Origin of the sequence: Pseudomonas sp. BIC9C (genome assembly GCF_034541995.1) — a bacterium.
GTDB lineage: Bacteria > Pseudomonadota > Gammaproteobacteria > Pseudomonadales > Pseudomonadaceae > Aquipseudomonas > Aquipseudomonas fluorescens_CC.
On record NZ_JAWDGM010000001.1, the window covers coordinates 1268775 to 1326160 of the forward strand.

A 57386-nucleotide genomic window follows, 5' to 3' on the forward strand; every position below is an offset into this window, starting at 1 on the left:
TTCACGGCCGCTATGTTTGCCTCGCCCGCAAGCCCCGGTGCGGAAGCTGCCGGATCGAGGACTTGTGCGAATACAAGCACAAAACCTCCGACGATTGAGGCGCTATTGGGATTATCTAATTACCGATTGAAAAAATCTTTTTTACCCGCCGGGAGATTGTCGATATAAGGAGCCCCAAAGGCCTTCTTAGCCTGGAGTAATTAAATGAGTACTGGCAAAGAGCAATTGGACGTAGAAGACGACTTCACCACCGCCGAAACCGATGACGCCGAGCCGGTGGTTGAAGTAGCGAAAACTAATCTGAGCAAGCGCCGCACCATCGACAATCTGCTGGAGGAGCGCCGACTGCAAAAGCAATTGGCCGATTACGATTTTGACTTATGACACCTGAAAGCCTCCCGAAACGGAGGCTTTTTTTCTAAGTGCCCTACTCCGGTAGCCCCCCCTGATCGCACAGCTACGTCATTACACCAGACCATTGCGTTGTGCCAGCTCGATCAAATCGACCAGAGACCTCGCATTCAGTTTCAGCAACAGACGGGTCTTGTAAGTACTGACCGTTTTATTACTTAGAAACATTCCATCGGCAATCTCTTTATTGGTCTTTCCTCTGGCCAACTGTTGCAGGACCATCATTTCCCGCCCCGACAATCGATCAACCATATCGGCCTCACTGGCGTTCCCCAAACTGCAACGCACGGTATGCAACGCTTGATTTGGAAAGTAACTGTAACCTGACAACACAGCCTTTATTGCACTGAGCAACTCCGTCAGGTCTTGTTGCTTGCAGACATAACCGGCCGCACCGGATTGCATGCAACGCATGGAAAAATGCCCCGGCGCCTGGGAAGTCAAAATCAGAACTTTCATCGGCATAGAGGTCGAAGACAAACGCGCGATGACTTCCAACCCGTCCAGCTTCGGAATCCCGATATCCAGAATGACAATATCCGGCATAAGTTCACGGGCCAGTTGCAGTGCATCCACACCATTATCGGTTTCTGCAATAACTTCGTAGCCATGACGCTCCATTAGCATACGTACCGCAAGACGAATGACAGGGTGATCATCCACGATCAGCACTTTATTCATGGGCAGTCCAATTTTCGCTGTTCGAATTTTCAGAGCCCGCACAATAGCCTAGTCGTTTCACCCATGGCATGTCGCTCCTTCCAGCCACCCACACCAAGAGACCCCCCCTACAAACAACACGGATTCGTCCTACAAAAAACCCTCGAGCGGAATGAACTGAAAACTGTATCGACGTCAGTGTGTCGCACTTTCCAGCAGTCGCCTCTATCGATTTACGACAAAAATTTTCCGAGAACCAGCCTGAACGGCCACGCGCTGACAAACATAATCTGCTCCCCCCGTTAAAACGTAACTGATATTTACGCACTCACCATTCACACCAGAAATATCACACACCAGACATCCAATCACGCTTACAGCAGATAAATTTTATTGAGCTTTCATTAATACACTACCAACATTCAAAAAAATCCGAAGAACAACACAACAGAAAACAAACACACTTATCAAATCAAAAAAAACAATGAAAAATACTGAAGCAATCACTACATTAAAACAAACTCACAAACCACTCAAAAAAAGACAAAAGAGCATGAATTCAGAACATAATAAAAAACGAATTACCAACCCAATGACAATTATTGCGATATTTGCAGCGCTCTCTGAAACTTCTGCCGCCGTCTCCCTACCCTTTCTTGACCAAGAAGAACGAGAACTCTATGTCTGGTTTCTGATCAGCTTTCCGTTTTATTTACTTCTGCTTTTTTTCGCGACACTCAACTTCAACTACCGATCACTGTATGCGCCTTCCGACTTTGAAAAGGGAAAACATTTCATGAAGGTCATGGATGATGCTGGGCGCTCGGAAAAAAAAGCGTCCGGGAAGTCGCTTGAGAATCACGCTCTGGAAACGTCAACGAATGACCAACAATCAACTCGGACGCCCTGCGGTGCACAGGACCCGCCAACGGAGATTGCCCTGCAATCCACCGTCTTGGTTCAGCATCGGATTCAGTTACCGGAGCCTATAAAGGACCTGTACATCGTTGATGCACGCTGGATGAGCAAGGAGATCGAATTTGCAGCGCTGCTGGAAACCATCCAGAGGCCACGGGAAAAGACGGCGTACGTGATTCTGTTTGTCACTTGTGCCGTTTCGGAGACTTTGCTGAAGGCCAGTGCGCTTAAACATTCAAGGCAGACCAGGAAAGACTGTGCCGCCTTTTATGTTGCCTACAATCTGGACTCGCACAGGTTGACGGTCATTGATCAAGCCGGACAACCGGCAAACAACAACGCGTAGAACAAGACAGACCATTGGAAGGAGAAAAACAGGAAATCGTCAGCGACAACAAAAATACCTGACAATGTAGTAACTGGCGTCACCCCCATTTTCAGGTGCCTGACCTCGTCCTGGACGAGGTCAGGCGCTCATCACGATGTCAAAGGTCTCAGAACAGCTTCCGGCCTTTGTTCGCCGCAATGCGCATGCGCAGGGCATTGAGCTTGATGAAGCCCGCTGCATCCGCCTGGTTGTACGCGCCACCATCTTCTTCGAAGGTAGCGATGTTGGCGTCGAACAGCGAGTCGTCGGACTTGCGGCCAGTGACGATCACATTGCCCTTGTACAGTTTCAGGCGCACAACGCCGTTCACGTTGACCTGGGACGCATCGATCATCTGCTGCAGCATCAGACGCTCAGGGCTCCACCAGTAGCCGGTGTAGATCAGACTGGCGTACTTGGGCATGAGCTCGTCCTTGAGGTGAGCCACTTCGCGGTCCAGGGTGATCGATTCGATCGCACGGTGGGCACGCAGCATGATGGTGCCGCCCGGAGTTTCGTAGCAACCACGGGATTTCATGCCCACGTAGCGGTTCTCAACGATGTCGAGACGACCGATACCGTGTTCGCCACCGATGCGGTTCAGGGTCGCCAGCACGGTAGCCGGAGTCATTTCGACGCCGTCCAGTGCGACGATGTCGCCGTTGCGGTAGGTCAGTTCCAGGTACTGCGGCTTGTCTGGAGCGTTTTCCGGGGAAACGGTCCAGCGCCACATGTCTTCTTCGTGCTCGGTCCAGGTGTCTTCCAGCACGCCACCTTCATAGGAGATGTGCAGCAGGTTGGCATCCATCGAGTACGGGGATTTCTTCTTGCCGTGGCGCTCGATCGGGATCGCGTGCTTATCGGCGTAATCCATCAGCTTTTCACGGGACAGCAGATCCCATTCGCGCCAGGGAGCAATCACTTTCACACCTGGCTTCAAGGCGTAGGCACCGAGTTCGAAACGAACCTGGTCGTTGCCTTTGCCGGTGGCACCATGGGAAATGGCGTCAGCACCGGTTTCGTTGGCGATTTCGATCAGGCGCTTGGCGATCAGCGGACGAGCGATGGAAGTACCCAGCAGGTACTCGCCTTCGTAAACGGTGTTGGCGCGGAACATCGGGAAAACGAAATCGCGCACGAACTCTTCGCGCAAGTCGTCGATGTAGATCTCTTTGACGCCCATGGCCTGAGCCTTGGCGCGTGCAGGTTCGACCTCTTCGCCCTGACCCAGGTCAGCGGTGAAGGTCACCACTTCACAGTTATAAGTATCCTGCAGCCACTTGAGGATCACCGAAGTGTCCAGGCCGCCGGAATACGCCAGAACGACCTTGTTTACGTCCGCCATGCCATCACTCCACGGGGTTCTACGGAAAGCCGGGAAGTCTACCGCTCATGCAGAATAATTTACAGTGGCGCGACAGCTTATGACGACGAAGCGACAGATTATGTCGAGAGGGCGACGATGACCGCTGCGTCAGGAAGTTGTCGAAGTGGCCGCTTTCGTCGCTTGCGGGGCGACTTGTTCCGCAGGCGCTCCACGCTCCAGGCGTACCGCTACCCGTCGGTTCTTCGCCCGGTTGGCGTTGTTGGTATTGGGTGCCAGCGGATAACGTTCGCCATGGAAACGCAGGGTGATTTGCGACTCCTGGATGCCGTTGGCCTTGAAGAACTCCATGACTGCCAGGGCCCGGCGCCGTGAAAGGTCGCGGTTGGTCAGGCGGTTGCCGCTGTTGTCGGAGTGCCCGTCGAGCTCGATGTGATTGACCGTCGGATCGGCCTTCATGTACTCCAGCATGACCTGTAGCCTGGCCTTCGCGGCGCTGTCGAGCTCGATTCCGCCGCCGGGGAAGCCGACTTCGGATTGCCTCACCTGCTCGAAGTTCTGCGGCAACAGTTTGGCCACGCAGCTTTGGTAATCGGCAAACGCCTTGGTGAACCTGACCGGCAGCAAACGCACTTCCGACACCCGGCCATCGCCCGAAGAATGGCGAACCACCGGGCTGCGACCGTCCATCAGTCCGCTGATCAGACGCCCGGCCTGAACCTGTGAGCTGTTGAACAACACGTTGCCGCTGCCGATACTCACCGTGCCCAGATTGATATCGTCACGCCCCGGTTGCCACGGCGCCGCAGCGGCCAGCAAGGTCGCCGAACCGCCGCCGATCATCGGGTTGTAGGTTTTCAGACGAAAAGTCGCCTGCTCGCCGGCACGACGCACGAACTCGCCCGAACCGAAGTCGGTAATCGGCTGAACCAGGCGGCATTCGAACTTGTCACCCTCGACCGTCCACTCAATGCTCTCCAGACGGGTCTGGAAAGTGAGCGCCATCGCGGGAAGGCTGGCAAACACACTGAGCAAGGCTAAATAACGCTGGCGCACGGGAGGCTCCACTGGCTTCTACAACAAAAAGACCGACACACGCATGATTACGGCATACCTGTTGGATATCGGAAGCTTCCCGTAAAACTTGATAGCGAGTGCCTGCAAGAGTCTTTTCCGGTAGCATTCCCCTGAGTTTGACCCGCCTGGAATCCCCTCATGTCCGACCGCCTGACCCTGCTGCGTCCCGACGACTGGCACATTCATCTTCGCGATGGTGCCGTGTTGACCAATACTGTTGCGGATGTCGCGCGCACCTTTGGCCGCGCCATCATCATGCCCAACCTGGTTCCACCGGTGCGTAACACGGCCGAAGCCGACGGCTATCGCCAGCGGATTCTCGCTGCCCGCCCGGCCGGCAGCCCGTTCGAGCCGCTGATGGTCCTGTACCTGACCGACCGCACCCAGCCTGAAGAAATCCGCGAAGCCAAGGCCAGCGGATTCGTGTACGCCGCCAAGCTGTACCCGGCCGGCGCGACCACCAACTCGGACTCTGGTGTGACCAGCATCGACAAGATTTTCCCTGCACTCGAGGCCATGGCCGAAGTCGGGATGCCGTTGCTGATTCACGGTGAAGTCACCCGTGGCGATGTCGACGTATTCGACCGCGAAAAATTCTTCATCGATGAGCACATGCGCCGTGTGGTCGAGCGTTTCCCGACCCTCAAAGTGGTCTTCGAACACATCACCACCACCGACGCCGTGCAGTTCGTCAACTCGGCTTCGGCCAACGTGGGCGCGACCATCACCGCTCACCACCTGCTGTACAACCGCAACCACATGCTGGTGGGCGGGATTCGGCCGCACTTCTATTGCCTGCCGATCCTCAAGCGCAATATCCACCAGGAAGCCCTGCTCGACGCCGCCACCAGTGGCAGCGAGAAGTTCTTCCTCGGCACAGACTCGGCGCCCCACGCCCAGCACGCCAAGGAAGCGGCCTGCGGCTGTGCCGGTTGCTACACCGCCTTTGCTGCCATCGAGATGTACGCCGAAGCCTTCGAACAGCGTAATGCGCTGGACAAGCTCGAGGCCTTCGCCAGCCTCAACGGCCCTCGGTTCTATGGTCTGCCGGCCAACACCGATCGCATCACCCTGGTCCGCGAAGAATGGACCGCCCCTGCCAGCCTGCCGTTTGGCGAGCTGACCGTTATCCCGCTGCGCGCCGGTGAAAAACTGCGCTGGCGCCTGCTGGAGGAACACGCGTGAGTGAAGACCATTTCGATGACGAACTGGAAGGCAATGGTGGCGGAGGCGGTTCCCGTCATCCTATGGCCGCGCGGTTTCGCGGTTACCTGCCGGTTGTCGTCGACGTAGAAACCGGTGGCTTCAACTCGGCCACCGACGCCCTGCTGGAAATCGCCGCGACCACCATCGCCATGGATGAAAAGGGGTTTGTTTACCCGGATCACACCTACTTCTTCCGAGTCGAGCCGTTCGAAGGCGCGAACATCGAAGCCGCGGCCCTGGAGTTCACCGGGATCAAGCTCGATCACCCGCTGCGCATGGCCGTGAGTGAAGAGTCAGCCCTGAACGATATCTTCCGTGGCGTGCGCAAGGCCCTCAAGGCCAATGGCTGCAAACGGGCGATCCTGGTCGGGCACAACAGCAGCTTCGACCTGGGCTTCCTGAATGCTGCGGTTGCGCGCCTGGACATGAAGCGCAACCCGTTCCATCCGTTCTCCAGCTTCGATACCGCAACGCTCGCAGGCCTCGCGTATGGCCAGACCGTGCTGGCCAAGGCCTGCCAGGCAGCTGACATCGACTTCGACGGTCGTGAGGCTCACTCGGCGCGCTATGACACCGAGAAGACGGCAGAGCTGTTCTGCGGCATCGTCAATCGCTGGAAACAAATGGGTGGTAGGGAAGACTTCGACGATTGATTGCGGTCTCTGATACACCTGTAGGAGCGAGCTTGCTCGCGATGGTGGTCAACGATAACGCGGGCTGCCTGGTTCCCCGTCGCGTTCTTGAGTCCATCGCGAGCGAGCTCGCTCCTACAGGAGTTCCAGGTTTATCCCGCGCATAAAAAAACCGGCCTCGATGGCTAATGCCGATCAGTTAAGCCTCGTCGCTTGACCTTTGGCCGCAAGAAATCAAAATCCGATGCCTGAATAGGCATCGGATTTTTTTATGCGTCTGGCTCGGGCACTGGAACTAACCCACAACTTCGTCTCGACTCCCAATTCCATTGAGGGATTGGACTCGTTGCTTGATCCCTCTCTGGTCGAGCAAGCGTTGGAACAGGCCGGCGTAGCCACCCTTCGCAAGCGGCGTCTGCCCTTGGAAATGATGCTCTGGTGCGTCATCTCCATGGCGTTTTTCCGGCGCATGTCGGCGTGGGATGTGGTCAGTCGCATGAACATCATGCTGCCCGGGCAACGCCCACTGGTCGCACCCAGCGCCGTAGTCCAGGCCCGTCAACGATTGGGTAGCGAGGCCGTACGACAAGTCTTCGATCTGACGCAGAAAAGCTGGCATGAAGCGGCCGGCCATCCGACCTGGGCCGGATTGCGTTTACTGGGGGTCGACGGTGTCGTCTGGCGAACGCCCGATACACCCGAAAACCGTGCGCGTTACGACTCCGCCAGCAACCAGCATGGCGATACCGGTTTTCCTCAGGTGCGCATGGTTTGCCAAATGGAGTTGACCAGCCATTTGCTGATCGGCAGTGCTTTTGATGGCTATCGCAGTAACGAAATGAAACTGGCAGAGCAACTGATCGACACCACGCCAGATCACTCGCTGACGCTGTTTGATCGCGGTTTCTACTCCTTGGGGTTGCTGCACCAATGGCAGCAGGCCGGCACTGAGCGGCATTGGCTGATGCCGCTGCGTAAAGGTGCGCAGTACGAAGTGATTCAGCGCTTGGGGCGTCAGGATGCGGTGGTCTCGCTCAGCACTTCGCCGCAGGCCCGCAAGCAGTGGCCAGGCTTGCCAGAGCGCCTAACCGCAAGGCTCCTAAGCAAGACCGTAAAGGGCAAGGTCTGTCAGATTTTGACGTCGATGGTCGATCCGCTGCGTTTCCCATCCGATGAAATCGTCGACCTATACAGCCATCGCTGGGAAATCGAATTAGGATTCAGGGAAATGAAACAGACACTGCTCAACAGCAGCTACACGTTGCGTAGCAAGACGCCCGAGATGATCGAGCAAGAGTTGTGGGGCGTGTTGCTGGGCTACAACCTGTTGCGTTATCAGATGGTGGAAATGAGCCGCCATTGTCCGGGCATCCATCCGTGCGAGCTAAGCTTCACCGCGTGTACTTGGGCGATCCTGGGTTTTATCAATGGCGTTTCTGCGGATCGCTCAGGGAACATCCCCAAATACCTCGCCGAATTGCATGCCTCGGCCCCGCACTATGTACTGCCGCATCGCCGGGAAGAGCGGGTTTATCCGCGAGCTATCAGGCTGAAATCCCCGAAGTATCCGATCAAAAATAAAAATGCCAGTCAGCTTAACTGACTGGCATTAGCCTCGATGGCCGGTTTTTTTGTACCTGCTTTTTATAGCTGGAGCGTGTGCCTTACAGAGCGGCAGCGTGCTCGGTCAGGTAAGCCGCAACGCCTTCTGGCGAAGCGTTCATGCCTTTGTCGCCTTTTTTCCAGTTGGCAGGGCAGACTTCGCCGTGCTCTTCGTGGAATTGCAGGGCGTCGACCAGACGCAGCAGCTCTTCCATGTTACGGCCCAGCGGCAGGTCGTTGATGATCTGCGAACGGACAACGCCTTTGTCGTCGATCAGGAACGCGCCACGGAAAGCCACACCGTCAGCGGACTGAACGTCATAGGCCTTCATGATTTCCTGCTTGATGTCGGCAGCCATGGTGTAGCGAACTTCGCCGATACCACCATTGTTGACCGGGGTGTTGCGCCAGGCGTTGTGGGTGAAGTGCGAGTCGATCGACACGGCGACCACTTCAACGTTGCGTGCCTTGAACTCGGACATGCGGTTGTCCAGAGCGATCAGCTCGGACGGGCAAACGAAGGTGAAGTCCAGCGGGTAGAAGAACACCAGGCCGTATTTGCCTTTGATCGCCGAAGACAGGGTGAAGCTGTCAACGATCTCGCCATTGCCGAGTACGGCCGGTACGGTGAAGTCAGGGGCTTGTTTGCCTACGAGTACGCTCATTGGATATCTCCTGGTGTAATAGCGTGAGAAACAGGGTTCGCATCAGCCTGCCACCCTGAGGCGACAGCCCTGTGACACGATCCCCGGTCGCAAAAGACCGGCCATCATACACCGCGTGTTTGAGCTGGCTTAGCTGTTTTTTCCCTGTACGATGAAATCCCCGACGGTTTTGTATCCCCCGACTTGCCAGGCTGACCGTTCGTCAGCCATACCCGTTTATGACGAAAAGCGCTCTGAAACCACTTTGACAATCATTCTCGTTAACATTAAGATCCATCGCAATTGAGTCACAATCAGCGACGGTCCTTCCCTATGTATGTTTGCCTCTGCACTGGCGTCACCGACGGTCAAATCCGCGATGCGATCTATGAAGGATGCTGCAGCTACAAGGAAGTCCGCGTGGCCACAGGCGTTGCCAGCCAATGCGGCAAATGTGCCTGCCTGGCCAAGGAAGTGGTCCGCGAGACCCTGACAAAACTGCAAACGGCCCAGGCTGCAATTCCATATCCAGCAGAATTTACAGCCGCTTGAATATCGAATTTCAAAGAACCGGACATATGTCCGGTTTTTATGTCTCAAAATCAACTAGTTATGCTCTAGACGCGGAACACAAACATTCTTATTCCGATTAATTTTCATTTAAGTTTCAATAACTTAGGTTTGACACTATTAAATACGCGGCTCAAACTCTGCTCTATTGACAGCTAATAAAGGGCAGGACCCCATCATGAAAGGCGACGTTACAGTCATCCAGCATCTCAACAAGATCCTTGCCAATGAGCTGGTCGCGATCAATCAATACTTCCTGCATGCGCGCATGTATGAAGATTGGGGCCTGAACAAGCTCGGCAAGCACGAGTACCACGAGTCCATCGATGAGATGAAGCACGCGGACAAGCTGATCAAGCGGATCCTGTTCCTTGAAGGCCTGCCGAACGTCCAGGACCTGGGCAAGCTGCACATCGGCGAACACACCAAGGAAATGCTTGAGTGCGACCTGCGTATCGAACGCACCGGTCACGCGGATCTCAAGGTGGCTATCGCTCATTGCGAAACAGTTGGCGACTTCGGCAGCCGTGAGCTGCTTGAAGATATCCTCGAGTCCGAAGAAGAACATATCGACTGGCTGGAAACCCAGTTGGGCCTGATCGAGAAGATCGGTATCGAGAACTACCTGCAATCGCAAATGGGCGAAGACGAGTAACTTCTACGCCATTAACCTCGATGCAATAAAAAGCCCCGCCCTCTTTCGAGTGGCGGGGCTTTTTATTGCCTGTTGTCTCTGTGTAGGAGCGAGCTTGCTCGCGATGGTGGTCAACGATAATGCGGAGAGTCTGATTCCCCGCGGTGCTCTTGAGTCCATCGCGAGCTCGCTCCTACAGAGAAACGTGGTCAGGCTTCGGTCTTTGGAGCTGCGGCCTTGGCGGCGGCGTCCTTGATCAGCGCTTGCAACGAACCGTCGGCGGCCATTTCAGTCATGATGTCGCTACCGCCGACCAACTCACCGGCAACCCACAGCTGCGGGAAGGTTGGCCAGTTGGCATATTTTGGCAGGTTGGCGCGGATTTCCGGGTTCTGCAGGATGTCCACGTACGCAAACTTTTCACCACACGCCATCACAGCCTGTGCAGCTTTCGCGGAGAAGCCGCACTGCGGGGCATTCGGCGAGCCTTTCATGTAAAGCAGAATGGTGTTGTTGGCAATCTGCTCTTTAATCGTTTCGATGATATCCATGGAGCACCTCGGCTGAACTTTCCGACTCATGGGTCGGCACGGTGGCGCATTGTAACGGAAAGCCGAGCGCCCTGCTCGGTCTCTCCGTCAGTATGATTCATGCGGCGGCCACGGTCACTGGCACGCCATTGAGCGCCGCATTTCCCGACAGTTCGTCAATCCGGCATTCGTCGGTCAGGTCGTTGGCGCTGGAGCCCGGCTGACTGCTGGCAATCGACATTTGCACGCCCGGCCGCGCATGACCCCAGCCGTGAGGCAGGCTGACCACGCCTTTCATCATGTCCAGACAGCCAAGCACTTCGACTTCAATCACGCCCACTCGCGAACTGACCCGCACACGTTGCCCGTCATTGAGCCCGCGACTGGCCAGGTCGTCCGGATGCATCAGCAACTGGTGACGAGGCTTGCCCTTCACCAACCGATGATAGTTATGCATCCATGAGTTGTTGCTGCGTACATGCCGGCGACCAATCAACAACAACTCGTCGGCGGCCGGCGCCTGCAAGGCTGCGAAGCGCGCCAGGTCGGCGAAAATCACGGCAGGCGCAGCCTGGATGCGTTGATTGGCCGTCTTCAGGCGTGGCGCCAGGTTAGGCTTGAGCGCACCCAGATCAACACCATGGGGATGATCGAACAAAGTCGCCAGCGACAGCTTGTGCTCCGAAGTGTCGCCATACAGCCCCATGCGCAGGCCGCGATCGATCATTTGCGCCGGAGCGATGGTGGGCTTCAACTCCTTGCCGGTCCTGGCGGCAAATGCCTTGGCCAGCCCGACGAAGATCTCCCAGTCGTGCAACGCACCTTCGGGTTTGGCCAGGATGGCGCGGTTGAAACGACTGACGTTGCGCACCGCGAACAGGTTGAATGTGGTGTCGTAATGGTCGTTTTCCAGCGCCGATGTGGACGGCAGGATCAGGTCGGCGTAACGCGTGGTTTCATTGATGTACAGGTCGATACTGACCATGAACTCCAGCCCGTCCAGCGCCTGCTCGAGCTTTCGGCCATTGGGCGTGGACAGCACCGGATTGCCTGCCACCGTGATCAACGCCCGGACTTGCCCTTCCCCTTCGGTGAGCATCTCTTCGGCCAGCGCCGACACCGGCAACTCTCCAGCGTACTCCGGGCGCCCGGAAACCCGGCTCTGCCACAGATTGAAATGCCCGCCCGACGTCGTCGCCACCAGGTCCACCGCCGGCTCGGTGCACAAGGCACCACCCACGCGATCGAGGTTGCCGGTGACCAGGTTGATCAACTGCACCACCCAGTGGCACAGCGTACCGAAGGCCTGGGTCGAGACGCCCATGCGGCCATAGCAGACTGCACTCGGTGCCGCAGCGAAGTCCCGCGCCAATTGGCGGATCTGTTCGGCCGGCACGGCACACAACGGACTCATGGCCTCGGCGGTGAACGGCGCAACAACCTCCCGCACCGCCTCCAGACCGTCTACCGGCAGATGGCTGTCACGGGTCAGACCTTCAGCGAACAAGGTGTTGAGCAGCCCGAACAACAGCGCGGCATCACCTCCCGGGCGCACGAACAGATGCTGATCGGCAATTGCCGCCGTCTCACTACGGCGCGGGTCGACCACCACCACTTTGCCACCCCGGGCCTGTATCGCCTTCAACCGTTTTTCCACATCCGGTACGGTCATGATGCTGCCGTTCGAAGCCAGCGGGTTGCCGCCCAGGATCAGCATGAAATCGGTGTGATCGATGTCGGGGATTGGCAGCAACAAACCATGGCCGTACATCAAATGACTGGTCAGGTGATGGGGTAATTGATCGACCGACGTCGCGGAAAACCGGTTGCGGGTTTTCAGCAGGCCAAGGAAGTAATTGCTGTGGGTCATCAGCCCGTAATTGTGCACGCTGGGGTTGCCTTGATAGACCGCCACGGCGTTTTGTCCGTGACGCGCCTGAATGGCGGCGAGGCGCTCGGCGACCAGATTGAATGCCGCGTCCCATTCGATGGGCTGCCACTCATTGCCCACCCGTTGCATGGGCTGGTGCAGACGATCCGGGTCATTCTGGATGTCTTGCAATGCCACGGCCTTGGGGCAGATGTGCCCGCGGCTGAATGTGTCCTGGGGGTCTCCCTTGATCGACGTGATCTGGACGTTACCGCGTTCGACCTCAGTGGTTTCGATGGTCAGGCCACAGATGGCTTCGCACAAGTGGCACGCACGGTGATGGAGAGTCTTGGTCATGGCCAGTCTCTGTCTTGTCATGGGCGGGCAACAATGGCCGCGGAAACAAAACTATGGCGCCAGACCTGCCACCACGCCAGCGACGTTCGTCTTGTGAATCGAGGGTTATCAGGCCAGCCGATAACCGCCAGGCATCAGTTCGAAGGCAGTCTGGGCGGCGCCTGCAACTGGATTTCCTGACGGGTTTCAATCGGCCCGTGAGGGCCATGCACGCCGGTCAGCTCGCCAATCAGGCGCCAGTGCTCATTGAGCCCGGCGCTGATGGTGGCCATGCGGTCGATCATGTGACGGCCGGCAGACCGGGTGACCTCGTCTTCGCTGCGCAACAACTCGAAGGACATCGTCGTCATCGAAGCGGTGAGGTGGGTCAGCGAGCGCGCCGTGAGGCCCAGTAGTTCCATTAACAGCTGTTCTTTCGATTCCATCTGGAAGCTTCCTGCGCCGCTCGAGATTTATTTATAACCCAGCACTTTGCATTAGCAAATATTTCAGGCTGGCGACACGCTACCCAAGACCAGGAATGACAGGTCAGAAACCGACTGCCAACACACCATTGCCGCCCAGCCTGATTGCCAAGCCCCGAGAGGCCGGTGTACAAATGAGCCGCTGCTATCAGGAAACAGGCTTCAAAAGCGCTACTTCGGTGAACCCGTAGCACCTCTGAAACTCCCTAAAAACTGTAGCCCTATTGGTAAGACGCGACATTTAATTATAAGATCGCGCCTTCCCCTATTTCGTCGCCCCGTGCGGCTTACGCCGCAGGTCTCGCCCGTTGTTCCGTCAAACAAGGCTTTGAGCATCTGCGGTTTGTAGCAAAAAGGTAGTCAATGATGAGCGCAAGGCACTTTCTCTCCCTGATGGATTGCACGCCCGAAGAGCTGGTCAGCGTGATCCGTCGAGGCGTTGAGCTCAAGGACCTGCGTAACCGCGGCGTACTGTTCGAGCCTCTGAAAAACCGCGTCCTGGGGATGATTTTCGAGAAATCCTCGACCCGTACCCGGATCTCCTTCGAGGCCGGCATGATCCAGCTCGGCGGCCAGGCGATCTTCCTGTCGCCACGTGACACCCAACTGGGCCGTGGCGAGCCGATCGGCGACTGCGCCATCGTCATGTCGAGCATGCTCGACGCGGTGATGATCCGTACCTTTGCCCACAGCAACCTGACCGAATTCGCCGCCAACTCCCGCGTACCGGTGATCAACGGCCTGTCCGATGACCTGCATCCGTGCCAGTTGCTGGCAGACATGCAGACTTACCTCGAACACCGCGGCTCCATCCAGGGCAAGACCGTGGCCTGGATCGGCGACGGCAACAACATGTGCAACAGCTATATAGAAGCGGCGATCCAGTTCGACTTCCAGTTGCGCGTTGCCTGTCCGGAAGGCTATGAGCCCAATCCTGAATTCGTGGCCAAGGCCGGCGACCGGGTCACCATCGTTCGCGACCCGAAAGATGCCGTGCGTGGTGCACACCTGGTGAGCACCGACGTCTGGACCTCCATGGGCCAGGAAGAGGAAACCGCCAAGCGTCTGCAGTTGTTCGCACCGTACCAGGTCAACCGCGCCCTGCTCGATCTGGCCGCTGACGACGTACTGTTCATGCATTGCCTGCCGGCGCACCGTGGCGAGGAAATCAGCGTCGACCTGCTCGACGACCCGCGCTCGGTGGCCTGGGATCAAGCCGAAAACCGTCTGCACGCGCAAAAAGCCTTGCTCGAATTCCTCGTTCCGCCTTCGTACCACCACGCATGAGCCAGCCATTACTGCTTAACCTGCGCAACCTCGCCTGCGGTTACCAGGACCAGCGAGTGGTGCAGAACCTGAACCTGCATTTGAACGCCGGCGACATCGGTTGCCTACTGGGCTCTTCCGGCTGTGGCAAAACCACCACGCTGCGGGCGATTGCCGGTTTCGAACCGGTACACGAAGGCGAAATCCAGCTGGCGGGCGAGACCATCTCCAGCGCCGGTTTCACCCTCGCCCCGGAGAAACGTCGCATCGGCATGGTGTTCCAGGACTACGCGCTGTTCCCGCATTTGAGCGTGGCCGACAACATCGCCTTCGGCATTCGCAAGCACCCGCAAAAGGATCGCGTTACCGAAGAGCTGCTGGAACTGGTCAACCTGAAGAACCTCGGCAAGCGCTTCCCACACGAGCTTTCCGGCGGGCAGCAGCAGCGTGTCGCCCTGGCCCGCGCACTGGCGCCGGAACCGCAACTGCTGTTGCTCGACGAGCCGTTCTCCAACCTCGATGGCGAATTGCGCCGCAAGCTCAGCCATGAAGTACGCGACATCCTCAAGGCTCGTGGCACCAGCGCGATTCTGGTGACACACGATCAGGAAGAAGCCTTCGCGGTCAGCGACCACGTTGGCGTGTTCAAGGAAGGTCGACTGGAACAGTGGGATACACCCTACAACCTCTACCACGAACCACTGACGCCCTTTGTGGCCAGCTTCATCGGCCAGGGCTATTTCATTCGTGGTCAGTTGAGCAGCCCCGAATCGGTGCAGACCGAGCTGGGTGAGTTGTGCGGCAACCGGGCCTACACCTGGCCGGTAGGCGGTGCTGTGGACGTGCTGCTGCGCCCGGACGATATCGTCCATGCACCGGACAGCCCGCTGAAGGCGCGAATCGCCGGCAAGACCTTCCTCGGTGCCTCGACCCTTTATCGCTTGCAGCTGCCGACAGGCGCACAACTGGAATCGATCTTCCCGAGCCATGTCGATTGTCAGGTTGGGGCGGATGTGGGTATTCGTGTCGCGGCTGAACACCTGGTGCTGTTCCAGGCGTCAGGCAGCACGGCGGCTCAGATTCCAGCTGTTGAATCAGGTGTCCGGCGCTACAGCACCGCTAACTAAACAACACAATCCCTGTGGGAGCGAGCTTGCTCGCGATGGCGTTGGGACAGTCAACAACCTCGTTGAATGTAATACCGCTATCGCGAGCAAGCTCGCTCCCACATTGGATTTACGTTAGCCCAGCATCAGCGTTCCGCTCGCCACGAGCGTTGCATTCCCGCCGATCTTCACCCGATCACCTTCCAGCCGGCAGAACAACTCCCCACCTCGCGTCGAACGCTGACAGGCCGTCAGGCTCGACTTGCCCAAACGCTTGGACCAGTACGGAATCAGGCTGCAATGGGTCGATCCGGTTACCGGATCTTCGTTGATGCCGATCGCCGGTGCGAAATAGCGGGACACGAAATCGTGGTGGTTGCCACGTGCCGTCACGATAGCGCCCAACCACGGCAGTTTCGCCAGGGCCACCATGTCCGGCTTGCAGTCGAGCACCGCTTGCTCGGACTCCAGCACCACAAACAACTCATTCGAACCCAGTACATCGACAGCCTCAACGCCGAGCGCACGCTCGACATCCAGGGTCACGCCGATTTCCGTGGGGATGATCGACGGGAAATCCAGCCACAGGCGCCCACCTTCACGCGTTACGCTCAACGGGCCGGATTTGCAGACAAAGTCCAGTCGTTCGACGGGTTCCTTGTAGATCTCAAACAACACATGGGCGCTAGCCAGCGTCGCATGACCGCACAATGGCACCTCGGTGGTCGGTGTGAACCAGCGGATGTGCCACCCTTGCCCTTCGCGCACGACAAACGCCGTTTCGGCGAGGTTGTGTTCGGCAGCAATTTTTTGCATCAATTCATCGGCAAGCCAGGTATCGAGCCGATAGACCATCGCCGGGTTGCCGCTGAATGGCTGATGGCTGAACGCGTCGACCTGATGGAACTCTAGCTGCATAACCTTCTCCCTTTGTCAGACCGCCGAGCATGCAGCGCCGGCCGACCCGGCACCAGTGACAGAGCTGGCCGATTTTCACCATACAGCGCTGCGCGCACTCCAACGCTCACGCACGGCCGATATCGGCAAACTTCGCCTGGGTGTGTTCGGCCAGCACGGCCGGTGCCAGTTCGACTTCCAGTCCACGCCGGCCCGCACTGACAAAAATGCTGGCGAAGGGCTGAGCTGAATTATCAATGAATGTACGCAAACGCTTTTTCTGCCCCAGCGGACTGATCCCGCCCAACAGATAGCCAGTGGAGCGCTGCGCTGCCGCCGGGTCGGCCATCTCTACCTTTTTCACCCCTGCGGCGTGGGCCAGCCCTTTCAAGTCCAGGCTGCCGACAACCGGCACCACGGCCACCAGCAACTCGCCTTTTTCACTGGCCGCCAGCAAGGTCTTGAACACCTGCGCCGGATCGAGCCCGAGTTTTTCTGCTGCTTCCAGCCCGTAGGAGGCAGCCTTCGGATCATGTTCGTAACTGTGTACGCGATGTTCGGCCCGAACCTTTTTCAACAAATCCAATGCGGGGGTCATGGCAGCTCCAGACAGGGCGGCAGAAGAAAAATACTGCGCCGGATTCTAGGACATTGATCGTTAAAAGGCTCTACGGCGGTGCATCCATAACGCCATCGTCTGGCCATCCCATTGCCCAACGACTTGTTCATTCATGCGACGAATAGTTTATTTATGACCGATGGTTCACTTTCGACCTTTGACAGTAGTGTTTCTTGTCTATATTTTTTCGTTTCTGAAACTGCACAAAATGTCCTACCGCAGCAACCAGCAGTAAACCGCGACCAGGATGGGGATCCTGCCTCGGCGAAAACCGCGCTCTGACCATGATGGAAAAAAGCGCCAGACAACAAAAAAAATTGAGGTTTCAATGACAACTGCTTTACAACAACCGTCGCTCTCGAGCCAATGCATGGCCGAGTTTCTGGGTACAGCGCTGCTGATCTTTTTTGGTACAGGTTGTGTTGCCGCGCTCAAAGTCGCGGGTGCCAGTTTTGGCTTGTGGGAAATCAGCATTATCTGGGGCGTCGGCGTCAGCATGGCGATCTACCTCACCGCCGGGGTTTCCGGAGCTCACCTGAACCCTGCCGTCAGCATTGCCCTGAGCATTTTTGCGGACTTCGAAAAGCGTAAACTGCCTTTCTACGTACTCGCCCAAGTGGCGGGGGCCTTCTGTGGAGCACTGTTGGTTTACACGCTCTACAGCAATCTATTCTTCGAATTCGAACAAACGCAGCACATGGTTCGCGGCACTCAAGCCAGCCTTGAACTGGCCTCCGTGTTCTCCACCTTCCCGAACCCTGTGCTGACCACCGCCCAGGCATTTCTGGTCGAGGTGATCATTACAGCCATCCTGATGGGCGTGATCATGTCCCTGACCGACGACAACAATGGCCTGCCCAAAGGCCCGCTGGCACCGCTGCTGATCGGCCTGCTGATTGCGGTGATCGGCAGTTCGATGGGACCGCTGACCGGTTTTGCCATGAACCCTGCACGAGACTTCGGCCCTAAACTGATGACTTTCTTCGCCGGCTGGGGTGAAATTTCCTTCACTGGCGGACGCGACATTCCGTACTTCCTGATTCCGGTTTTCGCGCCGATTGTCGGTGCCTGCCTCGGCGCTGCGGCCTATCGCGGGTTGATTGCCCGCCATCTGCCAAACGCCACACCTGCTACAAAGGAAGCAGTACCTGCCATCGACGGCAAACCGAGAACTTCTTGATACCGTTGACGCGTGCCCCTGCCCTTTGATCACGCGCCAGACCTCACTCCCTTTTTTCGTCCAAGGCAATCGACATGACCGACACACAGAATAAGAACTACATCATTGCCCTCGATCAGGGTACGACCAGCTCCCGCGCGATCATTTTCGACCGCGACGCGAACGTGGTGTGCACCGCCCAACGGGAGTTCGCACAGCATTACCCGCAAGCCGGTTGGGTCGAGCATGATCCGATGGAGATCTTCGCCACACAAAGCGCCGTGATGGTCGAGGCCCTGGCACAAGCCGGCCTGCACCACGATCAGGTCGCAGCCATCGGCATCACCAACCAGCGCGAAACCACCGTGGTGTGGGACAAGAACACCGGCCGCCCGATCTACAACGCCATCGTCTGGCAGTGCCGCCGCAGCACCGAGATCTGCCAGCAACTCAAGCGCGACGGTCACGAGCAATACATCAGTGAAACCACCGGCCTGGTCACGGACCCGTATTTCTCCGGCACCAAGCTCAAGTGGATTCTCGACAACGTCGAAGGCAGCCGCGAACGCGCGCGCAACGGCGAGCTGCTGTTCGGCACCGTCGACAGCTGGCTGATCTGGAAATTTACCGGCGGCAAGGTCCACGTCACCGATTACACCAACGCCTCGCGCACCATGCTCTTCAACATCCACACCCTGGAGTGGGATGCGAAGATGCTGGAGGTACTGGATATTCCGCGCGAGATGCTGCCGGAAGTGAAATCCTCGTCGGAAATTTATGGTCACACCAAAAGCGGCATTGCCATCGGTGGTATTGCCGGCGACCAGCAAGCCGCCCTGTTCGGCCAGATGTGCGTCGAGCCAGGCCAGGCGAAAAACACCTACGGCACCGGTTGCTTCCTGCTGATGAACACCGGCGACAAAGCGGTGAAATCCCGACACGGCATGCTGACCACCATCGCTTGCGGCCCGCGTGGCGAAGTGGCCTATGCGCTGGAAGGCGCGGTATTCAACGGCGGATCCACCGTGCAATGGCTGCGTGACGAGCTGAAGATCATCAACGACGCCCACGACACCGAATACTTTGCCAACAAGGTCAAGGACAGCAACGGCGTGTATCTGGTGCCGGCTTTCACCGGACTTGGCGCACCGTATTGGGACCCGTACGCCCGTGGCGCATTGTTCGGCCTGACCCGCGGCGTACGCGTGGACCACATCATTCGCGCAGCCCTGGAATCGATTGCCTACCAGACCCGCGACGTGCTGGACGCCATGCAGCAGGACTCCGGGGAGCGTCTGAAGGCCCTGCGCGTGGACGGTGGCGCAGTAGCAAACAATTTCCTCATGCAGTTCCAGGCCGACATCCTCGGCACTCAGGTCGAGTGCCCGCAAATGCGCGAAACCACGGCACTCGGCGCGGCTTACCTGGCAGGCCTGGCCTGTGGCTTCTGGGGCAGCCTGGAAGAGTTGCGTGGCAAGGCCGTGATCGAGCGCCAGTTCGAGCCGACGCTGGATGAAACGGCGAAGGAAAAACTCTACGCCGGTTGGAAAAAAGCCGTCAGCCGTACCCGCAATTGGGCGGCTGAAGACGAGGCTGAATAAACCGGGATACGAGCTCGTATCTGCATGTAACTGGTCGGGAGCAGATTCCTGCGGCATCATGGGCAAATTTTGCACGGCAGCCCAAAGGACGCCCCATGAATCTGCCTCCCCGTCAGCAGCAAATCCTCGAACTGGTTCGCGAACGCGGCTATGTCAGTATCGAGGAAATGGCCACGTTGTTCGTTGTTACACCGCAGACCATCCGCCGCGACATCAATCAGCTCGCGGAAGCCAATTTGTTGCGTCGCTACCACGGTGGCGCCGCTTATGATTCCAGTGTCGAAAACACCGCCTACGCCATGCGCGCCGATCAGATGCGCGATGAAAAACAGCGTATCGGCGAAGCCATTGCCGCGCAGATTCCCGACCATGCCTCATTGTTCATCAACATCGGCACGACCACTGAGTCCATCGCCCGGGCACTGCTCAACCACAGTCACCTGAAGATCATCACCAACAACCTGCATGTGGCGTCGATGCTCAGCGCCAAGGACGATTTCGATGTCCTGCTGACTGGTGGCAACGTTCGGCGTGACGGTGGTGTGGTGGGTCAGGCCAGTGTCGACTTCATCAACCAGTTCAAGGTCGATTTCGCCCTGGTGGGCATCAGCGGCATCGATGAGGATGGCAGCCTGCTGGATTTCGACTACCAGGAAGTGCGGGTATCCCAGGCGATCATCGCCAATGCCCGGCAAGTGATCCTTGCGGCCGACTCCAGCAAGTTCGGGCGCAACGCCATGATTCGCCTGGGGCCGATCAGCCTGGTCGATTGCCTGGTCACTGATCAGCAGCCTTCCCCGGCGCTGGCGCAATTGTTGAACCAGCACAAGGTTCGGCTGGAGGTTGTTTAAGCCTTTCGAATGCAATGCTCCCCTGTGGCGAGGGAGCTTGCTCCCGCTCGGCGGCGAAGCCGTCGCGAACCCGACTGGCTCGATACACCTGACTGAACCTGGTTAACGGTTTTCAGGACTGCTTCGCAGCCCAGCGGGAGCAAGCTCCCTCGCCACAAAAGCCCTCCTGACACGCATCAAAATGTTCGTAAATTTTCCTTTAACGGCCCTTCGATGAGTATTTTCAATCGAAGCTGACTGGCTGTGGGCGTCTTTATGGGCTAGTATTTTCGCAAATGAACATTAATGTTCGAATTCAAATACAGAACATCAAAGAATTCCGAGGCCGAGCCGATGCCCACTTCCACCTTGCCTACGCCCCCTCTCGCCGAGGTCTACGATATCGCCGTCATCGGTGGCGGGATCAATGGCGTGGGGATTGCTGCGGATGCCGCTGGCCGTGGCCTGTCAGTGTTCCTTTGTGAAAAGGATGACCTGGCCAGCCATACCTCGTCGGCCAGCAGCAAGCTGATCCACGGCGGCCTGCGCTACCTCGAGCATTACGAATTTCGCCTGGTGCGTGAAGCCCTGGCCGAACGTGAAGTGCTGTTGGCCAAGGCCCCGCACATCGTCAAGCAAATGCGTTTCGTGTTGCCGCACCGCCCGCACCTGCGCCCGGCGTGGATGATCCGTGCCGGCCTGTTCCTCTATGACAACCTGGGCAAGCGCGAGCAACTCGAAGGTTCGAAAAGCCTGAAGTTCGGCCCCGACAGCGCGCTGAAAAGCGAGATCACCAAAGGCTTCGAATATTCCGATTGCTGGGTCGACGACGCGCGCCTGGTGGTGTTGAACGCCATGGCCGCCCGGGAAAAAGGCGCCCACGTTCACACCCAGACCCGCTGCGTCAGCGCGCGCCGTACCAAGGGCCTGTGGCACCTGCACCTGGAACGCGCCGATGGCAGTCTGTTTTCGATCCGCGCCAAGGCATTGGTCAATGCGGCCGGGCCATGGGTCGCCAAGTTCATTCGGGATGACCTGAAGATGGAATCGCCTTACGGCATCCGCCTGATCCAGGGCAGCCACCTGATCGTGCCGAAACTGTACGAAGGTGAACACGCACACATCCTGCAAAACGAAGATCAGCGCATCGTGTTCACCATTCCGTACCTGAATCAGTTCACCCTGATCGGCACCACCGACCGCGAGTACACTGGCGATCCGGCAGCCGTTGCGATCACCGACGGCGAAACCGATTACCTGTTGAACGTGGTCAATGCCCACTTCAAAAAGCAGATCAGCCGCGGCGACATCCTGCACAGCTATTCCGGCGTGCGCCCATTGTGCAACGACGAATCCGACAACCCGTCGGCCGTGACCCGCGACTACACCCTGGCGCTGTCTGGCACCGGCGAAGAAGCGCCGTTGCTGTCGGTGTTCGGCGGCAAGCTCACAACCTATCGCAAACTGGCCGAGTCGGCGCTGGCGCAACTGGCACCGTACTTCAAGCACATCCAGCCAAGCTGGACCGCCAGCGCCACGCTGCCGGGCGGTGAAGACATGACTACCCCGCAAGCCTTGAGCTCGCGTATCCGCGATCAATTCGACTGGGTACCGACCGAGATCGCTCGCCGCTGGGCCACCACCTACGGCAGCCGTACCTGGCGCATGCTTGAAGGTGTACAGGACCTCAGCGATTTGGGCGAGCACATCGGCGGTGGTCTCTACACCCGTGAAGTCGACTATCTGTGCAGCGAAGAATGGGCCACCAGCGCCCATGACATCCTCTGGCGTCGCAGCAAGCTCGGTTTGTTCACGACGGTGGCCGAACAGGAAAAGCTCAAGGACTACCTGAACCAGGTCGAACAGAACCGCAGCAAGATCGAAGCGGCCTGATCGGTCGCTGGTATAAACAAAAGCCCCTGGGTCTCACGATCCAGGGGCTTTTTCGTATCGATGGATGTCAGTCGCGCAAATCCGATTCATGAATCGGCTGCTCACGGTGAGTCGCCCGCTGATACTGCGCCGGCCACACGGCCTTGTGCCCGCCCAGATCGTCATCTGCATGCAGCGCCCAGTACGGATCGCGCAACAACTCCCGGGCCAGGAAGATGATGTCCGCCTGACAGGTGCGCAGGATGTGCTCGGCCTGCGCCGGCTCGGTGATCATGCCAACGGTGCCGGTGGCCATACCTGACTCCTTGCGCACACGCTCGGCAAAGCGGGTCTGGTAACCCGGCCCTGTGGGAATCTCGGCATTCACCGCCGTCCCGCCCGACGAGACGTCGATCAGGTCAACCCCCAGCGCTTTGAGGCGACGCGCGAGCTCCACGGTTTCATCGGGGTTCCAGCCGTCCTCCACCCAGTCGGTGGCGGAGACCCGGACAAACACCGGCAATTCTTCAGGCCACACTGCACGCACCGCTTCGGTGACCTGCAGCACCAGGCGAATGCGATTTTCGAACGAACCGCCATATTGATCGCGACGCTGATTGCTCAACGGCGACAGGAACTGATGCAGCAGGTAACCATGGGCGGCGTGCACTTCGACCACCTTGAAACCGGCCGTCAGTGAGCGCTTTGCCGCCTCGACAAAGGCCTGGATCACCTTGGCGATCTCGCCGTCATCGAGTTGTCTGGGTTGGGTGTGCTGCGGGTCGAATGCAATCGGTGAAGGGCCGACCGGCACCCAGCCGCCCTCGTCGGGTTTGACGCTGCCATGCTTGCCGAGCCACGGCCGGTGGGTGCTGGCCTTGCGCCCGGCATGGGCCAGTTGAATGCCGGCAACGGCGCCCTGGGCATTGATGAAGCGGGTGATGCGTTGCAGGGGTTCGATCTGCTCGTCATTCCACAGACCGAGGTCCTGAGCCGTGATACGTCCATCGGCGGTGACCGCCGTGGCTTCGGTAAATACCAGTCCGGCCCCGCCGATAGCGCGGCTGCCAAGGTGGACCAGATGCCAGTCATTGGCCAGGCCATCGGCGCTGGAGTACTGGCACATAGGCGACACCGCGATGCGGTTGGGCAGGGTCAATTGACGAAGGGTAAAGGGTTCAAGCAGCAGACTCATGGGGCACCTCTCGAATCAGTGGGCAGGCTCCAGGTTCTGTTTGAATAGTCGACGAGTGACAGGAAAAAGGTACGGCACCCGCCCCCGCGGGCAAAAAATTCGACAAGACGTCACAAGGCCAAAATCAAGCAGTGCTTAGAGCCTAGTCGACATCGGGGATGTCGCCCCCTTGTAGGAGCGAGCTCGCTCGCGATGGACGCGAACGATGGCGCTGGGGACCTGATACCCCGCGGTGTCCTGTCGTCCATCGCGAGCGAGCTCGCTCCTACAGGTGTCGGGTCAACGCGGTTCGATGTGGGCAATCATCAGTTGAACCGTCTCGTTGCCACGAAACTCGTTGAGGTCGAGCTTGTAGGCCAATTCCACCCACTTGATGGTGGGATTCGGCCAGATGTCGCGGTCGATCCCGAAGGCAATGCCGTCGAGTTTCACCGAACCACATTCACTTTTCAGCACCACTTTGAGGTGCCGTTCGCCCACCACCCGCTGTTCGACCAACTGGAACACCCCATGAAACAACGGCTCCGGGAAGTGTTGCCCCCAAGGGCCGGCATGCCGCAGGGCGCGGGCCAGTTCCAGGTGAAATTCTTCCACCGCCAGGGTGCCGTCCGACAGCAGGCGGCCAGTCAGGTCTTCTTCGCGCAGTTGCCGGCGCACTTCAGCGTCAAAGGCTTCGGCGAACAAGGGGAAATTCGCCTCCGGCAGCGTCAGGCCGGCCGCCATCGCGTGGCCACCGTACTTGGTGATCAGATTCGGATGCTGCGCCGCCACCACGCTCAGGGCATCGCGGATGTGAAAGCCCTGGACCGAACGCCCCGAGCCTTTGAGCAGGCCGTCTCCGGCATCGGCAAAGGCGATGGTCGGGCGGAAATAACGCTCTTTCATCCGTGACGCGAGGATACCGATGACGCCCTGGTGCCACTCGGGATCGAACAGGCACAAGCCGAACGGCATCGACTCCACCGGCAGATCCTTGAGTTGCGCCAGCGCTTCGCGTTGCATGCCCTGCTCGATGGATTTGCGATCCTGGTTCATGCCGTCCAATTGAGCAGCCATCTCACGGGCCAGACCTGTGTCTTCGGTCAGCAGGCATTCGATGCCCAGGCTCATGTCATCCAGGCGCCCTGCGGCGTTCAGGCGCGGGCCGACAATGAAACCCAGATCGGTGGAGGTGATGCGCGCATGATCGCGCTTGGCCACTTCGAGGATCGCCTTGATCCCCGGTCGGGCACGTCCGGCGCGAATCCGCTCCAGCCCCTGATGCACCAGAATCCGGTTGTTGGCATCCAGCGGCACCACGTCGGCCACGCTGCCCAAGGCCACCAGATCGAGCAATTCGCCGATATTCGGCTGCGGCTTGCTGGTGTACCAGCCCAGCTCGCGCAACCGCGCACGCAAGGCCATCAGCACATAGAAAATCACCCCGACACCGGCCAGTGCCTTGCTCGGGAACTCGCAACCGGGCTGGTTCGGATTGACGATGGCGTCGGCCAACGGCAGCTCGTCACCGGGCAGGTGGTGGTCGGTGACGAGCACCTTGAGCCCGGCCTTTTGCGCCGCGGCCACGCCTTCGACGCTCGAGATGCCGTTGTCGACGGTGATCAGCAAATGAGGCCGACGCTCAAGCGCGACCGCGACAATCTCCGGTGTCAGGCCGTAGCCGTAGTCGAAACGGTTCGGCACCAGATAATCGACATGCGCCGCACCCAGCAAACGCAGGCCCAGCGTGCCCACGGTGCTGGCCGTCGCGCCGTCGGCATCGAAGTCGCCGACGATCAGAATGCGCTGGCGTTGTTCCAGCGCCGTCACCAATAGATCCACGGCGGCATCAATGCCCTTGAGCTGCTGGAACGGAATCAACCGCGCCAGGCTTTTGTCCAGCTCCACCTCGGATTGCACGCCGCGCGCCGCGTACAGGCGGGTCAGCAGTGGCGGAATATCACCGAGGAATGGCAGGGTGTCGGGCAGCAGGCGAGGTTCGATGCGCATGGGGTGAAAGATGCTTCTCTTCAATACGTAGGATAAAACCGGGTGACGCGCTAAAGCGGCGAAAAATCAGCCGCGCTCACCGGCCAGCCACTGCAACTGGACTTCGTGCTGACCACGGTCGTCGGTGACGAAGATCGTCCCTTCGCTGATCATCACGTCCCACTTGATGACGCGCGGCATGTCTTTGGCCAGGGTTTCCAGGACTTCCTGAGGCACGGCAGCGATGTTGACGTTTTTCAGGTTTTTCACCGCCGGCACCACTTTGCCTTCCCACACGCGCAGGCTGCCATAGGCCAACAGGCTGGTACGCTCGGTGCGGCGCGAGCACCAGGTCAGGCGCTCGGCATCCGGCTGGCCGACTTCGATCCAGTGCAGGACGCGGTCATCCAGGCTTTTTTCCCACAAGGCAGGTTCATCCACTTCCGACAGACCACGGCCGAACGACAGCTGCTCGTTGTACCAGAGGGCGTAGGCCAGCAGGCGAACGGTCATGCGCTCTTCGGTTTCCGAAGGGTGACGGGCGATGGTCTGCTTCACGTTCTCATAGACGCTGCGGTCGAGGTCGGTGAGGTTCAGTTCAAACTTGTAGGTCGTGGACGGCTGGGCCATGAACGGGCTTCTTGATACGAGGAAAGGCGGCAAGTCTAACCGATGCGCAAGGCATTCCACGAATTGAAGGTGATCAACCTGAAGCGTCTGACAGTCGGCTATGTTAAAAACGCTGTATTCGCTCATCCCTTGCCCTACAGGATCCCGCATGCCGCTCACCGCCAAACCGCTATCCGGTCTGAAAGTCATCGAATTGGGCACCTTGATTGCCGGCCCGTTTGCTTCGCGCATTTGCGCTGAATTCGGTGCCGATGTGATCAAGATCGAATCCCCGGACGGCGGTGATCCATTGCGCAAATGGCGCAAGTTGTATGAAGGCACTTCGTTGTGGTGGTTTGTCCAGGCCCGCAACAAAAAGTCCCTGACCCTCAATCTCAAGCATCCCGACGGCCAGGCGATCCTGAAGCAGCTGCTGGGTGAAGCAGACATTCTGATCGAGAACTTTCGCCCCGGCGTCCTGGAAAAACTCGGCCTGGGCTGGGATGTCCTGCACGCCTTGAACCCGAAACTGGTCATGGTGCGGCTGTCGGGATTCGGCCAGACCGGCCCGATGAAAGATCAGCCCGGCTTCGGTGCGGTTGGTGAATCCATGGGGGGCCTGCGCTATATCACCGGCTTCGAAGACCGGCCACCCGTGCGCACCGGCATTTCCATCGGCGACTCGATTGCCGCCCTCTGGGGCGTGATCGGCGCGTTGATGGCCCTGCGTCATCGCGAGGTCAACGGCGGCCAGGGCCAAGTGGTGGACGTGGCGCTGTATGAAGCCATCTTCGCGATGATGGAAAGCATGGTCCCGGAGTTCGATGTGTTCGGCTTCATTCGCGAACGCACGGGCAATATCATGCCGGGCATCACCCCGTCCTCGATTCACACCAGTGCCGATGGCAAGCACGTGCAGATCGGTGCCAATGGCGACGCGATTTTCAAACGCTTCATGCTGATCATTGGTCGGGAAGACCTGGCCAACGACCCCCTGCTTGCCAGCAACGATGGCCGCGATGCCCGACGCGACGAGATTTATGGCGTCATCGATCGCTGGGTCAACTCGTTGCCGCTGGACACCGTGCTGGCACTGCTCAATCAGGCCGACGTGCCAGCCAGCCGGATCTTCAGCGCCGAAGACATGTTCAACGATCCTCAGTACCTGGCGCGGGAAATGTTCCTGCAAGCCAAGTTGCCGGACGGCAAAGACTTCAAGATGCCGGGCATTGTGCCGAAACTCTCAGAGACACCCGGTGAATGTGAATGGGTCGGGCCACAACTGGGTGAGCACAACGCACAGGTACTCCAGGAACTTGGCTATGACGCGTCGCAGATCGCACAGTTGCGCAAAGACGGAGCCATTTGAGCTGCGGCGCCCGCCTCGACGCTACCCGTCGTGCGGCGGGTGGCTGCTGTGCATGCTGGCGATTTTACTTTTGCTCCTTGATCCGATCCCGTCAGCCCTGGCGCAACCCAAGGAAAGCCTGATCTGGCTCAAGCGCGACCTGCCGCCGCTGACGATTTTCGACGGGCCGAAAAAAGGCCAGGGCGTTATCGATCAATTGCTTCCCTTGTTGATTGCCGGCATGCCGCAATACCAGCACAGTGTGATGAGGGTCAATCGTGCGCGTGGACTGCAAATGCTTCACGAACCGATCCTCGTCTGCGACGCGGCACTGAACTGGAGTAAGGAACGGGAAAAGTGGATCGCCTTTTCCATTCCAGTCTTCCGGGCCATGAGCAATGGACTGGCCGTGCGCCGCGTTGACCAGAACGTGCTGGCACCCTTTATTAAGGATGGCGAAGTGGACCTGGCCGCGCTGCTCGCCAGCGGCAGCGAAAAACTGGGGATTATTGCCGAACGCAATTACGGCGAATACCTCGACGGGCTGCTCAAGCAAGCGCCAGCCGACGCGCTGGCCCCTCATTACGGCAACGACGCCTTGGGCAGCCTGCTGCAAATGCAGCGCCTGGGACGCTTGCGCCTGCTGTTGGGCTATCGTCCGGAAATTCGCTACCAGGCCTCACTGCAAGGCATCACCGAGGATGAATTGCAGTTCTATCCGATCCGGGGCACAGGCAAATACCTGTCCGGTTACATCGGTTGCACCGACACGCCCAAGGGCCGGCAGGCCATTGTCGAGATCAATCAGGTACTGCGCACCCTGCCCCGCGAACGCCTTGATGAGGCCTACGCCGCCTGGCTGGATCCGCAAAGCCGCAGCGATTACCTGAAAGACACCAAGACGTTTTTTGACAATCTGGTGCAGCCATGACAAATCCCGGACAAAAAGAAACCCCGGGAAGTGGGGAGACGACCCGGGGTTAAACGTGGCCTGTTTGTAGACCAGTCGCAGCAAGCTACAAGCACCGGAGCACAATGCCTGATCCTGCTGTTACTGGGTCTGACTGACCTGGACGCGGGAAGGTTCCCACAAAATCCCATTCAATTGCGGCTGGCCAGCAGCTTGTCCTGCGCCGCATTTCGCAATGCCGCGATGACACAAGGCTCTAGGCGTCCTTCAGCGATCAGCACGTCGCGATGCAAACCGTCGACCACATCCGTCAGCAAGCGTTTGTCATTCAACTGGGCCTGACTGAACTCGCGCTCGACCACGGTCGCGCCGATAGCATTCGTCAGGGTCACCCGGCATTCGCCACGAATGCCTGACGGGGTCAATGTGACCTGATACGGGCTCAGCGCCTCTCCGAGCAACAGACTGATACTTTCCATCCCGATCACCACTCAATAGTCCGAAAACAATGTGCCTGGGGCATGCCTGCAACAGATGACCACTGGCCCGAGAAGAAAGTTCTGGATACCGACCGCAAGCGAACCTGCTGCTCAGTCAAGAGAGCATGCACGGCAAACATGACAGAGAAAAAACGCCAGCATCACGTCTGTCGGGTGCGCCGGCCGATGTCGGCCCAGCCCCCCAACAATCCTCGCAGCTCGCCATCGGCCGTGTAAAACGGCACTGTCCACTGGTAGATATCCCTGACACCGTCCTTGAACACCAATTGACGCTCGAAGAAGCGCGTTCTTCGCGTACTCAACTGCGCCAGAAACTCGGCATGCAGCAGTTCCGCGGTTTGTCTGGGCATGACATCGACCTCGATCAACTGCCGCCCCTGCATCCGGTCAAAACGCGTCGACAAGGCGTCCTCATAGCTTTTGTTGCACATGATCAAACGCCCTTGCAGATCACGGACAAACATCGGATCAGGCATGGCATCCATCAGCGCATGCTGGAATGCGAGCTGATCACTCAGACGCCTTTGGGCCTCGACCCGTTGCCTGACCACCACCGCCAACCGCCGATTCCAGAGCAGGGACAACAGGCCGAACAGGCCGACCACAAACATGCCCCAGAAGACCCACTGGTCAAGCTGCTGCCTGACGCCAGGCGCCTGTGGCGTGGTAACACCACGGAACCACTTGCGGCGAAGATCGCGCAGCTCCTGCGCAGGAAATGTCTCGAGCGCCTTGTTGAGGATGCTCAGCAACTGCGGCTGACCTTTGCGCACCGCCAGATAATCCGCGTCCCATATGTCCGGCACCGCAGCTCCGACCTGCAGCCGGCCCGATGGAAAAAGCCGGGCGCTGATTTCGCTTTCGATGGTGGCATAGGCTTCGCCGCTCTCAACCCAGGCACGGGCTTCGGCGGAGGTTTTAACCGAACGCAACTCGATGGACGGATAATCGCGACGGATCATCGCTTCCAGTGCATGCCGGGTCGGCAGCACCAGTACCCGCTTCGCCAGATCCTCCAGCGACTGCACCGGCGGTGCTCCGGCCACCCCGACAAAGACCCATCCTGCACCACCGAACGCATGGCTGAAATCGAGAAACGTCCTGCGTTCGTCATTCATTGACAGTAGGGTGCTCAAATCCGCCGCGCCGCTTTCCAGGCGTGCCAGCATCTGATCGACAGAAAAAGACTCTTCGTAAACGAACTGCAACCCCGTCATGTCACTGATGCGTTTGAGCAGGTCACTGTTCAGGCCCGTCCATTGACCCGTTTCATCCTTGAACTGGTACAACGGGTATTCCAGTGCCGTGACTACGACCCGTGGATGGCTGGCTATCCACTGCAACTCCTGTTCATCCAGAACGACCATTGAGCGTGTAACAGACTTTCCACGCTCTTGAATCAATGCAGGGCTCGCCCCTCCCCATTGGGCAACACCCAGGATGACGAGCAAAAACAGCCAGCGCACAACCGGCTTGAACACACTTGTAAACAGCATTCCCACATCCTTGGTGATCCACTCGCCTGTCCTTTCGCGGCGATAACACGACAAGTGTGCATGCAGAAATGAAAAAGCCCGTCAGGAGACGGGCTTCAAAATGTAACAGCTTTGACCGGTTACAGCGGTTTGCCGCGGTTGCCATGCTGGCTGACAAAGGCCTGCACGGCCTTCAGGTCATTTGGCAATACGGTGCAACGTTCGTCTCGTTCAAACAAATCAGAAAGATGTACAGGCAGTTCGAGAGCTTTTCCTACACCGGCCTTTTCCACGGCATCCGGGAATTTGACCGGGTGGGCGGTGCCCAGGATCACCATTGGAATGTCCAGGCTTCGGCGGCATTCCCGCGCGGCTTTCACGCCGATGGCCGTGTGCGGATCTAGCACTTCGCCGGTCTGCTCATAGACTTCGGCGATGGTTTCGCAGGTTTGCGCGTCATCCACGGCCAGCGAGTCGAACAACTTGCGGGCTTCGGTCCAGCGCTCTTGCTCGACACTGAAACCGCCGCCCTGCTTGAACGAGTCCATCAGCCCGGCGAGTGCCGCGCCATTGCGACCATGCAGGTCGAACAGCAGGCGTTCGAAGTTCGACGACACCATGATGTCCATGGACGGCGACAGCGTGGCGTGCAGGGTTTCCTTGACGTACTGGTTGCCGCTCATGAAGCGGTGCAGGATGTCGTTGCGGTTGGTGGCGACGATCAACTGGTTGATCGGCAGGCCCATGTTGCGCGCCAGGTAACCGGCGAAGATGTCGCCGAAGTTGCCGGTCGGCACCGAGAACGACACCGAACGCGCCGGGCCGCCCAGTTGCAGGGCTGCGTGGAAGTAGTAAACGATCTGGGCCATGATCCGCGCCCAGTTGATCGAGTTCACCGCAACCAGGCGAGTGCCCTTGAGGAAGCCCTGGTCGGCGAAGCTCGCCTTGACCATTTCCTGGCAGTCATCGAAGTTGCCTTCGATGGCGATGTTGTGAATGTTCTCACCGAAGATGGTGGTCATCTGCCGACGCTGCACTTCGGACACGCGGTTGTGCGGGTGCAGGATGAAGATGTCGACGTTTTCGCAGTGCTTGCAGCCTTCGATGGCGGCCGAGCCGGTATCACCGGAGGTGGCACCGACGATCACCACGCGCTCGCCGCGCTTTTCCAGCACGTAGTCGAGCAAACGACCGAGCAGTTGCAGGGCGAAGTCCTTGAACGCCAGGGTCGGACCGTGGAACAACTCCAGCACCCATTCGTTGCCGTTCAGCTGACGCAGCGGCGCGACGGCGTTGTGGGCGAACACACCGTAGGTTTCTTCAAGAATCTTTTTGAAATCGGCGTCCGGAATGCTGCCGGTGACGAACGGGCGCATGACGCGGAAGGCCAGCTCGTGATACGGCAGGCCGGCCCAGGAAGCGATTTCTTCCTGGGTAAAACGTGGCAGGTTTTCCGGGACGTACAGACCGCCGTCGGTGGCAAGACCTGCCAGCAGGACGTCTTCGAAATTCAGGGCCGGTGCCTGGCCGCGGGTACTGATGTAACGCATGACTGACTCCAATGGACAGTGTTCGTAGTGCCGGGTCCGCAAGCGAGCCCGGTCAACGATATCGGCTTAGTTCAGGTGCTCGACACGGATCCGTACAACCGGACCGACCACACCCGCCAGGGCTTCCAGAGCAGCGATGGCATCGTTGATGTGCTGTTCCAGCACGCGGTGAGTCAGCAGGATCATCGGCACCAGGCCGTCGTGTTCCTCGGCTTCCTTCTGCATGATCGACTCGATGTTGATGCCGCGCTCCGAAAGGATGCTCGCGACCTGAGCCAATACGCCTGGATGGTCCTTGGCCTGGATACGCAGGTAGTAGGCGCTTTCGCAGGCTTCGATCGGCAGGATCGGGTGAGCCGACAGCGAATCCGGCTGGAATGCCAGGTGCGGCACACGGTTTTCCGGGTCGGACGTCATGGCGCGGACCACATCCACCAGGTCGGCGATCACCGACGAAGCGGTCGGCTCCATACCGGCACCGGCACCGTAGAACAGGGTCGAACCGGCAGCATCGCCGTTGACCATCACGGCGTTCATCACGCCGTTGACGTTGGCGATCAGGCGATCGGCCGGGATCAGCGTCGGGTGCACGCGCAGTTCGATACCGGCCGCGGTGCTGCGCGCCACGCCCAGGTGCTTGATGCGGTAGCCCAGCGCTTCGGCGTAGTTCACGTCGGCGGTGGTCAGTTTGGTGATGCCTTCGGTGTAGGCCTTGTCGAACTGCAGCGGGATACCGAACGCGATGGAGGCCAGGATCGTCAGCTTGTGAGCGGCGTCGATGCCTTCAACGTCGAAGGTCGGATCGGCTTCGGCGTAACCCAATGCCTGGGCTTCGGCCAATACGTCTTCGAAGGTGCGACCCTTCTCGCGCATTTCCGTCAGGATGAAGTTGCCGGTGCCGTTGATGATGCCGGCCACCCAGTTGATGCGGTTGGCAGACAGGCCTTCGCGGATCGCCTTGATCACCGGAATACCGCCGGCCACCGCCGCTTCGAACGCAACGATCACACCCTTCTCGCGGGCCTTGGCGAAAATTTCATTACCGTGAACGGCGATAAGCGCCTTGTTCGCGGTGACCACATGCTTGCCATTCTCGATGGCCTTGAGTACCAGCTCGCGGGCAACGGTATAGCCGCCCATCAGCTCTATGACGATGTCGATCTCAGGGTTCGTGGCCACTTCGAAGACATCGTTGGTAATCGCAATACCGGTCGTTTGGAACTGAGGCTTTGGCGTGCGCATGGCAATTTGTGCCACTTCGATTCCACGCCCGGCACGACGAGCGATTTCCTCGGCGTTGCGCTGAAGTACGTTGAAGGTTCCGCCACCGACGGTCCCTAACCCACAGATGCCTACTTTGACCGGTTTCACTGTGAACTCCCCATAAAACGGCCGACACAAGGCCGGCCGTGAAAACAACCGCAGATTCGCGGCTCTCTATTGATGGCCCGACAATGCTGCCGCCGGACCACGCTCGTCAACGACTGAGCGTGACGATGCGAATTTACTTCGCGCCCAGCGCCAGTTTGGCGACTTGTGGCGCAGGCTGGTAGCCCGGAATGACCTGACCGTCGGCCAAAACGATGGCCGGCGTACCGTTCACGCCAATAGACTGACCGAGGGCGAACTGTTTGGAAACCGGGTTATCGCACTTGGCGGCCTTGATTTCCTTGCCGTCGACCATTTTGTCCATGGCCGCTTTCTTGTCTTTCGAGCACCACACCGCCTGCAGCTGTTCGTCTCCCGGCGAGCCCAGGCCCTGACGCGGGAACGCGACGTAACGCACTTCGATGCCGCGCTTGTTCAGCTCAGGCACTTCGGCGTGCAGCTTGTGGCAGTACGGGCAGGTGGTGTCGGTGAATACGGTGATGTGCGACTTGGTTTCGCCAATGGCCGGGTAGACCACGGTTTCAGCCACTGGAATGTCGTTGATCAGCTTGGCAATGCCCAGGCGTTCAGTCTTCTCTGTCAGGTTGACTGGCTTGCCGTCCTTGAGATCGAACAGGTAGCCCTGAACCACGTACTGGCCGTCGGCACTGGCGTACAGCACACGGCTGCCTTTGAGCTTGACTTCGTACAGGCCTGGCAACGGGCTGGCGGTGATGCTTTCCACCGGCACTTCGAGCTGGAGGTTTTCCAGGCTTTTACGAATGGCTTTGTCGGCCGCGTCATCGGCGACGGCAAAGGTGCTGACCAACGCAATGGCTGCGGCGGCGAAAATCTGGGTCAGACGCATGAGAACTCCTGAAGGCGAACATATGGGACGATCAGAACGCCCGTGCCAAGACACCGGGTCATAACCGCCCATCGTGCAAACCGGTCAAGCCTATCACATAAGGTTCTTGGGGCCGAATGCCAGTGATACAAGGCATTGGTGAATGCTTTTCCGTAGGAGCGAGCTTGCTCCGGGCGGCGTTCCGACGATGATCGTTAACGATAATGCATGCTGACTGGTTTAACGCGGCGCCTTTAAGATCATCGCGAGCAAGCTCGCTCCTACAGGGGGTTACGGTCAGCCTCTGGGGTGGTGTTTGGCATGCAGGTCCTGCAAACGCGCACGGGCAACGTGGGTGTAGATCTGCGTCGTCGACAAATCGCTGTGCCCCAGCAGCATCTGCACCACCCTCAGGTCTGCACCGTGGTTGAGCAGGTGCGTGGCGAAGGCGTGGCGCAGCGTGTGCGGCGACAGCGACTTGCCGATCCCGGCCACCTTGGCCTGGTGCTTGATCCGGTGCCAGAAGGTCTGGCGGGTCATCTGCTCGCCACGCTGACTGGGGAACAACACATCACTGGGACGCCCGCCGAGCAGCTCGCCCCGCCCATCGCGCATGTAGCGCTCGACCCAGACAATCGCCTCCTCCCCCATCGGGACCAGTCGCTCCTTGCTGCCCTTGCCCATCACTCGCAGCACGCCTTGACGCAGATTGACCTGTTCCAGCGTGAGGCTGATCAGCTCCGTCACCCGCAGACCGCAGGCGTAAAGCACTTCAAGCATGGCGCGGTCGCGCTGTCCGATGGCTTCGCTCAAATCAGGCGCCTTCAACAGCGCTTCTACATCGGCCTCCGACAAGGATTTGGGCAGCGGTCTGCCAAGTTGCGGCATATCAACCCTTAACGTTGGATCGACAGCGATCATCTTTTCCCGCAACAGATAGCGATAGAAGCCGCGCACCCCGGAGAGAAATCGCGCGGTGGAACGAGGTTTGTAGTTTTGCTCCAGGCGCCAGGCCAGGTGGTCGAGAATCAACTCGCGCCCGGCATTGACCAGCTCCAGCCCTTTGTCCTGTAGCCAGCCATTGAACAGCGTGAGGTCACTGCGATAGGCATCGCGGGTGTTATCGGAAAGGCCTTTCTCCAGCCACAAGGCGTCGAGGAATTGGTCTATCAGCGGGTGATCGATGGCAGGCATGGGCACTCAAATCACGCAGCCTTGAGACTGCGCACAAAATTAGAAACAGACATGGAATCGGCCGCTAGTCTTTCACAGGCCGCCAATTCAAGGAACAGGGAGCAGCAATGAGCGAGCAGCAGATTTTATTGGCATTCGGCGGGATAGGCGCGGCGGCATTGCTTTGCCAATGGCTGGCCTGGCGCATGAAACTGCCAGCGATCCTTTTCCTGTTGTTGACCGGCATCCTGGCCGGCCCCGGACTGCACTTGCTCGACCCGCAGGAAATGTTCGGGCCACTGCTGATGCCGCTGGTGTCCCTGGCGGTGGCGCTGATCCTGTTCGAAGGCAGCCTGACCCTGCATTTGTCCGAGTGGCGCGAAATCGGCAGCGTCGTCCACCGCCTGGTCACGATTGGCGCCCTCTCCACTTGGGCGGTCATCGCCGTCGCAACTCATTGGCTGCTGGATTTCGACTGGATGCTGGCCATCCTGTTCGGCAGCCTGACCCTGGTGACCGGGCCGACCGTGATCGTACCGATGCTGCGCGTCGTGCGGCCGAAAGCCTCGATTGCCAACATCCTGCGCTGGGAAGGCATTGTCATCGACCCCATCGGCGCCCTGCTGGCGGTGGTCGTCTATAGCTTCATCATCGCCAGCGCCGAAGGTAACGGCTTCAAGGAAAGCCTGCTGACCTTCGCCGGCGTGATCTTGTGCGGCAGCCTGTTCGGTGTTTTGGGTGGCTGGTTGCTCGGCACCCTGATTCGTCGCCAGTGGCTGCCGGAATACCTGCACAACCTGGCGGCGCTCGCGGCAGTCCTGGGTATTTTCATTGCCTCCAACGAGGTCACCCATGAATCCGGATTGCTGGCAGTGACACTCATGGGCATGTGGCTGGCCAACATGAAAGACGTGGACGTGCGACACATCCTGCATTTCAAGGAGAACCTCAGCGTGCTGCTGATCTCCGGCCTGTTCATTCTGCTGGCGGCACGGCTGGACCTGAACGCCATGATCGGCCTTGGGCCCCTGGGGCTGATTTTGCTGCTGGTCATTCAGTTCATCGCCCGACCTTTGAATGTGCTGCTGTGCACCGCGGGCTCCAGCCTGAGTTGGCGCGAGCGGGCCCTGCTGGCATGGATTGCCCCGAGGGGAATCGTGGCAGCAGCGGTGTCGGCAATTTTCGCCATCCGCCTGCATGAGGCTGGTCATCAGGGGGCATTGCTGCTGGTACCGCTCACGTTTGCGGTGATCATCGGCACAGTCGTGTTGCAAAGCGCGACAGCACGACCGCTGGCACGCCTGCTGAAGGTGGCGGAACCGGCGCCGAGCGGTTTCCTGATCATCGGCGCCAATGGACCTGCGCGCACGCTGGGCAAGGCACTGCAACAACTGGGCAGCCGGGTGCTGTTGACGGACTCGAGCTGGGAGAACATTCGTGCCGCCCGGATGGAAGGTTTGCCAACCTATTTTGGCAACCCGGCGTCGCAGCATGCCGATGCGCACCTGGACCTGGTCGGCCTGGGGCATTTGCTCGCGCTGTCACCCTCCGGAGAGATGAACACCCTGGCGCTCATGCGTTTTCGTCATGAACTAGGCCATCAGCGCATGTTCGGCCTGGCCAGCGGCCAGGAAAGCCGCCGCACCGACAAGCACCGCACCAGCCTGGAGCATCGCGGCAATCAGCTGGGCAGCGAAGCGCTGACCTACGCCAAGCTCGCCAGCCAATTGAGCCAGGGCACCGAGCTATACAGCACGACTTTGACGGATGGCTTCAGTTGGGACGACTACCGCGCGTTGCATGGCGAGCGTGCGACCTTGCTGTTCGTGCGCGATGAGAGCGGTTGGGTGCATGTGGTAACGCCGGAAAGCACACTGAAACCTGCTGCCGGTTGGACGCTGCTGGCGCTGGTTCAGCCCGAGATTTAGCACACCTGTAAAAGATCGCAGCCTTCGGCAGCTCCTACAGGGGTTTGACGTTTGCCTGTAGGAGCTGCCGAAGGCTGCGATCTTTTCTATAAAACCGCAGACAACAAAAAAGCAGCCCGTAGGCTGCTTTTTTCTGCATCGGAAACTGGACTTAAACCAGTTTTTCCTTGATGCGAGCTGCTTTACCCGACAGGTCGCGCAGGTAGTACAGCTTGGCTTTACGTACGTCACCGCGACGCTTGACAGCCATGCTGTCGATTTGCGGGGAGTAGGTCTGGAAAGTACGCTCTACGCCAACACCGTTGGAGATTTTACGAACGGTGAATGCACTGTTTACGCCGCGGTTACGCTTGGCGATAACAACACCTTCGAACGCTTGCAGACGCGAACGGTCGCCTTCCTTCACTTTCACCTGAACGACAATGGTGTCGCCCGGGGCAAAGGGAGGGATCTCTTTGGTCATCTGCTCTGCTTCGAGTGCAAGGATGATTTTGTTAGTCATGCTGTGCTCCTAAGGTAAATCGTCGGATCTACCATCGATACGTTGTTAACTATCGTCCCGCTCGCGGATATATTCCTCGAGCAGCTTCTTCTCTTCTCCAGAAAGCGAGCGGCTTTCCAGAAGATCGGCGCGTCGTTCAAAGGTCCGACCAAGGGACTGCTGTAAACGCCAACGCCGGATGTGCGCGTGATTGCCACTTAGCAATACGTCGGGAACACGCTGATCCGCATACACCTCCGGTCGGGTGTAGTGCGGGCAATCCAGCAAACCATCCGTAAAGGAATCTTCCTCGGCGGAGTCCGCATGCCCTAAAGCTCCAGGCAGCAGTCGTGTAACCGCATCGATCAGGACCATCGCCGGCAGCTCGCCGCCAGACAATACATAGTCGCCAATCGACCACTCTTCATCGACATGAGCATCAATAAAACGCTCGTCAATGCCTTCATAGCGGCCGGCAATCAGGATCAATGCATCCAGATTCGCCAACTCGCGTACCGCCGACTGAGTCAGTTGACGGCCTTGGGGGGACAGGTAAATTACCTTCGCCGCCTCCCCGGCTGCTGCCTTGGCCTGAACCAGAGCATCTTCCAGGGGCTTGATCTTCATCACCATGCCCGGACCACCGCCAAACGGGCGATCGTCCACAGTGTGATGTCGATCCGTCGTGTAGTCTCGCGGATTCCAACAGGTGAGCTGCAAGAGCCCCTGTTTCACCGCACGACTGGTGATGCCGTACTCGCTGATGGCGGAGAACATCTCGGGAAACAGACTGATCACTTCTACGCGCAAGTTAGCCACGCTTAGAAATCCGCGTCCCAATCCACCTTCATCTCGCCTGCGGCCAGGTCGACGGCCAACACGCATTGCTCCGTATAGGGCAACAGGCGTTCGCGATCATCCAGGCTGCCAGCGCAAGGCTTGACCACCATGACATCGTTCGAGCCGGTCTCCAGCAGGTGATCGATTTTCCCGAACAGTTGTCCGAGCGTGTCGATGACCTTGAGACCTTCCAGCTGGTACCAGTAGTACTCGCCGTCGGTCAGTTCAGGGAACAGGTTGCGCGGCACGCAGATCTCATAACCGGCCAGAAGACGAGCTTCTTCGCGATCATCGAGACCCTTGAGCTTTGCGACCAGGAACTTGTCGTTCCCGCGTCCGCTGACCAGCTCTACCTGCTTTACATTGCCCTCACGCTTGAGCGTCCAGGTTTTGTAGTCCAGCAGGTTTTTAATCGGATCAGTAAAGGAGTACACCTTCACTTCGCCGCGAACGCCGTGAACAGAATAAATCTTGCCGATAACGATCAAATCATCAGCAATGGCTGGCGTCGCGTTCATATTGCTCAGGCCGCAGCCTTAGCAGATTCCTTCAACAACTGAGCAACGCGCTCAGAAGGTTGTGCACCAACGCTCAGCCAGTAGGCTACGCGCTCTTGGTTCACGGACAGACGAACTTCCTGACCACGGGCAACAGGGTTGAAGTAGCCAACCTGTTCCTTGTGCGAACCGTCGCGCGGGTTGCGGCTGTCGGTTACGGTCAAGTGGTAAAACGGGCGCTTTTTGGAGCCGCCAAGGGCAAGACGGATTGTTAGCATGTGAACATCGTTCCTGTAGTCGGTGCTGCAAATCTAAATGCACAGCGGGCATGGGTGCCCGAAAGGCCGCATATTCTAAGGAATATCCGGACTTTTGCAAATGCCTTTTTCCGGCACCTGTCACCGTGCCATCCAGATTGGCTATAGAGCCGTCGTTGAAAACGGCCGGTCAGCTCCCGCCAAGCGCGGGTTTGCTGGAGATCCCGCTTCCTTGCGGGACTGCGCCGGTACGACGACCGGCGAGTTTTTTCGTGTCCTGTCTCGCCAATTTCGCTCACTTTTGGCGAGTGGCTGATGCACTCAAGCAAAGCGCCGCGACGAGTCATAGCCCGCTATGGCGAGGATCGGCAACGCAGCATGAGAGCATCAGACGCCGTCAAAAGTGAGCAGAATTGGCGTGACCGGACACCTATATCTTTGGCATGCCGCCGCCGGGCAACATTCCGCCCATGCCGCGCATCATCTTGGCCATTCCGCCTTTTGCAGAGAATTTCTTCATCATTTTCTGCATCTGCTTGTGCTGCTTGATCAAGCGGCCGATGTCCTGCACCTGGGTGCCGGAACCCATGGCGATCCGGCGCTTGCGCGAACCGCTGATCATCTCGGGGTCGCGGCGCTCGGCCGGGGTCATCGAGTTGATGATGGCTTCCATCTGCTTGAATTGCTTTTCTGCCGCGCCCTGGGCGTTGCCCATCTGCGCCAGATTCACGCCGCCCATGTTCGGCAGCTTGTCCATGAGCCCGCCGAGGCCGCCCATGTTCTTCATTTGTTGCAGCTGATCGCGGAAGTCTTCGAGGTCGAAGCCCTTGCCCTTCTTCAACTTTTTAGCAAGCTTGTCGGCTTTGTCCTTGTCGAGCGTCGCTTCCGCCTGTTCGATCAGGCTGAGCACGTCACCCATGCCGAGGATGCGCGAGGCGATACGCTCAGGATGGAACGGATCGAGCGCTTCGCTCTTCTCGCCCATACCGATGAACTTGATCGGCTTGCCGGTGATGGCACGCACCGACAGAGCGGCACCGCCCCGGGCGTCGCCGTCGACCTTGGTCAGGATCACACCGGTCAGCGGCAATGCATCGCCGAAGGCCTTGACCGTGTTGGCGGCATCCTGGCCGGTCATGGCGTCGACCACGAACAGGGTTTCGATCGGGTTGATCGCGGCATGCAGTGCCTTGATCTCGCCCATCATCTCTTCATCGATGTGCAGGCGGCCGGCGGTATCGACGATGACCACGTCGATGAATTTGAGCCTTGCTTCTTTAATAGCCGCCTGGGCGATGTCGACCGGCTTCTGGCTCAGGTCGGACGGGAAGAAGGTCACGCCGATGTCATTGGCCAGGGTTTCCAGTTGCTTGATCGCCGCCGGACGGTAAACGTCGGCGGACACAACCATGACCGATTTCTTCTTGCGCTCTTTAAGGAAGCGCGCGAGCTTGCCGGCGGTGGTGGTCTTACCCGCGCCCTGCAAACCGGCCATCAGGATGACGGCGGGTGGAACGGCGCTCAGGTTCAGGTCTTCGTTGGCGGCGCCCATCAGGCTTTCGAGCTCGGCCTGGACGATCTTCACGAAGGCCTGGCCCGGCGTCAGGCTGCGCGACACCTCGGTACCGACGGCACGTTCCTTCACCGAATTGACGAAGTCCTTGACCACCGGCAGGGCGACGTCGGCTTCGAGCAACGCCATGCGCACTTCGCGCAGGGTATCTTTGATGTTGTCTTCAGTCAGCTTGGCCTTGCCGGTGACATGGCGCAGCGTCTGCGAGAGACGGTCGGTTAAGTTTTCAAACATTGCGCGATCCTTTCAGGCCCTGTGTAGACCGGGATAATGGCGGCCCGGACCGGACTAAACGTGTGCTCGGCGAGCCTGCGGCGTGGGCAGGTCGCGGATTATAGCGAAGACTGTGGCTGGCGGACACCTCGCCGTCGGCTTGCGCGGTCTTTCGTGTGGTGGGGGTTCTATGCCAAACTCAGCGACTTTCGGGCTTGCCTAACAGGATTTATGCTCCCCTTGTCACCCAGCTTGCTTACTACCCTCGCCGCCGCCTGCTTGTACGCCGCTGCGACCATATATCAGGGCACTCGCCTGGCTTCCGGCACCAAGGCCAACAAACGCCTGCTGGTCATGCTTGGCGTGCTCGCCGTATTGACCCACAGCGCCAGCCTGCTCACCCACCTGCTGACCCCGACCGGCCTGGGCCTGGACTTCTTCACTGCTGCCAGCCTGATTGCCGTGGCGGTCATCGCATTGACCCTGCTGGCCTGCTCGCGGATACCGGTAGAGAACCTGCTGATACTGCTGTTCCCGCTAGGGGCCTTGACCGTGTTGCTGGCGCATTTCGCGCCAGCCGGCACGGTGCAGATCATCGATGAGGAGCCGGGCATCCTCGCCCACATCCTGCTCTCGATTCTTGCCTACGGCATGTTCACCATCGCGGTGTTCCAGGCCTTGCTGCTGCTGGTTCAAGACCACCAGCTCAAGCACAAGCACCCATCCGGGCTGATCAAGAACTTCCCGCCGCTGCAAACCATGGAAAGCCTGCTGTTCGGCTTCCTGTGGGCCGGCTGGACACTATTGTCGCTGTCGCTGATTTCCGGCTGGCTGTTCGTCGAAAACCTGTTCGCCCAGCATCTGGTGCACAAAACCCTGCTGGCCTGCCTGGCCTGGATCGTTTTCAGCGTGCTGCTGTGGGGGCGCAATCGCCTCGGCTGGCGCGGGCACAAAGCCATTCGCTGGACCCTGGCCGGTTTCTGCCTGCTGATGCTGGCGTATTTCGGCAGCAAACTGGTTCGTGAATACATCCTGCATATCTGACGGGCGGCATTAATGGACGACTTGCCCATAGGGCCGATGCTCGCGGTAGTGACCCTGCTGATTTTATGGTCGGGGCTGTTTACCGCCATCGAAGCGGCGCACCAGCATTTGCTGGCCCAGCGCACCGCAACGCGTTCCAGCGACAAGCCGGTGGCGAAACTCAGCTTCCCGCTGGCCAGCCTGATTTTTTGCAACACCCTGTGCCGTGCACTCGTGGTGGTCATCAGCACCTTGCTGGCCATTTTCACCTGGGCCGAGAACGGCCCGTGGGTCGCCTGCCTCGGGGCGGGTGCCATTTTGCTGGTGTTTTCCGACTACTTGCCACGCGCCCTCGCCGCACGCTATCCGGATGCGATCCTGGCCCAGGGCAACAACCTGCTGCGATTGCCGCTGAAAATCATCTATCCCGCGGCATGGCTGCTCAACAGCATCAGTCAGTTGCTGACGCGACCATTCGCCCGTAAAGCCAAAGTGGTGCAGCAGAGTGAGGACGAAGCGCTGACGGAGCGGCATGCGCCCTCCGAAACCGTAAGCCGCCCTCACCCGCTGCCAGGCATCCATGCACTGGACAACATTACCGTCAATGACATCCTGGTGCCGCGCAGTGACGTGGATGGCATCAACCTCGATGACCCCATTGAAGAAATCATCGAACAATTGCGCCACAACAAGCGCACGCGCCTGCCAGTTTTCCACAGTGATATCAATCAGGTCGAAGCCGTCCTCAACACCCGACACATCCTTCACTTGCTGCCCGATGCGAGCCTGACCAGGGAAGCGTTGCTGGCGGCCAGCCACGAGCCGTACTTCGTGCCGGAAAGTACCCCGTTGCAGCTGCAACTGCTCAACTTCCACAAGCAGCAGCGGCGCCTGGGCATGGTGGTCGACGAATACGGCGAAGTGCTGGGCATCGTCACCCTGGAAGACATCCTCGAAGAAATCGTCGGCGAGTTCGAAAGCCAGCACAGCCTGGACAATCCGCACATTCATCCGCAAGCCGACGGACGCCTGGTGATCGACGGAGCCGCGTCCATTCGCGAGCTGAACAAGAGCCTCGGCTGGCACCTGCCCAGCGATGGCCCGAAAACCCTGAACGGCCTGGTCACCGAGGCGCTGGAAACCATCCCCGAAAGCGCGGTGTGCCTGAAGATCGGCCGGTATCGCCTGGAAATTCTCGAGACCGAGGACAACCGTGTCACGCGGGTGCTGATCTGGCAGACCAGCTCGATGCCTGTCGTTATCTAAAACCTGACACAAATCCCTGTGGCGAGGGAGCTTGCTCCCGCTGGACTGCGAAGCAGCCCCCAGACCCTATTGCGACCGCTGCGCGCCCGAGCGGGAGCAAGCTCCCTCGCCACAAAGGTCCGTAGTGACTCGGGCCACTTGTTCGATCGTTAGCCACCTTCCTATGATCGAACCGCTTACCCAAGCCTCGCCGGCCCCGTGCTTACCCCGCACTTCGCAACTACCGGCCTGTCCATCCGCAAAGCCCGCAACCAACCGACGACTGTTCCTACCTTGAACAGCGACCGTGCCTCCCCCCACATCCCTGGGTTCTCGACCATAATAATTCGCTCCACTGGAGCCCATGACTGTCAGGGATAACCGCATGACGACCAGCACGACCTACAGCGACTCCACACCTGCGCAACCGACGAACTCCGCCACCCGCGTGGCCACCGCAAGCTTCATCGGCGCCGCCATCGAGTTCTACGATTTCTATGTCTATGCCACTGCCGCTGCGCTGGTGATCGGCCCGGTGTTCTTTCCGCAGACATCCGGCACCGCCCAGATGCTTTCGGCGTTTCTCACGTTCGGTATCGCCTTCCTTGCACGCCCCTTGGGTTCGGCGCTTTTCGGCCACTTTGGCGACCGTATCGGTCGCAAATCGACCCTGGTCGCCTCGCTGCTGCTGATGGGCGTGTGCACCACGCTGATCGGCGTGCTGCCGGGTTACGACAGCATAGGCGCCTGGGCCCCGATCCTGCTTTGCGCCCTGCGCTTCGGCCAAGGCCTGGGGCTGGGCGGTGAATGGGGTGGCGCGGCATTGCTGGCCACCGAGAACGCGCCGAAAGGCAAACGCGCGTGGTTCGGCATGTTTCCGCAACTGGGTCCATCCATTGGCTTTCTGGCGGCCAACGGTCTGTTCCTGACATTGGCCCTGGTACTGGACGATGAACAGTTCCGCTCCTGGGGCTGGCGTATTCCGTTCCTGCTCAGCGCCGCACTGGTGATGGTCGGCCTGTACGTTCGCCTCAAGCTTCACGAGACACCGGTGTTCGCCAATGCCGTGGCTCGCGAGGAACGGGTGAAGATCCCGCTGTTCGAGTTGTTCAGCCAATACTGGTTGCCGGTAATGCTGGGCGCCGGCGCGATGGTTGTGTGCTACGCGCTGTTCTATATCTCCACCGTGTTTTCCCTGAGTTACGGCGTGGCAACGCTCGGCTACAGCCGCGAAACCTTCCTCGGCCTGCTGTGCTTCGCGGTGCTGTTCATGGCGGCCGCCACCCCGCTGTCGGCCTGGGCCAGCGACCGTTACGGGCGCAAACCGGTGCTGATCGTCGGTGGCGTACTGGCGATCCTGTCCGGCTTTCTCATGGAGCCGCTGCTGACCCAAGGCTCGACCTGGAGTGTGGCGTTGTTCCTGTGCATCGAACTGTTTCTGATGGGCGTGACGTTTGCGCCGATGGGTGCGCTGCTGCCGGAACTGTTCCCCACCCATGTGCGCTACACCGGCGCCTCGGCAGCCTACAACCTGGGCGGTATCGTTGGCGCTTCGGCGGCGCCGTTCTTCGCGCAGAAGCTGGTGGCGATGGGCGGATTGAGTTACGTCGGCGGTTATGTGTCCGGGGCGGCAGTGCTGAGCCTGATTGCTGTGCTGTGCCTGAAGGAAACGCGTCATAACGATTTGAATCAGGTTGCCTGACCGATTGCTTTCGCGGGCAAGTCGGATCGCCGCACCGCCGCTCCCACAGGTTATGTGTCGTACAGCTATTTTGTGATCGACACTAACCCTGTGGGAGCGGGCTTGCCCGCGATGGCGTCTTTGCTGACAAAACACTCCCCGAAAAAACACGGTTTTCCCCCACCCATTGTCACCTCGCTCTACGCGCATCGGCTCATCCCCGCTATACTTCCCGGCTTTTCCTGAATAAATGCCAATAGGGTCCCGCCGCGCATGGATAAGACCTACCAGCCGCACGCCATTGAAACTTCCTGGTACAACACCTGGGAGTCAGAGAATTACTTCGCCCCGCAAGGCGCGGGCGAGTCCTACACCATCATGATCCCGCCGCCGAACGTTACCGGCAGCCTGCACATGGGGCACGGCTTCAACAACGCGATCATGGACGCCCTGATCCGTTTCCGCCGCATGCAGGGTCGCAACACCCTGTGGCAGCCAGGCACCGACCACGCCGGTATCGCCACGCAGATGCTGGTAGAGCGTCAGCTCGAAGCCAAGGGCCAGAGCCGTCACGACCTGGGCCGCGAGAAATTCCTCGAGAAAGTCTGGGAGTGGAAGGATGAGTCCGGTGGCAACATCAGCCGTCAGATCCGTCGCCTCGGTTCGTCTGTCGACTGGAGCCGCGAGCGCTTCACCATGGACGATGGCCTCTCGGAAGCCGTTAAAGAAGCCTTCGTCCGTTTGCACGAAGACGGCCTGATCTACCGCGGTAAGCGCCTGGTCAACTGGGACACCAAACTGCACACGGCGATTTCCGACCTCGAAGTGGAAAACCACGACGAGAAAGGTTTCCTGTGGAACCTGAAATACCCGCTGGCCGACGGTGCCAAGACCGCGGAAGGCAACGATTTCCTGATCGTCGCGACCACTCGCCCGGAAACCATGCTCGGCGACTCCGCCGTGGCCGTTAACCCGAACGATGAACGCTACAAAGCCCTGATCGGCAAATTTGTCGAGCTGCCGCTGGTCGGCCGCCGCATCCCGATCATTGCCGACGATTACTGCGACCCTGAATTCGGCACCGGCTGCGTGAAAATCACCCCGGCCCACGATTTCAACGACTACGAAGTCGGCAAGCGTCACAACCTGCCGCTGCTGAACATCTTCGACAAAAACGCAACGGTCCTGCCGGCCTGCCAGGTGTTCAACCTCGACGGCACGCTGAACGAAACCATCGACGGCAAGATCCCGGCCGAATACGCCGGTCTCGACCGCTTCGAAGCCCGCAAGCAGATCGTCGCCGCGTTCGACGCTGCCGGCCTGCTGGTCAGCGTTGACGATCACGCCCTGAAAGTACCGAAAGGCGACCGCTCCGGCACCGTCATCGAGCCGTGGCTGACCGACCAGTGGTACGTGTCCACCAAGCCTTTGGCCGAGCCTGCGATTGCCGCCGTCGAAGACGGCCGTATCCAGTTCGTGCCAAAACAGTACGAAAACATGTACTTCTCGTGGATGCGCGACATCCAGGACTGGTGCATCAGCCGTCAGCTGTGGTGGGGCCACCGGATTCCGGCCTGGTACGACGAGTCGGGCAAGGTCTACGTCGGTCGCGACGAAGCCGAAGTGCGGGCCAAGCACAACATCGGCCCGGACGTCGCGCTGCAACAGGACAATGACGTTCTCGACACCTGGTTCAGCTCGGGCCTGTGGACGTTCTCCACCCTCGGCTGGCCGGAAAAAACCGAATTCCTGAAGAAATTCCACTCCACCGACGTGCTGGTGACCGGCTTCGACATCATTTTCTTCTGGGTTGCCCGGATGATCATGCTCACCATGCATTTGGTGAAAAACGAAGATGGCACGCCGCAGGTTCCGTTCAAGACGGTGTACGTTCATGGCCTGGTGCGTGACGGTCAGGGCCAGAAGATGTCCAAGTCCAAGGGCAACGTCCTGGACCCGCTGGACATCATCGACGGCATCGAACTGGAAGAGCTTGTTCAAAAGCGTACCTCCGGCCTGATGCAGCCGAAACTGGCGAAGAAGATCGAGAAGCAGACCCGCGACGAGTTCGCCGAAGGCATCGCCAGCTACGGCACCGACGCCCTGCGCTTCACCTTCTGCTCGCTGGCGTCCACTGGTCGCGACATCAAGTTCGACATGGGCCGCGTCGAAGGCTATCGCAACTTCTGCAACAAGATCTGGAACGCGGCGCGCTACGTGCTGGACAAGGGCGAAGACTGTGGCCAGAACGGCGAAGCCTATGAGCTGTCCCTGGCCGATCGCTGGATCATTTCGCAACTGCAACGCACCGAAGCCGAAGTGACCCGCCAGCTCGACCAGTTCCGTTTCGACCTGGCTGCGCAAGCCTTGTACGAGTTCATCTGGAACCAGTATTGCGACTGGTACCTGGAACTGTCCAAGCCTGTTCTGTGGGACGAAAACGCACCGGTCGAACGCCAGCGCGGCACCCGTCGCACCCTGGTGCGCGTACTGGAAGTGGCCCTGCGCCTGGCACACCCGTTCATGCCGTTCATCACCGAAGAAATCTGGCAGCGCATCGCACCGCTGGCCGGCATCGAAGGCAAGACGATCATGCTGCAACCTTGGCCAGTGGCCAACGAAACACGCATCGATCAGGCGGCCGAAGATGACATCGAATGGCTCAAGGGCCTGATGCTCGGCACCCGTAACATCCGTGGCGAAATGAACATCGGCCCGGGCAAACCGCTGCCGTTGTTCCTGAAAAACGTCAGCGCCGAGGATCAGCGTCGCCTGACCGAGAACGAAGCCCTGCTGAAGAAGCTGGCGCGCCTCGAGTCGATCACCGTGCTGGCTGCTGGCGAAGAAGCACCGCTGTCCGCCACCGCGCTGGTCGGCGAGATGGAAGTGCTGGTGCCAATGGCCGGCTTGATCGACAAAGGTGCGGAACTGGCGCGTCTGGACAAGGAAATCCAGCGTCTGCAAGGTGAAGTGCAACGCGTCGGCGGCAAGCTGTCCAACGCCGGTTTCGTTGACAAGGCACCCGCCGAAGTCATCGACAAGGAACGCGCCAAACTGGCCGAGGCCGAACAGGCCCTGGGCAAGCTGGCCGAGCAGCATGCGCGGATTGCCAGCCTGTAACGGCAGATCGCACTGAAAGAGGGAGGCCAATTGGCCTCCCTCTTTTGTGTTTGCCGCTTTCCCAATACACCAAAATACCCTGTGGGAGCGAGCTTGCTCGCGATAGCGGGCGGTCAGGCGACATCAATGTCGAATGTTCTGCCGTCATCGCGAGCAAGCTCGCTCCCACAGGGTTCTGTGTTGTTTTTGATAATGGGTTCACAACGGCAGGATGTGGGACAATGCCCGCCACTTTCAGCCATGCCCGAATCGACCACACCCATGACCGCCCCCCGCCCCCCCAAGCCTGCGCGCAAAAAGCCTGCCCCGAAGACCCCGGCCACGGCCGTCGCCCCGAAGGAAAAGGCCAGCCTGCACCCGCGCAATCGCCATCAGGGTCGCTATGACTTTCCGGCGCTGATCAAAAGCGCCCCGGAACTGAAGAAGTTCGTGATCATCAATCCGTACGGCAAGGAAAGCATCGACTTCGCCAGCCCGGAAGCCGTGCGGGTGTTCAATCGGGCACTGCTCAAGTCGTTCTATGGCATCGCTCACTGGGACATTCCGGCCGACTACCTGTGCCCACCGGTGCCAGGCCGTGCCGATTACGTGCACTTCCTCGCCGACCTGCTGGCCAGCGGCAATGACGGCGTGATCCCTCGTAGCGCCGCCGTGAAGGTGCTGGACATCGGCATGGGCGCCAACTGCGTGTATCCGCTGATCGGTTACAGCGACTATCGCTGGCAGTTCCTCGGTTCCGATATCGATGCGACCGCCATTGCCGCGGCAAAGGCCATCATTCAATCCAATGGCCTGAACAAAGCGATTCAGGTACGCCAGCAGAGCAACCCCAAGCAGATCCTCACAGGCTTGCTGGAGAGCACTGAGCGGTTCGACCTGACCCTGTGCAACCCGCCATTCCACGCCTCGCTGGACGAGGCCACACGGGGCAGCACGCGCAAATGGCGCGCCCTGGGCAAAGCCGATCCGAAACGCAAGCTGCCGGTGTTGAACTTTGGCGGCCAAGCGGCGGAACTGTGGTGTGAGGGCGGCGAAGTGCGTTTCGTCACGCAACTGGTCAGCGAGAGCGTGCAGGTGGCGCAACAAGTGCTGTGGTTCAGCACGCTGGTGTCGAAGGCGTCGAACCTGCCGGCGATCCAGGCAGCCCTGAGCAAGGCCGGCGCACTGGAAAGTCAGGTGGTGGAAATGGGGCAGGGACAGAAGCAGAGCCGCTTCGTCGCCTGGACCTTCCAGACCAAAGCGCAGCAACAGGCCTGGCGCCAGGCACGATGGAGCAACGCTTCAGCGTAGAGAGCACTTTATCGCGCCCACAAAAAAACCGTGCCCGGATCGCTCCGGTGCACGGTTTTTTTTCAACAAGTCTTACTTGTTGACAGCGTCGGTCAGGCCTTTGGCCACAACCAGCTTGATCACTTTCTTGGCAGCGATTTCGATGGCAGCGCCAGTCGAAGGGTTACGGCCAGTACGGGCAGGGCGCTCAGTCACTTTCAGTTTGCCGATACCTGGCAGAGTGATTTCGCCGCCGTTTTCCAGCTGATCGGCAACGATTTGGCCCAGTTGGTCCAGAGCGTTACGCGCGGTGGTTTTCGGCGCGTCGATAGCTTCAGCGATGTCGGCGATCAGTTGGTCTTTAGTAAGAGCCATTTAGTGTTCCTTCCCTATCAAATTCATATGGATTGCAGAGTGCAATGTCAGCCATCGAGCCCGATCTTCTGGATCTGGCACCCTCGGCCAAATAACCTCGGGATCGGGGTTATAGATACCGAAATCAGGGTTTGGTTCGACCTGACAAATGCTGACTGCACGCTTAACGCAGTGACTTCGCGCAAGACCGGGCAAAGCTAGCACACAGGCGTGGAAATATCCGCCTCTAGCTACCCATTTGGTCAGCTTTATTGCGCTAAAACAGGAAAAAAACGCATAAGCACCGTCGGTCGCCCGCCAATTGCCCTTCGCACCGCGCCAAAACCAGCGGTTGCGGTACACTGAGCGCTTTTTCGGGGGAGCACGCCCTCCTCTCTTCATTCAGCCGAGAAGCCCATGCCGATCCGTCATTGCATCGTCCACCTGATCGACAAAAAACCCGACGGCACACCTGCAGTTCTCCACGCCCGTGACTCTGAACTGGCCGAGTCCGCGGCCATCGAGAACATGCTCGCCGACCTCAACGAAAGCTATAACGCCAAACAGGGTAAAGCCTGGGGCCTGTTCCATCCGGAATCCGGCGCGTTCCCGTTCAGCGGCTGGCTGAAGGAGTACCTCGAGGGCGGCCAGGATTTCACTGCATTCAGCCGCGTGGCGGTCGAGCATCTGCAGAAACTGATGGAGGAATCGAACCTGTCGGTCGGCGGCCACGTGCTGTTCGCGCACTATCAACAAGGCATGACCGACTACCTGGCCATCGCCCTGCTGCACCACAGTGAAGGCGTGGCCGTGACCGATGAACTGGACGTGACTCCGTCCCGTCACCTGGACCTGGGTCAATTGCACCTGGCAGCGCGGATCAACGTTTCCGAATGGCAGAACAATAAACAGTCCAAACAGTACATTTCGTTCATCAAAGGCAAGAACGGCAAGAAGGTTTCGGAGTATTTCCGCGACTTCATTGGCTGTCAGGAAGGCGTCGACGGCCCCGGTGAAACCCGCACCCTGCTCAAGGCCTTCAGCGATTTCGTCGAAAGCGAAGACCTGCCGGAAGACGACGCCCGCGAGAAGACCAAGACCCTGGTGGATTACGCCAGCAGCCAGGCCAAGCTCGGTGAGCCGATGGGCCTGGAAGAACTGTCGGGGCTGATCGACGAGGAACGCCCGAAGGCCTTCTACGATCACATCCGCAACAAGGATTACGGCCTCTCGCCGGAAATCCCGGCCGATAAACGCACCCTGAACCAGTTCCGCCGATTCACTGGCCGCGCCGAAGGCCTGTCGATCAGTTTCGAAGCCCACCTGCTGGGCTCGAAGATCGAGTACGACGAAGAAGCCGGCACGTTGATCATCAAGGGCCTGCCCACTTCGCTCACCGATCAGTTGAAGCGTCGCAACTGATGCTCGGCGGCGTACTGAAAAAATTCCTGCTGATCCTGCTGGTGGTCGTGGCTTACCAGAACTGGGGCAAGATCGAGCGGGTGTTCAACCCTTCGCAAGTCGTGTCCGAGCAGACGCAGGCCCAGGCCAACGTCGTGCTCTACGCCACCGAATGGTGTGGTTACTGCAAGCTGACCCGGCGCTTTCTCGACCAGAAAGGTATTCCGTACAAGGAGTTCGATATCGAGAAGGATGCCGTCGCGCGCGGGGACTATCAGGCGCTGGGCGGTGGCGGCATTCCGATCATCGATGTGAACGGAACCCTGATTCGCGGGTATGACCCGGATGCGATTCTGGCTGCGCTGAATTAACTGATCAGGCTCACAAAACCTTTGTGGCGAGGGAGCTTGCTCCCGCTGGACTGCGCAGCAGTCCCTCTTCAGGGGGCCGCTTCGCGACCCGACGGGAGCAAGCTCCCTCGCCACAGGTGTACATCTGCATCAGATGGCTTCGATCCGGAAACCAAACCGCGGGAAGTGCACATGCACCACACCGCCACGCTCGTCCTTGCGCCGCACGATCAGCTCCTCGCGGCCGGCAAACAACAACTCCCCCGCCACCGGATCAACGCCATAGTCCGTGGCCGTGATCACTACCTGCTGCCCCGCCTTGAACCCATTGGGATCGAAGAACTGCTCATCCGGCAACGCCGCTGGCGTGGACGTGCGCGCCACTGCCAGAGCCTCCTCGGAACTCATCTCGCTGGACGCACCATGACCGAAGCCCAAGACCCGCGCATGCCACGCGGCGACTGCCGGGTAAGCATCCACCAGTGGCGCCGTGACGGGTGTGGCCTTGAGGAACCAGAGACAATGAGCCAGGGCAAAGTCGGCAATCGACGGTTCACCGAACAGGAAATCACCCTCTTCGCGCTGCAACTGCAGCTCCAGCCGCGACATGATCGTTGGCCATTGATGTTTGGCCTGCTCGGCGGACAGCTTTGTCGCACTACCGCCACTGAAGAACCCGGCGCGGTCGGCAATAAACGCCTTGATCGCTTCCGGCGACAAATTGCCAAAGCGCACCGCTATCGATTCCGGCTGGAACACCAGGCTGACCGCATGCTGGAACACCACTGAGTCGGCCCAGGCTGCAAACGTCGCGGTGATCATTTCCTGACCTTCCGGGAAAAACGCCGGCAAGGTTTTTTCTTGCTCCAGTCGCCGGGCAATCAATGCCGTATCGCAGTAAATATCCGCACCGACCTGCAACACCGGGGTCTTGCGATAACCACCGGTCAACGCCGTGAGATCCGGTTTGGGCATCACTGGCGAGATCTTCACCGAACGCCAGGACAAGCCCTTGAAGCCCAGCAGCAGGCGAGCCTTCTCGGCAAAGGGGGACGTCGGGTAATGATGCAGAATCAACTCGGACATGCTCGGCTCCGCCGCAAAAATCAGGAGCCCTCAGCTTAGCGCGCTATCACCTGGCAGCCTACAGATCTGCCTGATGGGAACTGATCAGTCAGAGTGATAAGCCAGAGGCGGCGCTCGCTGCGCTCGCCACCAGGCATTCCTTGGCGCTCTTTTTGAGTTTCTTGATCAGCCGCTCCTGACGTAACGCATCGCTTTTGTCACGACAGCGTTCGGTGTAGACCAGGGCCATGGCGGGGCTGGAAAGAAAGAATCGTGCGCCCTTGCCGCTTTGATGCTTGGCGAAGCGACGCATGGGATCATCGCTGATCCCACAATAGAGCGAACCGTTGGCCGCGCGAACGAGGTAGACGAACCAGGTTTTGTCGACAGGGCTTTCGCTGAGGGTGGTCACGTAACGATCAGGGCTTGAAGGAAAACAAGCCGCGATCTTATCAGCGACTGGCCTGGAATGCCTTCAGTCCCTTCAATGCCTGCACACGGACGGCGTTTCGCACCAGCGGCGTCCAGCCCAGCAGCAGGCCTTTGAAACCCAACGCCTGACGTGACCAGGTCCATAGATCGAAACTGTCATGGTGCTCGCAAATCTTGCCGTCACGGAAGACAAAACGCGCCTGGATATCGTTGACCACGGTGTTGCCGGTCTGGCTGAACAGATAGGTCGCGACCCAATGGGCGCTACCGGTACGATCATCGGCCCGGACATGATCGAAGGTCAGGGAAAAGTCCTTGGCCCGAGTGGTCAGCATGCGCCACATGTCACCGGCGTCGCGACCACGAAGCTCGCCGAACGCCGGGTCACTGAACACCACATCATTGGTGTAGCAGGCCGCCATGGCTTCGGCATCCAGGCGCTGGAAGGCTTGATAGAACTGGGTGATCAAGGCGCTGTGGACTTCACTCATGGGCAGACTCCCTGTTGTGCAATGGGTATCGAAAGATTGCCTGCACGATAGTCTGCAAATGGGTCGAACACTATCGGCATTCGCAAAACGAATACCGATAGTGTGTGTGGGGGAGGTCAGACCTTTTCGCTTTCGACCTGCACGTACAACGCACGTCCGGCCCCCAGACCGGCGAGGATCGCGCCCAGGCCGATGACGCCAAAGATCCAGCCCACGGCGCCCCAGCCGCCGGTCCAGTCATGCACGATACCCACCGCGAACGGCCCCATGGACGCCAGGGTGTAACCGAAGCCCTGGGCCATGCTCGACAGGTTCGCCGCGACGTGGGAGTCCCGCGAGCGCAGCACGATCAGGGTCAATGCCAGGCTGAACGTGGCGCCCTGCCCCAGCCCCAGCACAATCGCCCAGCCCCACAGACCTTCAATCGGGGCGTACAGGCAACCGAACAGACCGCCGAGGGTCAGGGCCATCACGATCACAATCGCCAGGCGCTGATCCTTGCCACGGGTCGCCAGCCAGGGTGCCGCGAGCGAGCTGACCAGTTGCACGATCACCGAGCCCGACAGCACCAGCCCAGCCTGGGTCGGGGTCAGGCCGCGCCCGATCAGAATCGATGGCAACCAGCCGAACACGATGTAGGCCAGGGACGATTGCAGGCCCATATACAAAGTCACCTGCCAGGCCAGCGGGTCGCGCAGCAATCCACGAACGCGATAGGCGACGTTGTGCGCGCCGTGTTTCTGGCCGACTTGCGGCAGCCAGAACACTGCCGCCGCCAATGCGGGGATAAACCAAAAACCAAGGCCCAACGCCCAGCTCTTGTCGAAATGCTCACTGAGGGGCACGGTCGCACCCGCCGCCATCGCAGCGCCCAGGCATAGGGCCATGGTGTAGACGCCGGTCATGGTGCCGGCCTGTTTCGGGAAATCGCGCTTGACGATGCCTGGCAGCAACACGCCGATCACGCCGATGCTGGCACCGGCCAGCACACTGCCGGCAAACAGACCGATCTCACCAAACGAACTGCGCAGGATGATCCCGCCAGCCAGGGTCAGAAGAATGCCCAACACGACCCGCTCGGCACCGAAGCGGCGCGCCAGCAGCGGCGCCAACGGCGCAAACAGGCCAAGGCAAAGCACCGGCAACGTGGTCAGCAATCCCGCCGTGGACGCCGACAAGCCGAGGGATTTCGAGACCTCGCTGAGCATCGGCGCCATGCTCGACAGCGCCGGGCGCAGGTTCAGCGCCACCAGAATCAGGCCCAGTAGCAACAGCCACGGCCGACGCAGGACCGGGTGAGCTTGCTGGACCTGTTCGTCATCGGCCTCGGCGTCGATCAGCAGCTCGTCCAGCTCTGCCGAACGTTTTTGGGCTGTGGATAAATCACGGCGGTGCATGGACTTCTCGGTTTCAAGGTTCATTGATCAACTGCCTCGACAGGGCTTTGGCCCGTTCCGGGTCGCGTTGTTCGACGGCATCGAGCAACTCGATGTGCAGGTCGAACACTTCCTGGCGGCGCGGGACGATGCTCAGGGTCTGGCGCAACTGCGCGCCGACGATGCTGGAGAAATAGCGATACAACTCGCTGAGGGTCGGGTTGTGCGCGGCGTCCACCAACCGACGGTGGAACACCAGATCGCAGGCGATGTAGGTATCGAGATCGCCGTGGTAGTGGCTACCGCTGACACCCAGCGCCTCGCGCAATGCCACCAGGTCTTCATCGGTGCGGCGCATGGCTGCCAGGCCGATAGCCTCGACTTCGAGGATGTGCCGGGTTTCCCGGGCCTGCTCAAGGGAGCAACGGGACAGCGCTTTCAAGGTATCGAGCGGATCGACCACCGCCCGCAGGTAACTGCCGTCACCCTGGCGGATCTCGATCAACCCGGAAAATGCCAGCACACGCATGGCTTCGCGCACGGTGTTGCGGCTGATACCGAGTTCGGCGGACAACTCAGGCTCGGTGGGCAAACGCTGGCCCACGACCCAAACGCCCTGGTTGATGCGCTGGCGCAACTGGTCCAGGGCCTGATCGACCAGGGATCGTTTTACCAGTGGAGAAATTTCTGACATGGAATTCGCCCTCTCATCCAATCATAGGATGAATTTTCTGACATGGTAGTCAGCTTGTTCCAAGAGGGCAACCGTTCAGAAATGGCGCGTGATCAACGGAGTCGGTAGCACTATCCCCCTGTGGGAGCGGGCTTGCTCGCGAAGGCGGCTTAACATTCAACTAGTATGTTGCCTGACACTCCGCTTTCGCGAGCAAGCCCGCTCCCACAAGGTTTTGCATTCAGACATTAAATCGCGGGCAAAAAAAACCCGGAACATGTCCGGGTTTATTTCAGTGCCTGGGTTCGATCAATGCAGAATCTGGCTCAGGAACAGCTTGGTGCGCTCATTCTGCGGGTGGTCGAAGAAATCGTTCGGCGCAGCCTGTTCGACGATTTCGCCCTTGTCCATGAAGATCACGCGGTTGGCCACGGTGCGGGCGAAGCCCATTTCGTGGGTCACGCAGAGCATGGTCATGCCGTCTTCGGCCAGGCCGATCATGGTGTCGAGAACTTCCTTCACCATCTCCGGGTCGAGTGCCGAGGTCGGTTCGTCGAACAGCATGATTTTCGGCTTCATGCACAGCGCGCGGGCAATCGCCACACGCTGTTGCTGACCGCCGGACAGTTGCCCCGGGTATTTATGCGCCTGCTCCGGAATGCGTACGCGTTCCAGGTAGTGCATGGCAATTTCCTCGGCCTTGCGCTTGGGCATCTTGCGCACCCACATCGGCGCCAGGGTGCAGTTCTGCAAAATGGTCAGGTGCGGGAACAGGTTGAAGTGCTGGAACACCATGCCGACTTCACGACGGATCGCTTCGATCTGCTTGAGGTCGTTGGTCAGTTCCGTGCCATCGACCACGATGCGGCCCTGCTGGTGTTCTTCCAGACGGTTGAGGCAGCGGATGGTGGTGGACTTGCCCGAACCCGACGGCCCGCACAGAACGATACGCTCACCCTGCTTGACGTTCAGGTTGATGTCTTTCAACACGTGGAACTGGCCGTACCACTTGTTCACGCCCTGCATCTGAATAATGCCTTCAGGGCCCACAGGCTGTTTGATTGCTTCGCTCATAAAAGAACTTCCTAAATTAGGTACGGCGCTTCAGCGCTTGTGGCCAGTGTCGAGCTTGCGTTCCAGATGCATGGAATAGCGCGACATACCAAAACAGAAAATCCAGAACACCAGGGCGGCGAACACATAGCCTTCAGTGGCCATGCCCAGCCATTTCGGGTCGGCAGCGGCTTGCTTGACGCTGTTGAGCAGGTCGAACAGGCCGATGATGATCACAAGGCTGGTGTCCTTGAACAGCGCGATGAAGGTGTTGACGATGCCGGGGATCACCAGCTTCAGGGCTTGCGGCAGAATCACCAGGCCCATGCTGCGCCAGTAGCCCAGGCCCATCGCGGCAGCCGCTTCGTACTGCCCCTTGGGAATCGCTTGCAGACCACCGCGCACCACCTCAGCCACGTAGGCCGACTGGAACAGGATCACGCCGATCAGGGCCCGCAGCAGTTTGTCGAAGTTCATGCCTTCGGGCAGGAACAGCGGCAGCATC

General features: G+C 59.2%; 55 protein-coding genes (2 of these 55 cut by a window edge). 24 read left to right on the top strand and 31 right to left on the bottom strand.

Annotation, left to right across the window (positions count from 1 at the left end):
• Together nth and RS887_RS05950 are read left to right on the top strand one after the other, a co-directional pair.
• Positions 1–98: the 3' portion of an endonuclease III gene (gene nth, locus RS887_RS05945; RefSeq protein WP_007985859.1), read on the top strand. Its footprint begins 541 nt before the window's first position; 98 of the gene's 639 nt are visible here — the last part of the coding sequence; the start codon falls outside the window, past its left edge; it ends in the stop codon at positions 96–98.
• Positions 99–204: 106 nt separating this feature from the next.
• Positions 205–384, top strand: a complete 180-nt coding sequence (locus RS887_RS05950; protein ID WP_007972325.1) for a PA3496 family putative envelope integrity protein — start codon at positions 205–207, stop codon at positions 382–384.
• A gap of 81 nt (positions 385–465) precedes the next feature.
• Here the strand turns inward: RS887_RS05950 and RS887_RS05955 are convergent, their stop codons facing one another.
• Positions 466–1092: a response regulator transcription factor gene (locus RS887_RS05955; protein ID WP_008053528.1), complete on the bottom strand. Its 627-nt coding sequence runs from the start codon at positions 1090–1092 to the stop codon at positions 466–468.
• 532 nt (positions 1093–1624) lie between these two features.
• Here RS887_RS05955 and RS887_RS05960 point away from each other — a divergent pair.
• Positions 1625–2335 (top strand): hypothetical protein, encoded by a 711-nt coding sequence (locus RS887_RS05960; protein ID WP_322615263.1) that lies wholly within the window; start codon positions 1625–1627, stop codon positions 2333–2335.
• Positions 2336–2483: 148 nt separating this feature from the next.
• On the opposite strand, the gene RS887_RS05965 is transcribed toward RS887_RS05960, so the two are convergent.
• The gene (locus RS887_RS05965; protein ID WP_007985864.1) at positions 2484–3701 is read right to left on the bottom strand and encodes an argininosuccinate synthase; all 1218 of its coding nucleotides are present in this window, start codon (positions 3699–3701) and stop codon (positions 2484–2486) included.
• 129 nt (positions 3702–3830) lie between these two features.
• Complete coding sequence (locus tag RS887_RS05970) at positions 3831–4736, bottom strand: flagellar protein MotY (protein WP_322614734.1); 906 nt, start codon at positions 4734–4736, stop codon at positions 3831–3833.
• Between the two features lie 159 nt (positions 4737–4895).
• On the opposite strand from RS887_RS05970, the gene pyrC reads away from it, so the two are divergent.
• The 3 genes from pyrC to RS887_RS05985 all read left to right on the top strand — a co-directional run bounded on the left by pyrC (position 4896) and on the right by RS887_RS05985 (position 8198).
• Positions 4896–5942, top strand: coding sequence for a dihydroorotase (pyrC, locus tag RS887_RS05975; protein ID WP_008018542.1), 1047 nt, complete (start codon positions 4896–4898; stop codon positions 5940–5942).
• The gene (gene rnt / locus RS887_RS05980; protein WP_322614735.1) at positions 5939–6616 is read left to right on the top strand and encodes a ribonuclease T; all 678 of its coding nucleotides are present in this window, start codon (positions 5939–5941) and stop codon (positions 6614–6616) included. Before pyrC ends, rnt begins: the two co-directional genes overlap by 4 nt.
• A 250-nt stretch (positions 6617–6866) precedes the next feature.
• Positions 6867–8198, top strand: a complete 1332-nt coding sequence (locus RS887_RS05985; RefSeq protein WP_322614248.1) for an IS4 family transposase — start codon at positions 6867–6869, stop codon at positions 8196–8198.
• A gap of 61 nt (positions 8199–8259) precedes the next feature.
• On the opposite strand, the gene RS887_RS05990 is transcribed toward RS887_RS05985, so the two are convergent.
• Complete coding sequence (locus RS887_RS05990) at positions 8260–8862, bottom strand: peroxiredoxin (protein WP_007971324.1); 603 nt, start codon at positions 8860–8862, stop codon at positions 8260–8262.
• 312 nt (positions 8863–9174) lie between these two features.
• Here RS887_RS05990 and RS887_RS05995 point away from each other — a divergent pair, with 312 nt between their 5' ends.
• Both RS887_RS05995 and bfr read left to right on the top strand, forming a co-directional pair.
• Positions 9175–9393 (top strand): bacterioferritin-associated ferredoxin, encoded by a 219-nt coding sequence (locus tag RS887_RS05995; protein WP_007985869.1) that lies wholly within the window; start codon positions 9175–9177, stop codon positions 9391–9393.
• Positions 9394–9589: 196 nt separating this feature from the next.
• Positions 9590–10066, top strand: coding sequence for a bacterioferritin (gene bfr / locus RS887_RS06000; RefSeq protein WP_057396758.1), 477 nt, complete (start codon positions 9590–9592; stop codon positions 10064–10066).
• Between the two features lie 188 nt (positions 10067–10254).
• Here the strand turns inward: bfr and grxD are convergent, their stop codons facing one another.
• The 3 genes from grxD to RS887_RS06015 all read right to left on the bottom strand — a co-directional run bounded on the left by grxD (position 10255) and on the right by RS887_RS06015 (position 13227).
• Positions 10255–10596 (bottom strand): Grx4 family monothiol glutaredoxin, encoded by a 342-nt coding sequence (grxD, locus tag RS887_RS06005; RefSeq protein WP_102672271.1) that lies wholly within the window; start codon positions 10594–10596, stop codon positions 10255–10257.
• Between the two features lie 97 nt (positions 10597–10693).
• Positions 10694–12802: a molybdopterin oxidoreductase family protein gene (locus RS887_RS06010; protein ID WP_322614736.1), complete on the bottom strand. Its 2109-nt coding sequence runs from the start codon at positions 12800–12802 to the stop codon at positions 10694–10696.
• Positions 12803–12936: 134 nt separating this feature from the next.
• A complete protein-coding gene (locus RS887_RS06015) occupies positions 12937–13227 on the bottom strand; it encodes a hypothetical protein (RefSeq protein WP_322614737.1) in 291 nt (96 codons plus the stop codon).
• A 405-nt stretch (positions 13228–13632) separates the two neighbouring features.
• Between RS887_RS06015 and argF the strand changes: the two genes are divergently transcribed.
• On the top strand, positions 13633–14553 hold the full coding sequence (gene argF, locus RS887_RS06020; protein ID WP_322614738.1) for an ornithine carbamoyltransferase: 921 nt from the start codon (positions 13633–13635) through the stop codon (positions 14551–14553).
• A complete protein-coding gene (locus tag RS887_RS06025; RefSeq protein WP_322614739.1) occupies positions 14550–15659 on the top strand; it encodes an ABC transporter ATP-binding protein in 1110 nt (369 codons plus the stop codon). The genes argF and RS887_RS06025 overlap by 4 nt, the downstream gene beginning before the upstream one ends.
• A gap of 114 nt (positions 15660–15773) precedes the next feature.
• Here RS887_RS06025 and RS887_RS06030 read toward each other — a convergent pair whose 3' ends face one another.
• Both RS887_RS06030 and ybaK read right to left on the bottom strand, forming a co-directional pair.
• The gene (locus RS887_RS06030) at positions 15774–16556 is read right to left on the bottom strand and encodes a PhzF family phenazine biosynthesis protein (protein ID WP_322614740.1); all 783 of its coding nucleotides are present in this window, start codon (positions 16554–16556) and stop codon (positions 15774–15776) included.
• A gap of 106 nt (positions 16557–16662) precedes the next feature.
• On the bottom strand, positions 16663–17133 hold the full coding sequence (gene ybaK, locus RS887_RS06035; protein WP_007971306.1) for a Cys-tRNA(Pro) deacylase: 471 nt from the start codon (positions 17131–17133) through the stop codon (positions 16663–16665).
• Between the two features lie 349 nt (positions 17134–17482).
• Between ybaK and RS887_RS06040 the strand changes: the two genes are divergently transcribed.
• From RS887_RS06040 to glpD, 4 genes are all read left to right on the top strand, one after another.
• Positions 17483–18334 carry an MIP/aquaporin family protein gene (locus RS887_RS06040; protein ID WP_008018553.1) on the top strand — a complete coding sequence of 284 codons (852 nt, stop codon included), beginning with the start codon at positions 17483–17485 and terminating at the stop codon, positions 18332–18334.
• 74 nt (positions 18335–18408) lie between these two features.
• Positions 18409–19914: a glycerol kinase GlpK gene (gene glpK, locus RS887_RS06045; protein WP_322614741.1), complete on the top strand. Its 1506-nt coding sequence runs from the start codon at positions 18409–18411 to the stop codon at positions 19912–19914.
• 95 nt (positions 19915–20009) lie between these two features.
• Positions 20010–20765 carry a DeoR/GlpR family transcriptional regulator gene (locus RS887_RS06050; protein ID WP_007971301.1) on the top strand — a complete coding sequence of 252 codons (756 nt, stop codon included), beginning with the start codon at positions 20010–20012 and terminating at the stop codon, positions 20763–20765.
• Between the two features lie 333 nt (positions 20766–21098).
• Complete coding sequence (gene glpD, locus RS887_RS06055) at positions 21099–22637, top strand: glycerol-3-phosphate dehydrogenase (RefSeq protein WP_111280607.1); 1539 nt, start codon at positions 21099–21101, stop codon at positions 22635–22637.
• Positions 22638–22704: 67 nt separating this feature from the next.
• On the opposite strand, the gene RS887_RS06060 is transcribed toward glpD, so the two are convergent.
• The 3 genes from RS887_RS06060 to RS887_RS06070 all read right to left on the bottom strand — a co-directional run bounded on the left by RS887_RS06060 (position 22705) and on the right by RS887_RS06070 (position 26409).
• Positions 22705–23811 (bottom strand): NADH:flavin oxidoreductase/NADH oxidase, encoded by a 1107-nt coding sequence (locus tag RS887_RS06060; protein ID WP_111279777.1) that lies wholly within the window; start codon positions 23809–23811, stop codon positions 22705–22707.
• A gap of 279 nt (positions 23812–24090) precedes the next feature.
• A complete protein-coding gene (gene recJ, locus RS887_RS06065) occupies positions 24091–25800 on the bottom strand; it encodes a single-stranded-DNA-specific exonuclease RecJ (protein ID WP_322614742.1) in 1710 nt (569 codons plus the stop codon).
• 66 nt (positions 25801–25866) lie between these two features.
• Positions 25867–26409, bottom strand: coding sequence for a YaeQ family protein (locus tag RS887_RS06070; protein WP_007998514.1), 543 nt, complete (start codon positions 26407–26409; stop codon positions 25867–25869).
• Between the two features lie 148 nt (positions 26410–26557).
• Between RS887_RS06070 and RS887_RS06075 the strand changes: the two genes are divergently transcribed.
• A complete protein-coding gene (locus tag RS887_RS06075; RefSeq protein ID WP_322614743.1) occupies positions 26558–27757 on the top strand; it encodes a CaiB/BaiF CoA-transferase family protein in 1200 nt (399 codons plus the stop codon).
• A complete protein-coding gene (locus RS887_RS06080) occupies positions 27711–28667 on the top strand; it encodes a TIGR02285 family protein (protein WP_322614744.1) in 957 nt (318 codons plus the stop codon). The genes RS887_RS06075 and RS887_RS06080 overlap by 47 nt, the downstream gene beginning before the upstream one ends.
• A gap of 170 nt (positions 28668–28837) precedes the next feature.
• Here the strand turns inward: RS887_RS06080 and RS887_RS06085 are convergent, their stop codons facing one another.
• The 6 genes from RS887_RS06085 to xerD all read right to left on the bottom strand — a co-directional run bounded on the left by RS887_RS06085 (position 28838) and on the right by xerD (position 35580).
• Positions 28838–29125, bottom strand: coding sequence for a DUF3509 domain-containing protein (locus tag RS887_RS06085; RefSeq protein ID WP_322614745.1), 288 nt, complete (start codon positions 29123–29125; stop codon positions 28838–28840).
• A 161-nt stretch (positions 29126–29286) separates the two neighbouring features.
• A complete protein-coding gene (locus RS887_RS06090; protein WP_322614746.1) occupies positions 29287–30642 on the bottom strand; it encodes a transporter substrate-binding domain-containing protein in 1356 nt (451 codons plus the stop codon).
• A gap of 119 nt (positions 30643–30761) precedes the next feature.
• Positions 30762–32171, bottom strand: a complete 1410-nt coding sequence (gene thrC, locus RS887_RS06095) for a threonine synthase (RefSeq protein ID WP_322614747.1) — start codon at positions 32169–32171, stop codon at positions 30762–30764.
• A gap of 66 nt (positions 32172–32237) precedes the next feature.
• On the bottom strand, positions 32238–33542 hold the full coding sequence (locus tag RS887_RS06100) for a homoserine dehydrogenase (protein WP_007998527.1): 1305 nt from the start codon (positions 33540–33542) through the stop codon (positions 32238–32240).
• Positions 33543–33675: 133 nt separating this feature from the next.
• Positions 33676–34407, bottom strand: coding sequence for a bifunctional protein-disulfide isomerase/oxidoreductase DsbC (gene dsbC / locus RS887_RS06105; protein WP_057396742.1), 732 nt, complete (start codon positions 34405–34407; stop codon positions 33676–33678).
• Positions 34408–34683: 276 nt separating this feature from the next.
• The gene (gene xerD / locus RS887_RS06110; RefSeq protein ID WP_008018565.1) at positions 34684–35580 is read right to left on the bottom strand and encodes a site-specific tyrosine recombinase XerD; all 897 of its coding nucleotides are present in this window, start codon (positions 35578–35580) and stop codon (positions 34684–34686) included.
• 107 nt (positions 35581–35687) lie between these two features.
• On the opposite strand from xerD, the gene RS887_RS06115 reads away from it, so the two are divergent.
• Positions 35688–37487, top strand: coding sequence for a sodium:proton antiporter (locus tag RS887_RS06115; RefSeq protein ID WP_322614748.1), 1800 nt, complete (start codon positions 35688–35690; stop codon positions 37485–37487).
• Between the two features lie 151 nt (positions 37488–37638).
• Here RS887_RS06115 and rplS read toward each other — a convergent pair whose 3' ends face one another.
• The 5 genes from rplS to ffh form a co-directional block, all read right to left on the bottom strand.
• Complete coding sequence (rplS, locus tag RS887_RS06120; protein WP_008018567.1) at positions 37639–37989, bottom strand: 50S ribosomal protein L19; 351 nt, start codon at positions 37987–37989, stop codon at positions 37639–37641.
• A gap of 45 nt (positions 37990–38034) precedes the next feature.
• Positions 38035–38787 (bottom strand): tRNA (guanosine(37)-N1)-methyltransferase TrmD, encoded by a 753-nt coding sequence (trmD, locus tag RS887_RS06125; RefSeq protein ID WP_007897583.1) that lies wholly within the window; start codon positions 38785–38787, stop codon positions 38035–38037.
• 2 nt (positions 38788–38789) lie between these two features.
• Positions 38790–39326 carry a ribosome maturation factor RimM gene (gene rimM / locus RS887_RS06130; protein WP_007990026.1) on the bottom strand — a complete coding sequence of 179 codons (537 nt, stop codon included), beginning with the start codon at positions 39324–39326 and terminating at the stop codon, positions 38790–38792.
• A 5-nt stretch (positions 39327–39331) separates the two neighbouring features.
• The gene (rpsP, locus tag RS887_RS06135) at positions 39332–39583 is read right to left on the bottom strand and encodes a 30S ribosomal protein S16 (RefSeq protein ID WP_007972721.1); all 252 of its coding nucleotides are present in this window, start codon (positions 39581–39583) and stop codon (positions 39332–39334) included.
• Between the two features lie 409 nt (positions 39584–39992).
• A complete protein-coding gene (gene ffh / locus RS887_RS06140) occupies positions 39993–41369 on the bottom strand; it encodes a signal recognition particle protein (protein ID WP_322614749.1) in 1377 nt (458 codons plus the stop codon).
• Positions 41370–41579: 210 nt separating this feature from the next.
• Between ffh and RS887_RS06145 the strand changes: the two genes are divergently transcribed.
• The 5 genes from RS887_RS06145 to rlmF all read left to right on the top strand — a co-directional run bounded on the left by RS887_RS06145 (position 41580) and on the right by rlmF (position 49707).
• A complete protein-coding gene (locus tag RS887_RS06145) occupies positions 41580–42392 on the top strand; it encodes a cytochrome C assembly family protein (protein ID WP_322614750.1) in 813 nt (270 codons plus the stop codon).
• Between the two features lie 12 nt (positions 42393–42404).
• Complete coding sequence (locus RS887_RS06150) at positions 42405–43637, top strand: transporter associated domain-containing protein (protein WP_322614751.1); 1233 nt, start codon at positions 42405–42407, stop codon at positions 43635–43637.
• A 364-nt stretch (positions 43638–44001) separates the two neighbouring features.
• Positions 44002–45318 carry an MFS transporter gene (locus tag RS887_RS06155; RefSeq protein ID WP_322614752.1) on the top strand — a complete coding sequence of 439 codons (1317 nt, stop codon included), beginning with the start codon at positions 44002–44004 and terminating at the stop codon, positions 45316–45318.
• Positions 45319–45570: 252 nt separating this feature from the next.
• Positions 45571–48417: a valine--tRNA ligase gene (locus tag RS887_RS06160; protein ID WP_322614753.1), complete on the top strand. Its 2847-nt coding sequence runs from the start codon at positions 45571–45573 to the stop codon at positions 48415–48417.
• 261 nt (positions 48418–48678) lie between these two features.
• Complete coding sequence (gene rlmF, locus RS887_RS06165) at positions 48679–49707, top strand: 23S rRNA (adenine(1618)-N(6))-methyltransferase RlmF (RefSeq protein ID WP_322614754.1); 1029 nt, start codon at positions 48679–48681, stop codon at positions 49705–49707.
• Positions 49708–49779: 72 nt separating this feature from the next.
• Here rlmF and RS887_RS06170 read toward each other — a convergent pair whose 3' ends face one another.
• Entirely contained in the window at positions 49780–50061 is a 282-nt protein-coding gene (locus tag RS887_RS06170; RefSeq protein ID WP_007905514.1) for an HU family DNA-binding protein, read from the bottom strand.
• A 396-nt stretch (positions 50062–50457) separates the two neighbouring features.
• Here RS887_RS06170 and yejK point away from each other — a divergent pair, with 396 nt between their 5' ends.
• Together yejK and RS887_RS06180 are read left to right on the top strand one after the other, a co-directional pair.
• Positions 50458–51462, top strand: coding sequence for a nucleoid-associated protein YejK (yejK, locus tag RS887_RS06175; RefSeq protein ID WP_008018580.1), 1005 nt, complete (start codon positions 50458–50460; stop codon positions 51460–51462).
• A complete protein-coding gene (locus tag RS887_RS06180) occupies positions 51462–51812 on the top strand; it encodes a glutaredoxin family protein (protein ID WP_322614755.1) in 351 nt (116 codons plus the stop codon). The genes yejK and RS887_RS06180 overlap by 1 nt, the downstream gene beginning before the upstream one ends.
• Before the next feature lie 129 nt (positions 51813–51941).
• Here the strand turns inward: RS887_RS06180 and RS887_RS06185 are convergent, their stop codons facing one another.
• The 7 genes from RS887_RS06185 to RS887_RS06215 all read right to left on the bottom strand — a co-directional run.
• Entirely contained in the window at positions 51942–52877 is a 936-nt protein-coding gene (locus tag RS887_RS06185; protein WP_322614756.1) for a glutathione S-transferase family protein, read from the bottom strand.
• 88 nt (positions 52878–52965) lie between these two features.
• The gene (locus tag RS887_RS06190) at positions 52966–53268 is read right to left on the bottom strand and encodes a GIY-YIG nuclease family protein (RefSeq protein ID WP_322614757.1); all 303 of its coding nucleotides are present in this window, start codon (positions 53266–53268) and stop codon (positions 52966–52968) included.
• Between the two features lie 40 nt (positions 53269–53308).
• Positions 53309–53779: a nuclear transport factor 2 family protein gene (locus tag RS887_RS06195; RefSeq protein WP_322614758.1), complete on the bottom strand. Its 471-nt coding sequence runs from the start codon at positions 53777–53779 to the stop codon at positions 53309–53311.
• Between the two features lie 116 nt (positions 53780–53895).
• Positions 53896–55200, bottom strand: a complete 1305-nt coding sequence (locus RS887_RS06200) for a CynX/NimT family MFS transporter (protein ID WP_322614759.1) — start codon at positions 55198–55200, stop codon at positions 53896–53898.
• A complete protein-coding gene (locus RS887_RS06205; RefSeq protein ID WP_322614760.1) occupies positions 55190–55849 on the bottom strand; it encodes a FadR/GntR family transcriptional regulator in 660 nt (219 codons plus the stop codon). Before RS887_RS06205 ends, RS887_RS06200 begins: the two co-directional genes overlap by 11 nt.
• A 288-nt stretch (positions 55850–56137) precedes the next feature.
• The gene (locus tag RS887_RS06210) at positions 56138–56902 is read right to left on the bottom strand and encodes an amino acid ABC transporter ATP-binding protein (RefSeq protein ID WP_008018587.1); all 765 of its coding nucleotides are present in this window, start codon (positions 56900–56902) and stop codon (positions 56138–56140) included.
• A gap of 30 nt (positions 56903–56932) precedes the next feature.
• Positions 56933–57386, bottom strand: partial view of an amino acid ABC transporter permease gene (locus RS887_RS06215; protein WP_322614761.1) — the 3' end only. 644 nt of this gene lie beyond the right edge of the window; only the last 454 of its 1098 coding nucleotides appear in the window; the start codon falls outside the window, past its right edge; the stop codon is at positions 56933–56935.

Bases quoted from the DNA above. Each gene is read 5' to 3' on its own strand.
- RS887_RS06205 (WP_322614760.1), bottom strand. From the start codon at position 55,849: ATGTCAGAAATTTCTCCACTGGTAAAACGATCCCTGGTCGATCAGGCC.
- RS887_RS05990 (WP_007971324.1), bottom strand. From the start codon at position 8,862: ATGAGCGTACTCGTAGGCAAACAAGCCCCTGACTTCACCGTACCGGCC.
- RS887_RS06025 (WP_322614739.1), top strand. From the start codon at position 14,550: ATGAGCCAGCCATTACTGCTTAACCTGCGCAACCTCGCCTGCGGTTAC.
- thrC (WP_322614747.1), bottom strand. From the start codon at position 32,171: ATGCGTTACATCAGTACCCGCGGCCAGGCACCGGCCCTGAATTTCGAA.
- rpsP (WP_007972721.1), bottom strand. From the start codon at position 39,583: ATGCTAACAATCCGTCTTGCCCTTGGCGGCTCCAAAAAGCGCCCGTTT.
- recJ (WP_322614742.1), bottom strand. From the start codon at position 25,800: ATGCGCATCGAACCTCGCCTGCTGCCCGACACCCTGCCATTCCTCGGT.
- RS887_RS06010 (WP_322614736.1), bottom strand. From the start codon at position 12,802: ATGACCAAGACTCTCCATCACCGTGCGTGCCACTTGTGCGAAGCCATC.
- RS887_RS06195 (WP_322614758.1), bottom strand. From the start codon at position 53,779: ATGAGTGAAGTCCACAGCGCCTTGATCACCCAGTTCTATCAAGCCTTC.
- ffh (WP_322614749.1), bottom strand. From the start codon at position 41,369: ATGTTTGAAAACTTAACCGACCGTCTCTCGCAGACGCTGCGCCATGTC.
- RS887_RS05950 (WP_007972325.1), top strand. From the start codon at position 205: ATGAGTACTGGCAAAGAGCAATTGGACGTAGAAGACGACTTCACCACC.
- RS887_RS06075 (WP_322614743.1), top strand. From the start codon at position 26,558: ATGCCGCTCACCGCCAAACCGCTATCCGGTCTGAAAGTCATCGAATTG.
- rimM (WP_007990026.1), bottom strand. From the start codon at position 39,326: ATGAACGCGACGCCAGCCATTGCTGATGATTTGATCGTTATCGGCAAG.
- argF (WP_322614738.1), top strand. From the start codon at position 13,633: ATGAGCGCAAGGCACTTTCTCTCCCTGATGGATTGCACGCCCGAAGAG.
- RS887_RS06200 (WP_322614759.1), bottom strand. From the start codon at position 55,200: ATGAACCTTGAAACCGAGAAGTCCATGCACCGCCGTGATTTATCCACA.
- xerD (WP_008018565.1), bottom strand. From the start codon at position 35,580: ATGCCTGCCATCGATCACCCGCTGATAGACCAATTCCTCGACGCCTTG.
- pyrC (WP_008018542.1), top strand. From the start codon at position 4,896: ATGTCCGACCGCCTGACCCTGCTGCGTCCCGACGACTGGCACATTCAT.
- glpK (WP_322614741.1), top strand. From the start codon at position 18,409: ATGACCGACACACAGAATAAGAACTACATCATTGCCCTCGATCAGGGT.
- grxD (WP_102672271.1), bottom strand. From the start codon at position 10,596: ATGGATATCATCGAAACGATTAAAGAGCAGATTGCCAACAACACCATT.
- RS887_RS06115 (WP_322614748.1), top strand. From the start codon at position 35,688: ATGAGCGAGCAGCAGATTTTATTGGCATTCGGCGGGATAGGCGCGGCG.
- RS887_RS06170 (WP_007905514.1), bottom strand. From the start codon at position 50,061: ATGGCTCTTACTAAAGACCAACTGATCGCCGACATCGCTGAAGCTATC.
- ybaK (WP_007971306.1), bottom strand. From the start codon at position 17,133: ATGACCCCCGCATTGGATTTGTTGAAAAAGGTTCGGGCCGAACATCGC.
- dsbC (WP_057396742.1), bottom strand. From the start codon at position 34,407: ATGCGTCTGACCCAGATTTTCGCCGCCGCAGCCATTGCGTTGGTCAGC.
- glpD (WP_111280607.1), top strand. From the start codon at position 21,099: ATGCCCACTTCCACCTTGCCTACGCCCCCTCTCGCCGAGGTCTACGAT.
- RS887_RS06090 (WP_322614746.1), bottom strand. From the start codon at position 30,642: ATGCTGTTTACAAGTGTGTTCAAGCCGGTTGTGCGCTGGCTGTTTTTG.
- RS887_RS05995 (WP_007985869.1), top strand. From the start codon at position 9,175: ATGTATGTTTGCCTCTGCACTGGCGTCACCGACGGTCAAATCCGCGAT.
- RS887_RS06080 (WP_322614744.1), top strand. From the start codon at position 27,711: ATGACGCGTCGCAGATCGCACAGTTGCGCAAAGACGGAGCCATTTGAG.
- RS887_RS06060 (WP_111279777.1), bottom strand. From the start codon at position 23,811: ATGAGTCTGCTGCTTGAACCCTTTACCCTTCGTCAATTGACCCTGCCC.
- RS887_RS06150 (WP_322614751.1), top strand. From the start codon at position 42,405: ATGGACGACTTGCCCATAGGGCCGATGCTCGCGGTAGTGACCCTGCTG.
- RS887_RS06015 (WP_322614737.1), bottom strand. From the start codon at position 13,227: ATGGAATCGAAAGAACAGCTGTTAATGGAACTACTGGGCCTCACGGCG.
- RS887_RS06155 (WP_322614752.1), top strand. From the start codon at position 44,002: ATGACGACCAGCACGACCTACAGCGACTCCACACCTGCGCAACCGACG.
- RS887_RS05985 (WP_322614248.1), top strand. From the start codon at position 6,867: ATGCGTCTGGCTCGGGCACTGGAACTAACCCACAACTTCGTCTCGACT.
- RS887_RS06030 (WP_322614740.1), bottom strand. From the start codon at position 16,556: ATGCAGCTAGAGTTCCATCAGGTCGACGCGTTCAGCCATCAGCCATTC.
- RS887_RS06185 (WP_322614756.1), bottom strand. From the start codon at position 52,877: ATGTCCGAGTTGATTCTGCATCATTACCCGACGTCCCCCTTTGCCGAG.
- yejK (WP_008018580.1), top strand. From the start codon at position 50,458: ATGCCGATCCGTCATTGCATCGTCCACCTGATCGACAAAAAACCCGAC.
- RS887_RS06180 (WP_322614755.1), top strand. From the start codon at position 51,462: ATGCTCGGCGGCGTACTGAAAAAATTCCTGCTGATCCTGCTGGTGGTC.
- RS887_RS05960 (WP_322615263.1), top strand. From the start codon at position 1,625: ATGAATTCAGAACATAATAAAAAACGAATTACCAACCCAATGACAATT.
- rlmF (WP_322614754.1), top strand. From the start codon at position 48,679: ATGACCGCCCCCCGCCCCCCCAAGCCTGCGCGCAAAAAGCCTGCCCCG.
- RS887_RS06085 (WP_322614745.1), bottom strand. From the start codon at position 29,125: ATGGAAAGTATCAGTCTGTTGCTCGGAGAGGCGCTGAGCCCGTATCAG.
- RS887_RS06145 (WP_322614750.1), top strand. From the start codon at position 41,580: ATGCTCCCCTTGTCACCCAGCTTGCTTACTACCCTCGCCGCCGCCTGC.
- rplS (WP_008018567.1), bottom strand. From the start codon at position 37,989: ATGACTAACAAAATCATCCTTGCACTCGAAGCAGAGCAGATGACCAAA.
- bfr (WP_057396758.1), top strand. From the start codon at position 9,590: ATGAAAGGCGACGTTACAGTCATCCAGCATCTCAACAAGATCCTTGCC.
- RS887_RS06040 (WP_008018553.1), top strand. From the start codon at position 17,483: ATGACAACTGCTTTACAACAACCGTCGCTCTCGAGCCAATGCATGGCC.
- RS887_RS05955 (WP_008053528.1), bottom strand. From the start codon at position 1,092: ATGAATAAAGTGCTGATCGTGGATGATCACCCTGTCATTCGTCTTGCG.
- RS887_RS06160 (WP_322614753.1), top strand. From the start codon at position 45,571: ATGGATAAGACCTACCAGCCGCACGCCATTGAAACTTCCTGGTACAAC.
- RS887_RS06070 (WP_007998514.1), bottom strand. From the start codon at position 26,409: ATGGCCCAGCCGTCCACGACCTACAAGTTTGAACTGAACCTCACCGAC.
- RS887_RS05965 (WP_007985864.1), bottom strand. From the start codon at position 3,701: ATGGCGGACGTAAACAAGGTCGTTCTGGCGTATTCCGGCGGCCTGGAC.
- RS887_RS06210 (WP_008018587.1), bottom strand. From the start codon at position 56,902: ATGAGCGAAGCAATCAAACAGCCTGTGGGCCCTGAAGGCATTATTCAG.
- RS887_RS06050 (WP_007971301.1), top strand. From the start codon at position 20,010: ATGAATCTGCCTCCCCGTCAGCAGCAAATCCTCGAACTGGTTCGCGAA.